This is a genomic window from Allomuricauda sp. F6463D, from assembly GCF_023015965.1.
Classification (GTDB): Bacteria; Bacteroidota; Bacteroidia; order Flavobacteriales; family Flavobacteriaceae; genus Flagellimonas.
This window is the reverse complement of record NZ_JALKAN010000001.1, coordinates 1,001,173-1,058,843: the sequence shown is the minus strand read 5'-3', so window position 1 is coordinate 1,058,843 and position 57,671 is coordinate 1,001,173. Positions and strand designations below refer to the sequence as shown.

At 40.1% G+C, this 57,671-nt stretch carries 49 protein-coding genes (1 of these 49 running past the window's edge); 14 read left to right on the top strand and 35 right to left on the bottom strand.

Annotated elements, in window-relative coordinates:
• The 3 genes in view from MWU56_RS04615 to MWU56_RS04605 are tightly spaced (at most 40 nt apart) and all read right to left on the bottom strand, a layout consistent with a single transcriptional unit that may run on beyond the window.
• Positions 1 to 25, bottom strand: partial view of a M28 family metallopeptidase gene (locus MWU56_RS04615; RefSeq protein ID WP_247042663.1) — the start only. The gene continues 1,307 nt to the left of window position 1, outside the view; 25 of the gene's 1,332 nt are visible here — the first part of the coding sequence; it begins with the start codon at positions 23 to 25; its stop codon lies off the left edge, out of view.
• A 40-nt stretch (positions 26 to 65) separates the two neighbouring features.
• Positions 66 to 1,589, bottom strand: coding sequence for a nuclear transport factor 2 family protein (locus MWU56_RS04610; RefSeq protein ID WP_247042662.1), 1,524 nt, complete (start codon positions 1,587 to 1,589; stop codon positions 66 to 68).
• Positions 1,586 to 3,796: a bifunctional alpha,alpha-trehalose-phosphate synthase (UDP-forming)/trehalose-phosphatase gene (locus tag MWU56_RS04605; protein ID WP_247042661.1), complete on the bottom strand. Its 2,211-nt coding sequence runs from the start codon at positions 3,794 to 3,796 to the stop codon at positions 1,586 to 1,588. The genes MWU56_RS04610 and MWU56_RS04605 overlap by 4 nt, the downstream gene beginning before the upstream one ends.
• Positions 3,797 to 3,899: 103 nt before the next feature.
• Between MWU56_RS04605 and MWU56_RS04600 the strand changes: the two genes are divergently transcribed.
• Entirely contained in the window at positions 3,900 to 5,699 is a 1,800-nt protein-coding gene (locus MWU56_RS04600) for a glycoside hydrolase family 15 protein (protein WP_247042660.1), read from the top strand.
• Positions 5,700 to 5,769: 70 nt separating this feature from the next.
• On the opposite strand, the gene MWU56_RS04595 is transcribed toward MWU56_RS04600, so the two are convergent.
• The 8 genes from MWU56_RS04595 to purL all read right to left on the bottom strand — a co-directional run bounded on the left by MWU56_RS04595 (position 5,770) and on the right by purL (position 18,506).
• Positions 5,770 to 7,575 (bottom strand): acyl-CoA dehydrogenase family protein, encoded by a 1,806-nt coding sequence (locus MWU56_RS04595; RefSeq protein ID WP_247042659.1) that lies wholly within the window; start codon positions 7,573 to 7,575, stop codon positions 5,770 to 5,772.
• Positions 7,576 to 7,694: 119 nt separating this feature from the next.
• Positions 7,695 to 8,885 (bottom strand): acetyl-CoA C-acyltransferase, encoded by a 1,191-nt coding sequence (locus MWU56_RS04590; RefSeq protein WP_247042658.1) that lies wholly within the window; start codon positions 8,883 to 8,885, stop codon positions 7,695 to 7,697.
• Between the two features lie 38 nt (positions 8,886 to 8,923).
• Complete coding sequence (locus tag MWU56_RS04585) at positions 8,924 to 9,271, bottom strand: four helix bundle protein (protein WP_247042656.1); 348 nt, start codon at positions 9,269 to 9,271, stop codon at positions 8,924 to 8,926.
• A 39-nt stretch (positions 9,272 to 9,310) separates the two neighbouring features.
• Entirely contained in the window at positions 9,311 to 11,716 is a 2,406-nt protein-coding gene (locus MWU56_RS04580) for a 3-hydroxyacyl-CoA dehydrogenase/enoyl-CoA hydratase family protein (protein ID WP_247042654.1), read from the bottom strand.
• Positions 11,717 to 11,738: 22 nt separating this feature from the next.
• Positions 11,739 to 12,182 carry a MarR family winged helix-turn-helix transcriptional regulator gene (locus MWU56_RS04575; RefSeq protein WP_247042652.1) on the bottom strand — a complete coding sequence of 148 codons (444 nt, stop codon included), beginning with the start codon at positions 12,180 to 12,182 and terminating at the stop codon, positions 11,739 to 11,741.
• Between the two features lie 346 nt (positions 12,183 to 12,528).
• On the bottom strand, positions 12,529 to 14,298 hold the full coding sequence (locus MWU56_RS04570; RefSeq protein ID WP_247042651.1) for an AMP-dependent synthetase/ligase: 1,770 nt from the start codon (positions 14,296 to 14,298) through the stop codon (positions 12,529 to 12,531).
• Positions 14,299 to 14,390: 92 nt separating this feature from the next.
• Positions 14,391 to 14,846: a GNAT family N-acetyltransferase gene (locus tag MWU56_RS04565; protein ID WP_247042650.1), complete on the bottom strand. Its 456-nt coding sequence runs from the start codon at positions 14,844 to 14,846 to the stop codon at positions 14,391 to 14,393.
• 3 nt (positions 14,847 to 14,849) lie between these two features.
• Positions 14,850 to 18,506 (bottom strand): phosphoribosylformylglycinamidine synthase, encoded by a 3,657-nt coding sequence (gene purL, locus MWU56_RS04560; RefSeq protein ID WP_247042649.1) that lies wholly within the window; start codon positions 18,504 to 18,506, stop codon positions 14,850 to 14,852.
• Between the two features lie 236 nt (positions 18,507 to 18,742).
• On the opposite strand from purL, the gene MWU56_RS04555 reads away from it, so the two are divergent.
• Entirely contained in the window at positions 18,743 to 20,335 is a 1,593-nt protein-coding gene (locus MWU56_RS04555; RefSeq protein WP_247042648.1) for an amidohydrolase, read from the top strand.
• A 46-nt stretch (positions 20,336 to 20,381) separates the two neighbouring features.
• Here MWU56_RS04555 and MWU56_RS04550 read toward each other — a convergent pair whose 3' ends face one another.
• Entirely contained in the window at positions 20,382 to 21,596 is a 1,215-nt protein-coding gene (locus tag MWU56_RS04550; RefSeq protein ID WP_247042647.1) for an RsmB/NOP family class I SAM-dependent RNA methyltransferase, read from the bottom strand.
• A gap of 60 nt (positions 21,597 to 21,656) precedes the next feature.
• On the opposite strand from MWU56_RS04550, the gene MWU56_RS04545 reads away from it, so the two are divergent.
• Complete coding sequence (locus MWU56_RS04545; protein WP_247042646.1) at positions 21,657 to 22,688, top strand: WD40/YVTN/BNR-like repeat-containing protein; 1,032 nt, start codon at positions 21,657 to 21,659, stop codon at positions 22,686 to 22,688.
• Between the two features lie 59 nt (positions 22,689 to 22,747).
• Here the strand turns inward: MWU56_RS04545 and MWU56_RS04540 are convergent, their stop codons facing one another.
• From MWU56_RS04540 to MWU56_RS04505, 8 genes are all read right to left on the bottom strand, one after another.
• The gene (locus MWU56_RS04540) at positions 22,748 to 23,101 is read right to left on the bottom strand and encodes a DUF6515 family protein (protein ID WP_247042645.1); all 354 of its coding nucleotides are present in this window, start codon (positions 23,099 to 23,101) and stop codon (positions 22,748 to 22,750) included.
• A 110-nt stretch (positions 23,102 to 23,211) separates the two neighbouring features.
• Positions 23,212 to 23,652, bottom strand: a complete 441-nt coding sequence (locus tag MWU56_RS04535; protein ID WP_247042644.1) for a hypothetical protein — start codon at positions 23,650 to 23,652, stop codon at positions 23,212 to 23,214.
• Positions 23,645 to 24,178 carry a hypothetical protein gene (locus MWU56_RS04530; protein WP_247042643.1) on the bottom strand — a complete coding sequence of 178 codons (534 nt, stop codon included), beginning with the start codon at positions 24,176 to 24,178 and terminating at the stop codon, positions 23,645 to 23,647. Before MWU56_RS04530 ends, MWU56_RS04535 begins: the two co-directional genes overlap by 8 nt.
• A gap of 33 nt (positions 24,179 to 24,211) precedes the next feature.
• Positions 24,212 to 24,754 (bottom strand): RNA polymerase sigma factor, encoded by a 543-nt coding sequence (locus MWU56_RS04525; RefSeq protein WP_247042641.1) that lies wholly within the window; start codon positions 24,752 to 24,754, stop codon positions 24,212 to 24,214.
• A 302-nt stretch (positions 24,755 to 25,056) separates the two neighbouring features.
• Positions 25,057 to 26,883 (bottom strand): ABC transporter ATP-binding protein, encoded by a 1,827-nt coding sequence (locus tag MWU56_RS04520; RefSeq protein WP_247042639.1) that lies wholly within the window; start codon positions 26,881 to 26,883, stop codon positions 25,057 to 25,059.
• A gap of 4 nt (positions 26,884 to 26,887) precedes the next feature.
• Positions 26,888 to 28,594, bottom strand: a complete 1,707-nt coding sequence (locus MWU56_RS04515) for a phospho-sugar mutase (RefSeq protein WP_247042637.1) — start codon at positions 28,592 to 28,594, stop codon at positions 26,888 to 26,890.
• Between the two features lie 58 nt (positions 28,595 to 28,652).
• Entirely contained in the window at positions 28,653 to 29,600 is a 948-nt protein-coding gene (locus tag MWU56_RS04510) for a glycosyltransferase family 2 protein (protein ID WP_247042636.1), read from the bottom strand.
• A 42-nt stretch (positions 29,601 to 29,642) separates the two neighbouring features.
• On the bottom strand, positions 29,643 to 30,164 hold the full coding sequence (locus MWU56_RS04505) for a DUF4199 domain-containing protein (RefSeq protein ID WP_247042635.1): 522 nt from the start codon (positions 30,162 to 30,164) through the stop codon (positions 29,643 to 29,645).
• A 159-nt stretch (positions 30,165 to 30,323) separates the two neighbouring features.
• On the opposite strand from MWU56_RS04505, the gene MWU56_RS04500 reads away from it, so the two are divergent.
• The gene (locus tag MWU56_RS04500) at positions 30,324 to 30,593 is read left to right on the top strand and encodes a type B 50S ribosomal protein L31 (protein ID WP_247042634.1); all 270 of its coding nucleotides are present in this window, start codon (positions 30,324 to 30,326) and stop codon (positions 30,591 to 30,593) included.
• 84 nt (positions 30,594 to 30,677) lie between these two features.
• A complete protein-coding gene (locus tag MWU56_RS04495) occupies positions 30,678 to 31,853 on the top strand; it encodes a GlmU family protein (RefSeq protein ID WP_247042633.1) in 1,176 nt (391 codons plus the stop codon).
• A gap of 272 nt (positions 31,854 to 32,125) precedes the next feature.
• Here the strand turns inward: MWU56_RS04495 and MWU56_RS04490 are convergent, their stop codons facing one another.
• From MWU56_RS04490 to MWU56_RS04470, 5 genes are all read right to left on the bottom strand, one after another.
• A complete protein-coding gene (locus MWU56_RS04490; protein WP_247042632.1) occupies positions 32,126 to 32,551 on the bottom strand; it encodes a sulfur reduction protein DsrE in 426 nt (141 codons plus the stop codon).
• A gap of 1 nt (position 32,552) precedes the next feature.
• Positions 32,553 to 32,951, bottom strand: coding sequence for a DoxX family protein (locus MWU56_RS04485; protein WP_247042630.1), 399 nt, complete (start codon positions 32,949 to 32,951; stop codon positions 32,553 to 32,555).
• Between the two features lie 10 nt (positions 32,952 to 32,961).
• Positions 32,962 to 34,590 (bottom strand): bifunctional metallophosphatase/5'-nucleotidase, encoded by a 1,629-nt coding sequence (locus tag MWU56_RS04480; RefSeq protein WP_247042629.1) that lies wholly within the window; start codon positions 34,588 to 34,590, stop codon positions 32,962 to 32,964.
• A 64-nt stretch (positions 34,591 to 34,654) separates the two neighbouring features.
• On the bottom strand, positions 34,655 to 35,032 hold the full coding sequence (locus MWU56_RS04475; RefSeq protein WP_247042628.1) for a hypothetical protein: 378 nt from the start codon (positions 35,030 to 35,032) through the stop codon (positions 34,655 to 34,657).
• 207 nt (positions 35,033 to 35,239) lie between these two features.
• Complete coding sequence (locus MWU56_RS04470; RefSeq protein ID WP_247042627.1) at positions 35,240 to 36,106, bottom strand: LysR family transcriptional regulator; 867 nt, start codon at positions 36,104 to 36,106, stop codon at positions 35,240 to 35,242.
• A gap of 108 nt (positions 36,107 to 36,214) precedes the next feature.
• On the opposite strand from MWU56_RS04470, the gene MWU56_RS04465 reads away from it, so the two are divergent.
• A complete protein-coding gene (locus MWU56_RS04465; RefSeq protein WP_247042626.1) occupies positions 36,215 to 36,841 on the top strand; it encodes a LysE family translocator in 627 nt (208 codons plus the stop codon).
• A gap of 291 nt (positions 36,842 to 37,132) precedes the next feature.
• Here the strand turns inward: MWU56_RS04465 and MWU56_RS04460 are convergent, their stop codons facing one another.
• The 3 genes from MWU56_RS04460 to MWU56_RS04450 all read right to left on the bottom strand — a co-directional run bounded on the left by MWU56_RS04460 (position 37,133) and on the right by MWU56_RS04450 (position 42,853).
• Positions 37,133 to 38,734 carry a sulfatase gene (locus MWU56_RS04460; RefSeq protein WP_247042625.1) on the bottom strand — a complete coding sequence of 534 codons (1,602 nt, stop codon included), beginning with the start codon at positions 38,732 to 38,734 and terminating at the stop codon, positions 37,133 to 37,135.
• 59 nt (positions 38,735 to 38,793) lie between these two features.
• A complete protein-coding gene (locus MWU56_RS04455; RefSeq protein WP_247042624.1) occupies positions 38,794 to 40,680 on the bottom strand; it encodes a CocE/NonD family hydrolase in 1,887 nt (628 codons plus the stop codon).
• 127 nt (positions 40,681 to 40,807) lie between these two features.
• On the bottom strand, positions 40,808 to 42,853 hold the full coding sequence (locus MWU56_RS04450; protein ID WP_247042622.1) for an amidohydrolase family protein: 2,046 nt from the start codon (positions 42,851 to 42,853) through the stop codon (positions 40,808 to 40,810).
• 219 nt (positions 42,854 to 43,072) lie between these two features.
• Between MWU56_RS04450 and mtaB the strand changes: the two genes are divergently transcribed.
• The gene (gene mtaB / locus MWU56_RS04445) at positions 43,073 to 44,401 is read left to right on the top strand and encodes a tRNA (N(6)-L-threonylcarbamoyladenosine(37)-C(2))-methylthiotransferase MtaB (protein WP_247042619.1); all 1,329 of its coding nucleotides are present in this window, start codon (positions 43,073 to 43,075) and stop codon (positions 44,399 to 44,401) included.
• Positions 44,402 to 44,455: 54 nt separating this feature from the next.
• Here the strand turns inward: mtaB and MWU56_RS04440 are convergent, their stop codons facing one another.
• Positions 44,456 to 44,749: a GNAT family N-acetyltransferase gene (locus MWU56_RS04440; protein ID WP_127137803.1), complete on the bottom strand. Its 294-nt coding sequence runs from the start codon at positions 44,747 to 44,749 to the stop codon at positions 44,456 to 44,458.
• Positions 44,750 to 44,914: 165 nt separating this feature from the next.
• Between MWU56_RS04440 and MWU56_RS04435 the strand changes: the two genes are divergently transcribed.
• On the top strand, positions 44,915 to 45,577 hold the full coding sequence (locus MWU56_RS04435) for an alpha/beta hydrolase (protein ID WP_247042618.1): 663 nt from the start codon (positions 44,915 to 44,917) through the stop codon (positions 45,575 to 45,577).
• A 48-nt stretch (positions 45,578 to 45,625) separates the two neighbouring features.
• Positions 45,626 to 46,588, top strand: coding sequence for a lytic transglycosylase domain-containing protein (locus MWU56_RS04430; RefSeq protein ID WP_247042617.1), 963 nt, complete (start codon positions 45,626 to 45,628; stop codon positions 46,586 to 46,588).
• A gap of 29 nt (positions 46,589 to 46,617) precedes the next feature.
• Here the strand turns inward: MWU56_RS04430 and MWU56_RS04425 are convergent, their stop codons facing one another.
• From MWU56_RS04425 to MWU56_RS04415, 3 genes are all read right to left on the bottom strand, one after another.
• Positions 46,618 to 47,277 (bottom strand): peptidoglycan DD-metalloendopeptidase family protein, encoded by a 660-nt coding sequence (locus MWU56_RS04425; protein WP_247042616.1) that lies wholly within the window; start codon positions 47,275 to 47,277, stop codon positions 46,618 to 46,620.
• Positions 47,278 to 47,423: 146 nt separating this feature from the next.
• Entirely contained in the window at positions 47,424 to 47,957 is a 534-nt protein-coding gene (locus MWU56_RS04420; protein ID WP_247042615.1) for a hypothetical protein, read from the bottom strand.
• A 75-nt stretch (positions 47,958 to 48,032) separates the two neighbouring features.
• Positions 48,033 to 48,548, bottom strand: a complete 516-nt coding sequence (locus tag MWU56_RS04415) for a DUF2892 domain-containing protein (RefSeq protein ID WP_247042614.1) — start codon at positions 48,546 to 48,548, stop codon at positions 48,033 to 48,035.
• A 169-nt stretch (positions 48,549 to 48,717) separates the two neighbouring features.
• On the opposite strand from MWU56_RS04415, the gene rpmH reads away from it, so the two are divergent.
• Complete coding sequence (gene rpmH / locus MWU56_RS04410) at positions 48,718 to 48,876, top strand: 50S ribosomal protein L34 (protein ID WP_072882462.1); 159 nt, start codon at positions 48,718 to 48,720, stop codon at positions 48,874 to 48,876.
• Between the two features lie 93 nt (positions 48,877 to 48,969).
• Positions 48,970 to 51,822, top strand: a complete 2,853-nt coding sequence (gene carB, locus MWU56_RS04405) for a carbamoyl-phosphate synthase large subunit (protein ID WP_247042613.1) — start codon at positions 48,970 to 48,972, stop codon at positions 51,820 to 51,822.
• A gap of 21 nt (positions 51,823 to 51,843) precedes the next feature.
• Here carB and MWU56_RS04400 read toward each other — a convergent pair whose 3' ends face one another.
• Together MWU56_RS04400 and MWU56_RS04395 are read right to left on the bottom strand one after the other, a co-directional pair.
• Entirely contained in the window at positions 51,844 to 52,440 is a 597-nt protein-coding gene (locus tag MWU56_RS04400; RefSeq protein ID WP_247042612.1) for a hypothetical protein, read from the bottom strand.
• Positions 52,441 to 52,660: 220 nt separating this feature from the next.
• A complete protein-coding gene (locus MWU56_RS04395; protein WP_247042610.1) occupies positions 52,661 to 54,166 on the bottom strand; it encodes a S10 family peptidase in 1,506 nt (501 codons plus the stop codon).
• Positions 54,167 to 54,339: 173 nt separating this feature from the next.
• On the opposite strand from MWU56_RS04395, the gene MWU56_RS04390 reads away from it, so the two are divergent.
• The 3 genes from MWU56_RS04390 to MWU56_RS04380 are packed head-to-tail and all read left to right on the top strand — an operon-like array spanning position 54,340 to position 55,947.
• Positions 54,340 to 54,993, top strand: a complete 654-nt coding sequence (locus tag MWU56_RS04390) for a TrmH family RNA methyltransferase (protein WP_247042608.1) — start codon at positions 54,340 to 54,342, stop codon at positions 54,991 to 54,993.
• 42 nt (positions 54,994 to 55,035) lie between these two features.
• The gene (locus tag MWU56_RS04385; protein ID WP_247042606.1) at positions 55,036 to 55,563 is read left to right on the top strand and encodes an SRPBCC family protein; all 528 of its coding nucleotides are present in this window, start codon (positions 55,036 to 55,038) and stop codon (positions 55,561 to 55,563) included.
• 3 nt (positions 55,564 to 55,566) lie between these two features.
• Complete coding sequence (locus MWU56_RS04380) at positions 55,567 to 55,947, top strand: VOC family protein (protein ID WP_247042605.1); 381 nt, start codon at positions 55,567 to 55,569, stop codon at positions 55,945 to 55,947.
• 3 nt (positions 55,948 to 55,950) lie between these two features.
• Here the strand turns inward: MWU56_RS04380 and MWU56_RS04375 are convergent, their stop codons facing one another.
• Positions 55,951 to 57,633 carry an alpha-amylase family glycosyl hydrolase gene (locus tag MWU56_RS04375; protein WP_247042604.1) on the bottom strand — a complete coding sequence of 561 codons (1,683 nt, stop codon included), beginning with the start codon at positions 57,631 to 57,633 and terminating at the stop codon, positions 55,951 to 55,953.
• Positions 57,634 to 57,671 lie beyond the last annotated feature (38 nt).

Sequence of the window (57,671 nt, the reverse complement as noted above, 5' to 3'; positions counted from 1 at the left end):
GTAGTAAAACCAGTGTTTTTTTCATGAGTTAAGAGGCTGTTTTGGTTTGAATTAGTATATGTAACTTATTTAATGAATGTAACCTTTACAATTTTACCGTTTTCTACTTCATAAATGGCAACTGTTCTAAAAACTTCCCCATTCATGGTCGCAGATTCTTCGTTGATAATTTTGTTTCCTAGAACAATGCTACTATTAATGTCGACATGTAAGTCCGAAGTATTTTTAAAAAGCGATCCATATTTATACTCTAGGTTCGGTTTGCCTTGTAAGGTAAGTATTTTTGGAAAGTTATACAGCTCCACATACCTTGAATACGTTTCTGTAAAAGCTTCAATATCCCTGTCGTTATATGCTTCCATTTGTTCTTTCACAATGCTTTCAGCATCGGTCAATGGGCCATCCGGGAAAATAAACGTCATGGTTGTTATGAGGCCGTTCTCAACTTTATAAATAGCGACTTGGTGGCCATCCCTACCATCGACTTTGGTGATTTCCTCATCTATAATGGTATTTCCAAGAATTATTCGGTTAACAACTTCCACACTAGAGGTTTTTACATTTTCGAAGAAACGTTCATAATTCTCAACCATTTTTTTGTTACCCTTATACATGATTTCATTTGGAAATCGTTGTACCCTAACATTTTCTGAAAAACAGGATGTAAAAGCCTCTAGGTCTCTATTGTTAAATGCATTAACCTGTGTTTGAATGATTTTGGCTGGTGATTCCTCGGCCACAAAAGCCAATCTTTTTCTGTTTGGACTAATGGCTATTCGACTGATGTTATTGATTTCTTCTTGGGGAAATTCAATTATGGTTTCCCAGACAGCTTCAGAACCAATATCCAAACTCAACAACTTTTTTCCTGCTCCCGTGATTATGATGTTTTCATCCAACCAGCAAATATCCTCTTCTTGGTCAAATACATTCGTTATTTTTTTTGTCAAACCAGTTAATGGGTCCAATGATAAAATTTCCCAGGTATTACTTTTTTTGCCAATAAAACTGACCAATTCGGTGCCGGGTATCGAGTGCAATGATCGTCCTACATTTTTATAAATAGTTTTTTGTGTGTTTTTTTCCAAGTCTATAATCACTAGATCCATTCGGTTATCCACCAAAATTGTGGCAACTAGAATATAATCGCTGAACCAAATATGGTAACCAATCTTTAAATCGGTAATTGGAGAGGATTCCCTTGTTTTTAAATCGTACTCGTACAAACGTTGTAAGCCATCAACATCGAGCCGAATGGCAGAAAAAGCATTTTTATTGGGAATACGCAAAGGTGAATATTCACTGCCTGCTGTTGTATAGGTTAACCATGATGAAGTGCTTCCTTCTTTCACATTGAATTTGAGGACATCTGTTTGCCCTTTTCTTGTAGAAGCAAACAAAATACTATCATCGTCCCAGAAAGAAGGTTGGTTGTCGTAACCATGATTGTTTGATATGTTTTTAGGATTGGTTAAAATTGGTTTTCCATTGTTTAGTTCTAGATCAAAGAGGTAAACCTCTGTTTGGGTCTGTGACCAACCATGGACACTTACCAACAAAAAACTTATAATGAAAAAACCTCGTATCATGGTTGTATAAAACGTTTTAGAAGTTGTCTTACTCTCGCTGTATTTTCCACATGGTATTTGGCCTGGGTTTTTTTAAGGCCAACTTTAACGGTGACAGCAGAATCCGGGAGTTCTTGGAACATAAATTCGTCTGTCCAATCATCGCCAATGGCAAATACAAAGTCATAATTGTCCTCACTTAACATACGCGTAGCCGCCCTACCTTTGTTCACGTTACTATTTTTGATTTCCATAACCTTATTGCCATTAAGCACGCTTATATCGTCATTGCCAATCAAACTCCGAAGTACCGTATTGAGTTCCGTTGCTCTTTTGTTTCCAAAATCTGGGTCGGTATTCCTATAGTGCCAAGCTAAGGAATAATTCTTTTCCTCAATAAAAGATCCTGGGGTTCTGTCCACAAAAGATTCCAAAACAGGTTTAATTTTGCCCATCCATTCACCCTTTACTTGTTCCAGCATTTTAAAATCTTCCCCATGTTTGGAAATCCATACACCATGCTCCACGATCATGTTATATTTTTTTGGCAAAAACCATCGTCCAAAGGTTTGTTTGTCTCTTCCACTTATCAAGAACAGCGTTGTGTTTTCTTGTGTGTGCAATGCATCCAAAAGCTCATAAAGTTCTTCATCTGGAGAGGCTTTTTGCGGATCTTTATGGAAACCGGCCAACGTTCCATCATAATCAAGGAACAATAAACGTTTTTTTGATTTTGTATATTCTTTTTCAATGGACAACAATATCTCTGAGGACATTTTTTCAGAAATAAAGGCTTTGCCCAAATCTCTTTTTTCTTTCAAGGCATTCATAAACTCGTTCGCCCACACCTCTACATTGTACCGTTCCAATCTTTTTTGCAAAAAGGTGTTTCGGGAAACTTGTTCTTCCATTGGCATATTGAGCGCTTGTTTTAAAGTATCTGCTTGTTGTTCAAAATTGTTCGGGTTAATCAATAGGGCTTCGTTCATTTCATAGGCAGAACCCGCCATTTCACTTAAAATAAGCACTCCTGATTTATCTGTACGGGTAGCGATGTATTCTTTGGCCACCAAATTCATCCCGTCCCGTAAAGGTGTAAGCCACGCTATGTCACTTGAGGTGTATAGGTCTATAAGGCTTTCAAAGGGCAAGGAGCGATAGAAATACCAAATGGGGGTCCAGTTGACGGTAGACAACTCCCCGTTAATTCTGCCTACCAATTCATCAACTTCCCTTTTAAGTAATTGATACTGGGGTACATTGGAGCGGGAGGGTACGGCCAGTATGATTAAACGCACTTTTTCTTTATACTCTGGATATTTTTGAAGAAAATATTCAAATGCGTTTATACGTTTGGCAATTCCCTTACTGTAATCCAATCTGTCTATGGAAAGAATAAGTTTGGTATCTGGTGCAGATGCAATGTGACTGTCTAAACGGACCTGTAGATCACTACGCTCTTCCGGGCTTTTAGAGTTGTGTAATATTGCCGCTTCCCTAAACTTTTTATAATCGATTCCCATGGGAAAGGAATCTACTTTTATGACCCTATTGTCCAGATAAATTTCATTGAAGCTTACATCCAGCCCCATAAGTCTTCTTACAGAACTTAAAAAATGTCTTTCATAATCGTAGGTGTGGAAACCAATAAGGTCCGACCCCAACAATCCATCCAAGATTTCCTCACGCCAAGGTAACGTCCGAAAAATTTCGTAGGAGGGAAAAGGAATGTGCAAAAAGAACCCGATTGTTGTGTCTGGGCGTTTTTCACGAACCATCTGTGGTACCAACATCAATTGGTAATCATGTACCCAAATCGTATCATCGTCATCAGCATGTTCAATAATGGTGTCGGCAAATTTTTGATTTACAGATTTATACGTTTCCCAAAATGTTAGTTCAAATTCGGAGTATTTTAAAAAATAGTGGAACAGTGGCCATATGGTCCTATTGCTAAAACCATAATAAAAACCATCAATTTCGTCTGCATTTAATTTTACTTTGGCGCAGCCATGTTCTTGTAGGGCACCGTCGATATCGTCTTCAAGTTCATGGGGAATATCTTCATCCGTTAGGCCCGACCAACCGATCCATAAACTTTCACCGCCGCTATGTACCGATTTCATCCCTGTAGCCAACCCTCCAACACTTGGTATTGCATTGAGGCTTCCATTGCTAATTTGTAATTGAACGGGTAATCGATTTGAGATTATGATAGTTTTGCCCATAAAAGGATGATTTTTGAGGTATTTTAATTTTTTGTTTCTTTAAAAATCGGGAAATTCGATCGCAAAACCAATTCAATCTAACCCTTTTGAGAATTATTGACCTATGGACAACTTGAATTATGGAATTATAGGGAATTGTAGAAGTGCGGCATTGATATCCAAAGAAGGCTCCATAGACTGGTGCTGTTTGCCTCAGTTTGACTCAACTTCGGTATTTGCAAAACTACTGGATGAGCAAATAGGGGGGAGTTTTGAGATTATACCCAAGGGAAATTACGAAATACATCAAGAATATTATAACCGGACCGCTATTTTGGTAACCCGATATAGTGAAGGGGAAAATGTTTTCGAGGTGCATGATTTTATGCCTCGCCATCATAAAATGAACGGGAAATACATGGCTCCCCCAGAAATAATCCGATACATTAAATATGTGTCGGGGAGTCCAAAAGTGTGTTTTAAGTACGACCCTAAATTGGAATATGCGGTTGGTAAGACCAAACACTATATAAAAGAAGATTTTATAGCGAGCCTTACCCATGAGAATAAATACGACACCTTATTTCTTTATACTTCTTTTGAGAAGAATAGTATTTTGGAACAGAAAGATGTAACGCTAGAGGAAGATGGCTACTTCTTGATTTGTTATAACGAAAAAATATTTAAACCTACTACGCAAAAAATTGCTTTGGAGCTGGAACGAACCAAAGTGTACTGGTTGGATTGGGTAGATAAAACGCCTACCTATAAGAAATTCAATGAGCAGATAATTCGAAGTGCAATTACCTTAAAAATGTTGACTTATGATAAAACAGGTGCTGTATTGGCAGCGGCCACTACTTCTCTTCCCGAAACAATAGGAGAGGTGCGTAATTGGGATTATCGTTTCTGTTGGATTCGTGATGCATCCATGGTAATCAAAGTGGTTTCGGAACTGGGACATAAGAATTCCGCCAAAAGATTTCTTCAGTTTATAATTGACCTAATGCCTGACAAGGATGAAAAACTCCAGATCATGTATGGTATCAATAAGGAAAAAAAACTCACGGAAATATCTTTGGATCATTTAGATGGTTACAAGGGCTCCAAACCGGTAAGGGTGGGTAATGCAGCGTATATGCAGAAACAAAACGATATCTATGGTATTTTGATGGATGTGATCTATGAGCAATTGAACTCCTTTAGTAATGATATTGAAAATGTGGAAGAGTTGTGGAACATCACCAAAGGCATAGTTTGGATCGTTGGTAAACATTGGCAAGAACCGGACAAAGGTATTTGGGAATTTCGTGGAGAGGATAAGCACTTTACTTTTTCAAAGGTATTGTGTTGGGTAGCCATCGACAGGGCCATAAAAGTGGCAAAAATGTTTGGTAAAACCCGTAAACTAGAACGTTGGATAGCTCTTGAACAAGAAATAAAAGATGATATTCATAAAAATGCTTGGAACAGTGATATCAATGCATTTGTGCAATCGTACGGTTCACGGCACTTGGATGCTTCGATACTTTTAATGGAGCCTTACGGTTTTATCCATGCTAGGGACCCTAAATATGTCAGTACCGTACAAGCTATTGATGAAGGGTTGAGTAATGACGGTCTTTTGTATCGTTATAAGAATGAAGATGATTTTGGATTGCCTTCATCATCTTTTACCATTTGTACATTTTGGTTCATCAATGCGCTGTTTAAAATAGGAGAGGAAGAAAAAGCTCTTGAACATTTTGAGCGTTTATTGAGCTACAGTAACCACCTTGGATTATTTAGTGAAGATATCGACTTTAAAACCAAAAGATTGTTGGGTAATTTTCCGCAAGCATATTCCCACTTGGCACTTATTGAATGTGCCATCAATTTTTCCAACAAACAAAAAGACGATGAAATTTTGGAATCGATAGGATAACAAATAAAAAAACGCCCCAATAGGGGCGTTTTCAAATCCATGCGGGTTTTCATCCCAACAAATATTTGAATTAGTCAAAGGTATACCCATTATCAGCGGCAACTTTCTCGGCTATCTGCGTTCTAAGTTTCACTACATTGGGTTGGTTCATATACTTGGTAAAGCGCTTAAGCCCCATTAACATCATGCGTTGCTCATCGCCTTCCGCAAAAGAAACTATGGCTTCCTTTCCTTTTTGTTGGATGATATCGACTGCCCTGTACAAATATAATTTGGACATGGCTATTTGTGTTGCCTGTGCTTCTTCGCCAAAGCGTTTAGCATTTTTTTCCGTTCTTAAAATAGCCGATTCTGCCATATAGACTTGAATCAGGATATCCGAGGCGGCCATCAGCAACATTTGCTGTTCTTCTAAATCTGGACCAAATTTTTGAACGGCACTTCCTGCAATCATTAGGAATACTTTTTTCAATCGGGCAACCAAGTCTTTTTCTTCTGAAAGTAACTCGGAGAAATCGGGTGCATCAAAAGATGGTATGCCCATTAATTCCTCGCCAACTGCCGTAGCTGGCCCTAAAAGGTCTACATGGCCTTTCATAGCTTTTTTTACCAACATTCCCACGGAGAGCATTCTATTAATTTCGTTGGTGCCCTCATATATTCTGGCAATACGGGCATCTCGCCATGCGGACTCCATAGGCGTATCTGCACTAAAGCCCATTCCTCCAAATACTTGGATACCTTCATCTGTGGTGTGCTGTACGTGTTCCGATACGGCAACCTTCAAAATAGAACATTCTATCGCATATTCCTCAACACCTTTGAGCTCCGCTTCTTGATGTGAATTACCATCTGCTTCCCTAATGGCTATTCTATCTTCTATATTTTTAGCGGCACGGTAAGAGGCGGCTTCATCCACATATACATTGGTAGCCATATCGGCAATCTTAGCTTTAATGGCACCAAAATTTATAATAGGAGTTTTAAACTGAATACGCTCATTTGCGTATTTAGTGGCCTCGCCAATTACACGTCGTTGTGCCTCCAAACACGCTGCGGCCAGTTTGATTCTTCCTATATTTAAGGCATTCATCGCAATTTTGAATCCATTGCCTCTTTCGGACAGCATGTTTTCAACTGGGACCTTGGTTTCATTGAAAAATACTTGACGGGTAGAGGAGGAGTGGATACCCAGTTTTTTCTCTTCTTCACCAAAGGAGATTCCATTTTCAGTGTCGTTTTCCACGATGAACCCAGTAATGTTTTTATCATCGCCAATTCTAGCAAAAACAATGAACATATTGCAAAATCCAGCGTTGGAAATCCACATTTTCTGTCCAGTAATACTATAATACTTGCCATCATCGGAAAGTACTGCTTTTGTTTTTCCCGAGTTAGCGTCGGACCCAGCTCCAGGTTCGGTTAGACAATAGGCGCCAAACCATTCACCAGTAGCTAATCTTGGGACGTATTTTTGTTTTTGCTCTTCGGTTCCGTATAATGTGATGGGCATGGTTCCGATTCCAGTATGCGCACCAAATGCTGTACTAAAGGACCCAGTTGCACCGGAAATGTAATCACAAACCAACATGGTAGAAACAAATCCCATACCCATGCCTCCGTAAGCTTCGGGAACTGCCACACTTAAAAGACCAAGTTCTCCTGCCTTTTTCATGCATTCTTCCGTATAGGCGTAATCTTTTTTCTCAAAGCGTTCCCAATGCGCCCATAGTTCTCTGTCTACAAACTCCTTGGTGCTTTCGCGCATCATTTTTTGTTCTTCGTTGAGGTCCTCAAGGGTGAACACGTCCTCACATTTGGTTTCCTTGACCAAAAATTGACCTCCTCTCAGTATGTCTTTTTCTTTTGTTTCCATAGTTGCTTAGATTAATAGAATCAAGAATCAAGAGCCAAGATTTACTTGTCTAAACTGGATTGAAAGCTTGAAATCATTTTTTGTTATTGTTTAGTGCTTTGTTTTATTTTTCAAATGCCTTATGATAAAAATTCAAATATACCAGCTGCACCTTGTCCAGTTCCCACGCACATGGTGACCATACCATACTTACCTTTCATGTCCCGTTTTCTCATTTCATCAAAAAGTTGAACTGATAGTTTGGCGCCTGTACATCCAAGTGGGTGACCGAGGGCAATGGCTCCTCCATTGACATTCACAATGTCTTGATTGAGCCCTAATTCTCGGATTACGGCTAAGGATTGTGATGCAAAGGCCTCGTTGAGTTCGATAAGGTCTATCTCGTCTTGTTTCATACCTGCCTGTTTTAATGCTTTTGGAATGGCTTTTACAGGGCCAATGCCCATAATTCTTGGCTCAACACCCGCTGCGGCATAGTTTACCAATCTTGCAATGGGTTCTAAGTTGAGTTCTTTTACCATTTCTTCACTCATCACCATTACAAAAGCGGCTCCATCACTCATTTGAGATGAGTTACCGGCGGTAACACTACCACCTGCTGCAAATACGGGCCTTAGTTTGTTCAAAGTCGGGATGTTGGTTCCTTTTCGTGGCCCTTCATCCTTGTTTACCGTGTATGATTTGGTTTCTTTTTTTCCTGCTTCGTTCACAAATGTATGCTCTACATCAATGGGCACAATTTGATCTTGAAAACGATCTTCTTCTTGGGCCTTCAACGCTTTCATATGGGAATTGAATGCAAATTCATCTTGGTCCTCACGTGAAACCTTGAATTGCTGTGCAACTGCTTCAGCAGTAAGTCCCATTCCCCAGTAATAGTCTTCGTTGCCTTCTTTGGCTGTGGCATAATCAGGCGTAGGCTTGTAACCTCCCATGGGAATGTAACTCATACTCTCCGCTCCTCCGGCAATGATACAATCTGCCATTCCCGATTGGATTTTGGCTGTTGCAATACCGATGGTTTCTAGTCCTGAAGCGCAATAACGGTTCACGGTCACGCCAGGGACGTCTTCAATATTGAGACCCATTAATGAGATAAGTCTTCCCATGTTCAAACCTTGTTCAGCTTCGGGCATGGCATTCCCCACAATAACGTCGTCAATACGTTTTTTGTCCAATTGGGGAAGCTCCTTCATTATATGTTCTATGGTTTCTGCGGCCAATTCATCCGGACGCTTAAACCTGAATACTCCTTTTGGCGCTTTGCCAATGGCTGTTCTATATCCTTTTACTATATATGCTGTTTTCATTTTAAAAAGTATTGAGAATTGAGATGTTAGTATTGAGATTACAGCTTTTGCCTTAATGAATAAATCATTTTTTGTATTTCAATACATTCATCTATCAGTATTTGTGCTTTCTGGTTTTTTGTTAAGTTTAATTCAATAATTAAAATCAATTGCGTCTGTAGTTCGTATAGAGAACCGTTCGCAATACTTAAAAAGTGCTTAAACTCTTTGTTTAAATTTCTTCCAGCTCCCTCGGCAATATTAGAAGGGACTGAAACGGCACTTCTTTTAATTTGATTTATCAAACCAAATTTTTCATCTTTTGGTAACTCAGGCATAAGTAGATAGATAGCTTTGGAAAGCTGAATCGATTTTCTCCAAATTTTTAAATCTTTTACTTTGTGCATTTCTGATTACTCAATTCTAGCATCTCATTACTATCGCAACTAGTTGCGAAGTGGTTTTCCTGTTTTCAACATGTGTTGGATACGTTCCAAAGTCTTTTTTTCAGTGCAAAGGGACAAGAATGCTTCTCGTTCCAAATCCAAAAGATATTGTTCCGTTACCATTGTTGCTTCTGAAAGGTCGCCCCCAGCCATTACGTAGGCCAATTTGTTGGCAATCTTTTTGTCGTGCTCCGAAATATAATGCCCAGCTTCCATGGAGTCTGTTCCTACCAAGAACATGCCCAAGGCTTGCTTTCCAAGAACTTTTACATCTTTTCGTTTTACAGGTTTAGTGTAGCCTGCATCTGCCATAATTTTAGCATGAGCTTTGGCCGTTGCAATTTGACGGTCTTTGTTGACCACTACAACGTCTTTTCCTTTTTGCAAGATGCCCAAATCAAAGGCTTCATATGCCGATGTTGATACCTTGGCCATTCCAATGGTCAGGAAATACTCTTGAAGCACATTTAACTCCACGTCATTTTTTTTGAAGGTATCCGAAGCTCGAAGCGCCATTTCTTTGGAACCACCTCCGCCAGGGATTACCCCTACACCAAATTCTACCAAACCAATGTAGGTTTCTGCAGCAGCTACTACCTTATCTGCGTGGAGTGAAAGTTCACAACCTCCGCCCAAGGCCATACCGTGCGGCGCGGCTACGGTTGGAATGGATGAGTATCGCATGCGCATCATGGTGTCCTGGAACATTTTGATAGCCATATTCAACTCATCATATTCTTGCTCCACCGCCATCATAAAAATCATTCCGATATTGGCTCCAACAGAGAAATTAGCTGCTTGGTTACCTACTACCAATCCTGCAAAATCTTTTTCAGCAAGGTCAACAGCTTTGTTCAAACCAGCAAGCACATCGCCCCCAATGGTATTCATTTTGGATTGGAATTCACAGTTGAGGATTCCATCGCCCAAATCTTCGATTACAACACCGCTGTTTTTGAAGACTTCTTTGGTTTTTCGAATGTTGTCCAAAATGATGAACGCATCCTGACCAGGAATTTTTTCCATGGTCTTTTTTGGAATATCGTAGAAATAGGTGTTGCCTTCTTTTACGGTGTAGAAGGAATCAATTCCTGCCTTTTTCATCTCGGTAACCCATGAAGCGGCCTCCAAACCTTCAGCCTTAATAAGTTCGAGACCTTTGTCCAAACCTACGGCATCCCAAATTTGGAATGGTCCATGTTCCCAGCCGAAACCAGCTTTCATGGCATCATCTATTTTATAGAGTTCATTCGTGATTTCAGGGATTCGATGGGTAACATAGGCGAACAAAGCACCAAAGCTTTTTCTGTAAAATTCCCCGGCTTTATCTTTTCCGCCTACCAATACAGGAAAACGGTCAATTACCTTGTCAATGGTTTTGGTGAGCTCCAAAGTGGCAAATTTTGCACTTTTTTTGGCACGGTAATCCATCGTATCCAAATCCAAGGTCAAGATTTCGCTCTTACCATTATCACCTTTCACTTTTTTATAGAAACCTTGTCCGGATTTGCTTCCTAACCATTTATTGTCCATCATAGTTTTGATGAAACCGGGTAATTGGAACAGTTCGAGACGCTCATCGTCCTTGCAATTGTCACTGATTCCGTTAGCCACGTGCACCAAAGTGTCCAAACCAACTACATCTACGGTACGGAAAGTTGCAGATTTTGGCCTTCCAATTACGGGTCCGGTCAATTTATCCACTTCTTCAACCGTCATTCCCAAATCTTTTACGGCGTGGAAAAGACTTTGGATACTGAAAATCCCTATCCTGTTTCCGATAAAGGCAGGTGTGTCTTTGGCAACCACTGAAGTTTTGCCCAAGAACTGTTCACCATAACCATTAAGGAATTCTAAAACTTCTTGTGAGGTTTTTGGACCTGGAATGATTTCAAAGAGTTTAAGGTATCGCGCGGGGTTGAAAAAGTGGGTTCCGCAGAAATGTTTTTGGAAATCATCACTTCTTCCCTCACTCATAAACTTAATGGGGATACCTGATGTGTTCGAAGTGATCAAGGTGCCTGGTGTTCTGTGCTTGTCCAGATTCTCGAACACTTGTTTTTTGATGTCCAATCGTTCCACTACCACTTCAATGATCCAATCTACATCGGCCACCTTGGAAATATCATCTTCCATGTTTCCTGTAGAAATGCGATCTGCAAATTTTTGATGATAAATAGGGGAGGGTTTGGATTTAAGGGCGGCGGTCAAAGAATCGTTTACTAAACGATTTCGAACTGCTTTGTCTTCCAAGGTAAGTCCTTTGGCCTTTTCTTTGTCGGTGAGCTCTCTAGGAACAATATCCAACAATAACACCTCGACCCCAATGTTCGCAAAGTGGCATGCAATACCACTTCCCATAATTCCGGAACCAATTACGGCAACTTTGTTTATATGCCTTTTCATGTGCGATTTTATAAATTAATTATTAGTTTGTTTTTATATAGATTTTCTTATCGACAATTAGCTTATTGATTATATCCAAAGTATTGAAAAAACCATTGAGGTTTTGTTCTGATATATGTTCTTTTGCTACATTATTAAACCGCAATACAACTTCTTTGGATTCTTCTCTTTTTTCCAAGCCTAATGGCGTAAGGAATATAAGCACACCGCGCCCATCTTTTGGATTTCGTTTTCGCAGTATATATTCTTTTTGTTCAAGCGCTTTTAATATTCTGGACAAACTTGTTGCTTCCATCCCCATTTTAGGACCCAATGTGGTACTCGGTGTACCTCCTTTTGGATCAATACTTAGTAAAGTAAATCCAATGGCCATTGTAAGCCCATAGTTTTTTGCCTCTTCATTGTACATTTTGCTAACTGCTTGCCAGGTAGCCCTAAGGGCATGATCAATGGTCAAATCTTTCATAGAACTGGTTTGGTGTTCTCAAATATAAGAAAATTTATTATGCATGCATAATAAATTTAGGTTAAGTATTTAAGAATTTACACCTTAGATAGCATTGATTGTATAAAGATATAGGTGAATTGAGAATGTTACATTACCCTAAAACATGTTCGAACTAAAAACATGGCATTAATATTCTGACATAATTAAAGATGTTTTCACTATGGTCAGTGCAGCCATAGTACTTTTCTCTTCAATTCATCATTCTACCATGATGTAAAGCGTTTTATCGATAGGTTCTTGATTCTCTCTCAGTATGAGAACCGAAATGATATATGATTATTACTACTTGAAAATAGAATGCTTTTTAGTGCTCATAAATATCATTGTACAAACGCAAGTACTTTTCTTTGATAACCTTTCTTTTCAGTTTAAGCGTAGGGGTGAGTAGGCCTTCTTCCACAGACCAAGCATCGGGGGTAAGTCTAAATTGCTTTACTTTCTCCCATTTGGCAAATTCTTGGTTGGCCCAATCCACTTCTTCTTGCATTCGTTCTATTACTTTCTCGTTTTTGGCGATCTCGGTATTGGAATCCAGTTGTAGGTCATGACGTTTGCCCCATTCTTTTACAAATTCAAAATTGGGCTGAATTATGGCTGCTGGCATTTTTTCACCTTCACCCACTACCATGATCTGTTCTATAAACCTGGATTGTTTAAAGCGGTTTTCCAACAGCTGCGGAGCTACATATTTTCCTCCAGAGGTTTTGAACATTTCCTTTTTTCGGTCGGTAATACGCAAAAAACCTTCGGCGTCTATTTCACCGATGTCCCCAGTATGGAAATAATCCCCTGTCATTACTTTTGCAGTTCTCTCAAGATCTTTATAATATCCCATCATAACATTGGGACCTTTGCAAAGAATTTCCCCGTCTTCTGCTATTTTGACTTCGACTCTATCTATAATTTTTCCGACCGTACCAATTTTCCAGCCTCTGTTGCGTTGATCATTAACGGCTATTACTGGAGAGGTCTCAGTGAGTCCGTAACCTTCCATTACAGGCATATTGGCTGCACCAAAAATTCGCGCAAGCCTTGGTTGCAAAGCAGCACTTCCAGAGACCATAACGGACAAATTTCCGCCAAGACCTTCTTTCCATTTGCTAAAGATCAATTTGCGGGCAAGACCTAATTTTTTTTCGTACCACCAGCCGTTGGCTCCGTAAGGCTCAAATTTCAGCCCAACTTCCACGGCCCAGAAGAACAATTTCTTTTTGATTCCCGTTAGTGCCGTTCCTTTGGCAATTATGGAATCATATACTTTTTCCAATAAGCGTGGCACCACGGTCATTACGTTGGGTTTGACCTCTTTTATATTATCACTGATTTTATCCAATCCTTCCGCGAAATGAATTTCTATCCCACAATATTGATATAAATAGAGAATCATTCTTTCAAAAATGTGGCAAATCGGCAAAAAGCTAAGCGCAACACCGCCAGCCTCAAAGGGTACCCTAACCTCGCTCGAAACCACATTAGAGACAATATTATCGTGAGAAAGCATTACTCCTTTGGGTTTTCCAGTGGTTCCAGAAGTATAAATAAGGGTTGCCAAATCTTCTGGTTTAACAGCGTTTTTTAAATTATCAACTTCATCTTGGTTGGTAGCGGACAAACCAACTTCCAAAACTTCTTTCCAGTTTTTACAATTATCGAGCTGGTCAAATGAATAAACCTCCTCCAGTTTTTTGATTTTTGAACTTATTGCAAGTACTTTTTCCAATACCTCCTCACAGGAAACAAAGCAGTATTTGGCTTCAGAATGGTTTAGGATGTACTCGTAATCATCTTCAGAGATGGTGGGGTATATAGGAACCGTTTGCGCGCCAATTTGTAAGACTCCAATATCCATTATGTTCCATTCTGTACGATTGGTCATGGAAATAATGGCAATCTTATCATTTGGTTTTACACCCATTTCCAACAAAGCTCGGCTTATCGCATTGGCCTTGTTTATGTATTCTTGGGTGGACGTGGAAATCCATTTACCGTCACTTTTAGTGACCAATGATTTTTCTAAGGGGTGTTTTTCAAGTTGATAGTATGGGAAATCAAATAATCGGGTAACAGTCTGCATAGTAAGTTTTGTGTAAAGCGATTGCAAAATAAGGAAAGGAAACCGTATTTTAAAACGAGTTATTTAAAAATGAACATAATTATTTGATAATATTATGGAAAATGCAATTTCATACCATCATGAGAGTCCTTAAATCCTAGTGCCTTGTAAAACTTCAAAGCATCTGGCCTTTTTTTATCGGTGGTAAGTTGTAAGAGATGTGCGCCCTTCACTTTTGAGTGCGAGATAGCCCACTGGAACAATTGTTTGCCAATCCCCTGGCCACGATAATCCTGATGAACCCTTACCGCTTCAATCTGTGCACGGATTCCGCCTTGATAAGTAAGAAATTGAATAAAGCTTAACTGGAGTGTTCCAATAACTTGTCCATTGTCGGTTTCCATCACCATCAACTCTTGATTGTGGTCAATGGCAATATTTTCAAAAGCAGAAAAGTATTTGTCTGGAAGAGGGTTTTGATAATCTTCCCGCAACATTCCTAGTTTATCATTTGCAAGCATTTCAACTATAAAGGGGACATCCTTTTTAGCTGCTTTTCGTATTGTCATTTTTTACTGTTTTTCCAACCAAACCCGCGCATTTACAAATGCATGTAACCAAGGTGATACTTCGTCGATTCTATCCTTTGGATAATGTGCCCAGTTCCAAGGGAATGTAGAGCGCTCAATATGGGGCATAGTCACTAAATGTCTTCCCGTTGCGTCGCAAAGCATGGCAGTATTAAAATCGCTCCCATTTGGATTGGCAGGATACCCTTCGTAACCATATTTGGCTACAATGTTATATTGGCCTTCACTATGTGGAAGACTAAATTTACCTTCTCCGTGACTTATCCACACGCCAAGTGTGGTGCCTGCCAAGTTGGATAGCATCACCGAGTTGTTCTCTTGTATTTTTACTGAAGTGAAATTACTTTCGTGTTTATGGGAATCATTATAGGTCATTCTACCATGTGTTTCATGTTCTGGGTTGATTAAATCCAGTTCCATGAACAATTGGCAACCATTGCAAATCCCTACAGAAAGTGTATCTGGTCTGGCAAAGAAATCTTTTAATGCTTTGTTGGCTTTTTCGTTGTATTTAAATGCTCCGGCCCATCCTTTTGCACTGCCCAGTACATCTGAGTTGGAAAAACCGCCCACTGCGCCAATAAATTGAATATCCTCTAAGGTTTCCCTACCCGTGATGAGGTCCGTCATGTGGACATCTTTAACATCAAATCCGGCCAAATACATGGCATTTGCCATTTCTCGTTCAGAGTTGCTCCCTTTTTCACGAAGAATAGCGGCTTTGGGTCTTGATTGTGGACGAGGAGTCAATGTTCCATCAAATTTTTCCGGAAAATTATAATTTAAGGGTTGGTTTTTATAATTTTCATAGCGGTCTTTGGCCAAGCCATTCGAAGTCTGTTTGTTGTCCAATAGATACGAAGTTTTAAACCAAGTATCACGTAAAGAAGCAATATTAAGACCGATTTCTATGCCATTATTTTTGATTTCTAAGGTGCTTTCTGAAGTTGGAACACCAATTTTTACAAAGTTGACACCGGAATCCGACAAAACGTTCTCAACCGAATCGTCTTTGGACTGAAATACAATACCAATGTTTTCAGAGAACAATAGTTTGATGATATCCTGCTCGCCAATAGCGGACAAATCCAATTTTGCACCCAAATCATTATCGGCGAAACATAGTTCCAACAATGTTGTGATCAAACCACCGGAGGCCACATCGTGCCCTGCCAAAATCTGGTTGTTCTTGATTAGTGTCTGCAAGGTGTTAAAAACAGTTTTTACATATGCTGCATCTAAAACAGAAGGGGCTTCGTCACCAATTCCATTCAAAACCTGAGCAAAAGACGAACCACCAAGCTTATGACTTTCTTTTGATATATTGATATAGTAGATGCTTCCGCCATTCTTTTGAAGGACAGGCTCCACTACTTGGGTAATGTTGTTGCAGCTAGCCCCTGCGGAAACAATTACGGTTCCAGGAGATAATACTTCCCCATCCTTATATTTTTGTTTCATGGAAAGCGAATCCTTTCCAGTGGGAACATTTATGCCAAGATCTATGGCAAATTCAGACAACGATTTAACAGCTTCATATAGGCGAGCATCTTCACCTTCATTTCTACAGGGCCACATCCAGTTTGCGGATAATGAAACTGATTTTAAACCATCTTTTAAAGGTGCCCAAACAATATTGGTCAACGATTCTGCCACGCTGTTTCTGCTTCCTGCCACGGGATTTATCAAACCTGAGATAGGGGAGTGTCCAATGCTGGTGGCTATTCCTTGTTTCCCTTTAAAATCCAAGGCCATTACACCGCAGTTGTTCAAAGGTAATTGTAGAGGTCCCGCACATTGTTGCTTTGCAACACGTCCGCCCACACAACGGTCCACTTTGTTCGTTAGCCAATCTTTACAGGCCACCGCTTCCAATTGGAGTACTTGTTCTAAATAATCGTGGAAGTGTTCCACGGAATAAGAAAGTGCAGGATATTTCTGTTGTGTGGATTTATCCTCCATTATAGTTTTTGGAGAGCTTCCGAACATATCGGAAAGTTCCAAGTCCATCGGGGTCTCGCCAGTTTTTTTAGAGGTAAATTTAAAGGTGTTATTATCGGTAACGGTACCTACATTGTACATAGGAGAGCGTTCTCGTTCAGAAACACGGTCCAATAGACCCAAATCTTTTTCACCGATTACCAATCCCATACGTTCTTGGGATTCGTTGCCTATCAGTTCTTTTTTAGAGAGGGTTGGGTCGCCTACGGGAAGTTTGTCCGTATCAATGGTTCCGCCCGTTTCTTCCACTAATTCAGAAAGACAGTTTAAGTGCCCACCGGCCCCATGGTCGTGAATGGAAACTATGGGGTTGTCATGACTTTCAAACAACCCACGAATTGCGTTTGAAGCTCTTTTTTGCATTTCTGGATTGGAACGTTGTACAGCATTCAACTCAATCGAAGAGCTAAACTCACCTGTATCCGCACTGGATACGGCTGCTCCGCCCATCCCAATTCGGTAATTGTCGCCACCTAGAATAACTATTCTGTCTCCTTTGCTCGGCGTATCCTTTAAAGCTTGGTCTGTTTTTCCATAACCAATGCCTCCCGCCATCATAATTACTTTGTCAAAACCTAATTTTCTGACTTCTTCCTTATGCTCAAAAGTAAGTACTGAACCTGCAATCAAGGGTTGTCCAAATTTATTTCCGAAGTCGGAAGCTCCGTTGGATGCTTTTATCAAAATATCCATAGGCGTTTGGTACAACCAATCTCTTTCTTTCATTCCATTTTCCCAAGGACGGTTTTCTTCCAAACGGGAATAAGAAGTCATATAAACGGCGGTACCTGCCAAGGGTAACGATCCTTTTCCACCTGCCAAACGGTCTCTTATCTCACCCCCAGAACCTGTGGCAGCACCATTGAAAGGCTCCACCGTAGTAGGGAAGTTGTGCGTTTCTGCTTTTAACGATATAACGGAATCAAACTCTTTTTCTTCGTAAAAGTCGGGTTTATCTGCACTTTTTGGTGCAAATTGGACCGCCTTTGGACCTTTTATGAACGCCACATTGTCCTTGTATGCAGAGACAATATCGTTGGGGTTGGCTTCAGATGTTTTTTTAATCCATTTGAATAGGGAAGCGGGCATTTCTTCACCATCGATCACAAAAGTACCATTGAAAATTTTGTGTCTGCAGTGCTCAGAATTTACTTGACTGAAACCAAACACCTCGGAATCCGTTAGTTTACGGTTTAATTTTTTTGAGAGACCTTCCAAATAAGCAACTTCTTCATCGCTAAGGGCGAGCCCTTCTTTCTCGTTGTAAAATGCAATATCATCAATCTCCTGAATGGGCTCTGGAACAATATCAATAGTAAAAATATCTTGTCCCAATCCGTTGTATTTTTGGGAAAGCATGGGGTCAAAATCAATAAAATCTTCTTTGACGGCATGGAATTCCTCAATACGAACAATACCTGTGATGCCCATATTTTGGGTAATTTCGGTGGCATTGGTACTCCAAGGGGTAACCATAGCTGCCCGCGGGCCAACAAAAAAGGCGTCGAGTGACGCCGCTTCAATCTTAGGCTGGTTGCCAAACAACCAAGTCAGTTTGTCAATGTCTTCCTTAACGATTTCCTGAGTGGTTTGGACGGCAAAAACCTTGGTAGCCTTGTCCCCAAAAAAATGGATCATACAATCTATGCGTTGAACGGTTTGAGAAAATGCAAATTTACGATTTTGGAACGTATTTTGTCCAACAGTATATGTGTTTTGTTAACTAAGTATTGTTGATAGTATTAATATTTAAAAAATAAGAACCGCAATTTTTATCTATTCACTAAAAGTAATATTGTGCAAAGTATTAATCTTATCTAATTAAAGTTGTTTTCCTATCTTAGAAGAAATATAGCTAACTCAAAATCAATCTTATGAAAACTATCAAAATCCTGTTTTGCGGGATGTTGCTTTTTGGTGGTGCTACCACTACAACCGCACAAAAAAAATATTCCAAGAGTCAAGTCAATAAACTAAAAGCAGAAGTACAAGCCATTGTGGAGGCCAATAAAAAGCAGACACAAGTTATGGTGGACAAAATCTTCAGTTTTGCCGAACTTGGGTTCCAAGAAGTGGAGAGTACCAACTATCTTACTGGAATATTGGAAGAAAATGGTTTTACCATTGAAAACTCAGTTTCTAATATTCCAACATCATGGTTTGCAACTTGGAGCAATGGTGAAGGTCCTGTAATTGCACTGGGGAGTGATGTGGATTGTATACCTAAAGCATCTCAATACCCCGGAGTGGCCTATCACAAACCTATGGTAGAAGGAGCGCCGGGCCATGGCGAGGGGCATAACTCTGGGATTCCGTTGAACATTACATCTGCATTGGCCGTTAAGGAGGTGATGGAAAAAGAAGGAATTGGTGGGACATTGATTCTTTGGCCAGGCATTGCCGAAGAATTAGTTGCGGCCAAAGCTTGGTATGTAAGAGATGGCCTTTTTGATGATATTGATATGTGCATTTTTACACATGTTAGTAGTAATTTGAGTGTTTCGTGGGGGCCAACTCGAGGTACTGGTTTAATTTCAGTTGAATATATGTTTGAAGGTGAAGCGGCACATTCCGCAGGAGCACCTTGGAGAGGGCGAAGCGCTCTGGATGCAGCTGAATTAATGAATGTTGGATGGAATTATAAAAGAGAGCACTTGCACCCACTAAAACGTTCACACTCTATTTTTACCGATTCTGGTGACCAACCTAATGTGGTGCCTTCAAAATCAGCTATTTGGTATTATTTTAGAGATGTTACTTACGAAGGTATCATGGAAATGTATGCCGAGGCCAACGATATTGCCAAAGGTGCTGCTTTAATGACCGGAACCAAAATGACATCTCGTGTGTTAGGGACTGCATGGCCAAGACATTTTAACAAGGTGATTGCCGAAACCATGTATGAGAATATTCAAGAGGTAGGACTTCCCACATGGTCAGAAGCTGATCAAGAATTGGCAAAAGCAGTGCAAACAGAAATGAATTCCCAGAAAATTGAAGGTCTTCCGACCGAACTTTCAGAAATTGGACTGCCTGTATTAGAACCTGTTAGTGGAGGTTCTGACGATATTGGTGATGTTTCTTGGAAAGTACCTACGGTTACCATGCGTTTTCCATCCAATATTCCAGGATTGCCGGGCCACCATTGGGCCAATGCCATAGCCATGGCAACTCCAATCGCACACAAGGGAGCGACTGCGGGAGCCAAAGCAGAAGCTATGACCATCATGGATTTTTTATTAAAACCAGAATTGTTGGAACAAGCTTGGGACTATTTCAATAATGAGCAGACCAAAGAAACAAAATATGAGCCTATGATCTCTGCCGATGATATGCCACCAACGTTTTTAAATAAGGACAAGCAGGATATGTTCAGACCTGCCTTGGAGAAATTCTATTATGACGAAACCAAGTATGACACCTATTTGGAGCAATTGGGTGTTGAATATCCCACGGTTAAGCAATAGGTTGTTGTTTAAAAACAAATTGGAATCCTGAAGATCAGCTAGATTTTCAGGATTTCTTTTTTAACAAGGCCATGTAAAACCCATCAAAGCCAGTTTCGGAGGCATACACATTCCTTTCCCTTACAAACTCAAAGTTTTCTCCGTTCTCGGATGCTAAAAACCTCTTCACTTGTTCCGAATTTTCCTGGGGAAGAATAGAGCAAGTGGCGTAAACCATTTGTCCTCCTTTTTTTACCATTTTACTATAATTCTGAAGAATGTCTTGCTGCACTCCCATAATTCGTTCCACAAACTCGGGCTCTAATTTCCATTTGGAATCGGGATTTCGTTTAATTACCCCTAATCCCGAACATGGGGCATCTAGTAATAATCGGTCGGCACTATTATGAAGTTTTTTGATGACCTTGGTAGAATCGATTACTCTGGTTTCCACGTTGTGCACACCATTGCGTCGGGTTCTTTTCTTTAGTTTTTTTAATTTACTTTCATAAATATCCAAAGCTATCAATTGTCCTTTGTTCTGCATTTGTGAGGCTAAGTGAAGCGTTTTACCACCAGCTCCTGCACAGGCATCAACCACTCTTTGTCCGGGTTCAACTTCTAAGAATGGGGCGACCAATTGTGAAGAAGCATCTTGTACCTCAAACAATCCATCTTTAAAAGCTTGGGTTACAAAGACATTTTTACGCTCCACTAGTTTTAATGCATCGGGATATCCTTCAATAAATTCCGCAGCAATATCTTCTTTGGCCAAAAAAGCCTTTAACTGTGTTTTTGCAATTTTTAGCGTATTGGTCCGCAAAATAACATCTGCTTGCTGGTTTTGGGCGGCAATTTCCTTGGTCCAAAGTTCGTTTCCAAGTGATTTTTCACCAAGTTCGTCCATCCAATCTGGAATGGACTCCCTAAATTTTCGAATCTTGGAAAGTTCATCAAACCTGCCTTTGATTCTTCTTTCTGGGGTTCCTTCCAATTGTTTCCAATCAGGAAGTCGTATTCCTCGAAGTACGCACCAAACACCAAACAATCGGAACAAATGTGGTTTGGTGTAGGGATCATGAACTTCAGCTATTTCCGAGTAAAGACGTTTCCATCTAACAATATCATAAGTAGTCTCAGCAATAAAACCGCGGTCCCGAGCACCCCAGCGTTTATCGTACCGCAATACTTTTTCAATCACCTTGTCGGCATATTCCCCTTCATTAAAAATCATATGAAGGGCATCAATTACGGCAAATACTAGGTTTCTGTGTAAACGCATCAATATAAAATAAGGTTGCAAAGGTATGATTTCTCCTTACTTTTGAGGAAAATAAATACGATGAGGTCGATTCTTTCCATTTTAGCCGTGCTACTTTTGTTTTCTTGTGCCGAAGAACCAAAAAAGCAACCGTTCCAATCCGTTGATATCACTCCAGTTTATGAAGATTCCGTGAGCATAAGGGCCATTATTTTTTTGGATAACAGAACATTGGCTTTTGCGGGCAGCAGTGGAATTTATGGGACAGTGGATGTAAACTCACTTCAAGTAAGGACCAATGTTCAAACATATGACTCCATAACACCAAATTTTAGGGCCGTTGGAGGAACAACCCAAGATTTTTTCATGCTTTCTGTGGAAAGTCCTGCCTTATTGTACAAAACAGGAGACCAAGGGCAAATGGAATTGGTCTACACCGAAGAGGGAGAAGATGTTTTTTATGACAGCCTTGCTTTTTGGAACGATTCTGATGGGATTGCTGTTGGAGATACGGTTGATGGATGCCTTTCTATTATAATAACACGGGATGGTGGTAATTCTTGGATAAAGGTATCTTGTTCTGACTTGCCTCAGGGAATTGATGGCGAGGGCGCTTTTGCGGCCAGTAACAGTAATATTGCTGTGCAAGGGGATAAGGTTTGGATTGGAACCACAGAAGGTAGAATTTATTTTTCTGATGATAAAGGTATCACTTGGCAAATACAGCATACTCCGATGATATCTGAAACACTTACCCAAGGCATTTATTCTATGGACTTTTTTGATGAAAACACAGGTTTTGCCATAGGAGGAGATTACACCCAACCGGAATATAACGAGGCGAACAAAATAAAAACGGTAGATGGTGGTAAAACGTGGCAATTGATTGCGGATGGTCAGGAACCTGGCTATAAAAGTTGCGTACAGTTTGTTCCAGATTCGAATGGTAAAGAACTGGTTGCTGTTGGGTTTACGGGGATTTCATATTCTAGTGATGGGGGTGAAAGTTGGCGACAATTGAGCAATGAGTCTTTTTACACAGTCCGTTTTTTAAATGATTCGATTGCCTTTGCGGCGGGCAAGCATAGGATTGCACGGTTGGTTTTTAAATAAAAAAAAGCGGCGATAACATCGCCGCTCATCAATCAAAAACTAACAAAAATCAATCATTGTTATACGTTCACTACAATATAGTTACGTCCTCTTTTTTTGTACCAAACACCTCGGTATTGGTAAAATCTTTTTCCATTTCTGTACACCACTTTGCTGCCGCGAGGTAAGGTTTTTATTTTGACTCCCCTTGGCACTGCCGTAACCACATATCTTTTTCCTTGTGTTTTGTACCAAACACCATCGGCATAATAGTAGTTCGTTTTTTTGTGCACTATTACGCTTGGATTTGCTATGGTTTTAACAACAGTTCCGTGTTTTGGATAAACCCGTACCACTGTGGTCGATTGTGCATTAGTGGCTAGCATTGTTCCCATTAGTGCCACGGTAACCAAAATTGTCTTCATACTTTTCATATTATGGATTTTTATGGTTTCTGTATGTATGACTTTGATTTTTAAAAAAGGTTTAATCATAAAAAAAAGGAGCCTTTTTGGGCTCCTTAAATTTTTGTCTACAATTGTTTTTAACCATTTCCGCGCCGTTTGCGATATTGCCGTAAGAGTTGTTTTTTAAAATCCTCTTCGGCCTTGATAAGTAACAGTACTTTTTTGGCAGGTATTACAGTTCGTAATTTTGATAGAAAATCTTGTTCTGCTTTTTGTTTATTAAACTGAAGCACAAGAATATTGTCCAATAACTTTTCAGATTCACTATTGGAAAGTTCTTGCGCCCTTGAAATATTGGTCTGCAGTTCGGCCCATTCTTTTTTGCGCATGTTATCTTTTGTTTCTTCATGCTCGTTGTATATGGGCCAAAACAGTTGTGCTTCTTCACTGGTCAAATTAATGCGTTCAGTGATGAAGGCCACTTTCAAAGTTTTGATACGGTCTCTTACAGGCCCTTGGGCATGCATCAAAAAAGTACCGAAGAATAGGGTACAAAGTATAAGTGCTCGCTTATTCATAATCACTGTAATCTAAATTTAAATCTTCAATATCGTCAACATTTTCATCTAAATATTCCAAGATGTTATTTTCCTCCAATGCATTTTCCAAAACATCCTCAAAGCTTAAATCATCAATGGGGATAATGGATGCAATTTCATAAGAAGACATTCCATACGTGTTGTTGTCCAAGTAAGCCTCGATTTCGGCATTGGCCAAATCATCAAAACCTATTGTTTCGGAAGTCGAATTCCAATTGAAACTGAATATTAGTATAAAGATAGCAGCTACGGCGGCGGCCCCATAATAAAAATTACTATTGGGCCTTAAAGGGACAACCTTGGTTTCCTTTTTAACAGTTTTGGAAAGAACAACTGGTTCAACGTTATCAAAATAGCTGTTTGGAACAGTAAAACCATCGCTTTTCGGAATCAAGGACTCTCCGTTTTCGGCTTCTTCTTTTTTGATTCTGTCCATAAGACGATCATTGAAGCTCTCGAAGTAACCTTCAGGAATATCGAAACTATTTTTTTTGTTCTTTTTCATCGTGTTGCTTTGACTTTCTAATATGCTAATGGTTTAATCCTCTCTAAGATATGCTTCTATTTTTTTTACCGCTAAATGGTATGAAGCTTTTAAAGCTCCTACAGAAGTGCCCAAGGCATCCGAAATGTCCTCATATTTCATTTCCTCGAAATACTTCATGGTGAACACCAATTTTTGCTTATCAGGTAGAGAGGCCAATGCTTTTTGTAATTTCATTTGAATCTCGTCTCCTTCAAAATAAACGTCGGCCTCAAGGTTCTCCACCAATCTTTCCTTGAGTTCTTGGTCGCTGACCCCCATTTTTTTTGATTTCTGTTTTAGAAACGTCAATGATTCGTTGGTGGCAATACGATACATCCAGGAATACAACTTGCTTTCACCTTTAAAGTTATCAATGTTTCTAAAGATTTTAATAAAGGTATTCTGTAGAACATCATCTGCATCATCATGATTGAGCACAATCCTACGTATGTGCCAATATAGACGCTCCTTGTAGGTATTCACCAACACTTCAAAGGCTTTTGCCCGAGTTTCCTCCTTCTTTAGCTCCTGTACTAAGGTTTCCTCAGCGATCAATTGTTCTTATTGTTTGGTACTTTGACTAAGGTATGGGGAAAAGGTTTAATTTCAATAATCAATAAACAATAAGTAATCTGTGAAAAGAGCCAAAGGAGGTAAACGGTAAATGGAGGTAATGACATTCTGAGCCGATTGAAGAATCTTTATGTTTAGGAGTTAGGAGTCGATATTTGAGATATGAAAATCTCAAAAAAAGTATGCGTCATACTGAACTAGTTTCAACATCCCTTTTTATCGGGATAGGATTTTACAACAAATCCTATAAATCACTTATACTAAATACACAACAACCAAACACCTTATGAAGTAAATGACTGCATTTCTACAAGTTTTTTATAGCTTTTAGCTGATTTCATCAGTTGTTCATGGGTACCTTCTTCCACAATTTTCCCTTTGCTCATGACCACAATGGTGTCTGCATTTTGTATGGTTGACAGTCGATGTGCGATTACGATAGAGGTGCGGTTTTGCATCATTTTCTCCAAGGCATCCTGCACCAATCGTTCACTTTCTGTGTCCAAAGCCGAAGTGGCTTCGTCCAAGATCATAATGGGGGGATTCTTGAGTACGGCCCTAGCAATGGACAATCGCTGTTTTTGGCCGCCACTTAGTTTATTGCCGCTATCTCCAATATTGGTATCGTATCCGTGGGGAAGTTCCATAATAAAATCGTGGGCGTTGGCCACTTTGGAGGCCTCTATAATTTCATCCATGGAGGCATTTTCCTTGCCCAATGCGATATTGTTCTTCACTGAGTCGTTAAATAGGATGGAATCTTGGGTTACCAACCCCATGAGTCCTCGAAGTGATTTTTTGGTGATTTCCTTAATGTTGGTGCCATCAATTAGTATTTCACCTTTGTTGACATCATAAAAACGGGTCACCAAATTGGCTACGGTACTTTTACCACTACCTGATTGACCGACCAATGCTATTGTTTTGCCCTTGTTGACCTCTAAGTTAAACTCTTTAAGGACGTAATCATCTTCATATTTAAATGAGATGTTTTCGAGAACAATACCATTATCAAAAGATAATTTATCAACGGCATTATCAATTTCAGAGATCGGGTTTTCCGTTTCGAGGATTTCAATTACTCTTTCGGCTGCAGCATTTCCTTTTTTAACTCCATAAGATGCTTTGCTTATTGCTTTAGCTGGAGTCAATATTTGATAGGCCAACCCCATGTAAGTTATAAAGAGTTCGGGTTGTAGGGTTTTATCGATCAACACCATTTTTCCTCCATACCATAAAATAACCCCGATGGCAGCGATCCCAAAAAATTCACTGGTAGGTGATGCTAAATTTTGACGGTTTAATAAACTATTGGAAAATTTGTAAAATCTAGATGTGGATTTTCTAAATGTCCTGGAAAATTTGGATTCTGCATTGAATGCCTTAATGACTCTCAAACCTCCCAATGTTTCTTCTAAAATTGATAAAAAGTATCCTTGTTCCTTTTGTACTTTATCTGATTTGCGTTTTAGGGATTTTCCAATCAATGAGATAAGATATCCTGAAACAGGAAGAAATATGAAAACGAAAATTGTAAGCTTCGAACTTATTGATAACATTGCCAATATGGTAAATAATAAGGTCAAGGGCTCTCTCACAATAAGTTCAAGAATGGACAAAAAAGAGTGTTGGATTTCTAACACATCAGAAGTTATGCGGGCAATAGTATCTCCTTTTCGTTTTTCAGAGTAATATGAGATGGGCAGATCTATGGTTTTATCATAAAGTTCATTTCGCAAATCCTTAAGAACTCCGTTTCTTAAAAAGGTGATAAAATACATTGCGAGATACCCGAATAAATTTTTAAGAAAGAACATGGTTATGACCAATATAACCATGAAAACCAATGCTTCGCCTTCGTTTTCACCAGCTTTTTGAGTGACAAAAAAGTTCAAATACTCTGAGACATAATCTTTAGCACCACCAATTCCATTAAATGTAGGAGCAGTTTCAACCCTCTCAGTTTGATTAAACAACACGGCAAGCATTGGAAAAAGCGAGACCATGGCCAATGTCGCAAAAAGAGCATAAAAAATATTGGCTACAATATTCAGGAATGCATAAATTTTGTACGGTTTGGCAAACCGGAGAATCTTTTTAAAGTAGTTCATTCACTTATAAATTCAGCTCAGAAAGGATACCTTCCAATTTGGTTTCCAGCTGCGAATTTACGGATTTATAATCTGCTGCCTTCTCCAATTTTGCATTTGTACTGATATAAAACTTTACTTTAGGTTCCGTTCCACTGGGTCGCGCGGCAATTCGGGTACCATCCTCGGTTTCGTAAATCAGTACATTTGATTTAGGTAGATTGAGTGTAAACTCTTCACCGGTTTGTACATTTTTAACAGTTGAGGTGTTGTAATCCTCAATGTACAGTAATTTTGAGCCTTGAACAGCATCCACAGGATTTTCTTTAAAATCCTTGAGCATCTGTTGGATTTCCTCGGCACCGCTTATTCCTTTTTTAGTAATAGAGATCAACTTTTCTCTGTAGAAACCAAATTGTACATAAGCATCAATCAATTCTTCGTAGAACGAACTACCATTAGCTTTCGAATTTGCTGCAATTTCACAAGCCAATAGGGTAGAGGTAACCGCATCTTTATCTCTAACAAAATCCCCGACCATATATCCAAAGCTTTCCTCACCACCTCCTATAAAGGTGGAGCTTGGGAAGTCTTTAATCATTTTACCAATCCATTTAAAGCCAGTCAACGCTGTTTTGAACTCCACCCCGTAGGACTTCGCCATTTCCTGCATCATTGGAGTTGAAACAATGGTGGTCGCAACAAATTCGTTGCCCTTAAACCCTTTTTCCTGGTATTGGTCCAAAAGAAATTTGGTCATTAAGACCATGGTTTGGTTTCCATTCAGTAATTCTATTTTACCTTCAAGATTACGTACCGCGATTCCCAAACGGTCACTATCAGGATCGGTACCAACTACCATATCTGCACCGATTTGCTCAGCTTTGGCTATAGCCATGGACAAGGCTTCAGGCTCTTCTGGATTTGGAGATTTTACGGTAGGGAAATCACCATCCGGTTTTGCTTGCTCTTCGATGATGGTAACATTGTTGTAGCCAGCACGCTTCAAAACTTCCGGAATAGCGGTAATGGAGGTCCCGTGCAACGAAGTGAAAACAATTTTAAAATCGTCTTTTCCTTTGGCATCAAAGCTTCCATTTTTTACCGAAGCATCAAAAAAGGCTTCATCCACTTCTTCATCAATGTGGTGTATCAAACTTTCATTTTTATCAAATTTGATGTCCTCAAAAGAAAGCGCATTGATTTCTGCGATAATTTCACCGTCTTGGGGAGGTACAATCTGTCCGCCATCGGCCCAATATACTTTGTATCCGTTGTATTCTGGTGGGTTGTGGGATGCTGTTAGCACTATTCCCGCATGGCATCCAATATGTCTTACCGCAAAAGAAAGCTCTGGTGTTGTTCTTAAATCCGAAAACAAATGAACTCGAATTCCGTTGGCAGAGAAAACGTCGGCTACAGTTTTCGCCAATGATTTGGAATTATGTCTGCAATCGTAAGCGATTACAACCTTAAGGTCGTCATCAGTATAGGATTTTTTAAGATAGTTGCTTAGTCCTTGGGTATTCTTCCCCAATGTATATTTGTTTATCCTATTGGTACCCACTCCCATAACACCACGCATTCCTCCGGTACCAAACTCTAAATCTTTATAAAAACGTTCCTTTAGCTCTTCAGGGTCGTTTTCTAAGAGATGTTTGATTTCTTTTTTTGTGGCTTCGTCAAAAGAATCGGTTAACCACGTTTTTGCCGTATCAGTAATGGAATTCATAGTGTTACTAGTTGTTTAGAGGTTTAAAATTACAAAGTTTAACGAGTTTGGGAATAGTCTAAAGGTTTATTTTCTCGGAGATATTGTATCGAGTATCATTTTTCCGTGATCTCACCATTATTTCCCCTATAAAACCAGCTAAAAACAATTGTGTACCTATGATCATTGCCGTTAATGCGATAAAAAACTGCGGTTTTTCAGTGATAAGTCGACCTGTGGGATTTAAAAAGAGCTTGTCAATACCCAAATAGAGGGAAAAACCAAATCCAACAATAAACATGAGCACGCCCCAAGCTCCAAAAAGATGCATGGGTCTTCGGCCAAATTTAGAAACGAACCATATCGTGATCAAATCCAAAAAACCATTGATAAATCGCTCTGCCCCAAATTTTGTGGAACCATATTTTCTGGCTTGATGCTGCACTATTTTTTCCGAAATATCCGAAAACCCGGCGTTCTTGGCCAAAACCGGAATGTATCTGTGCATTTCTCCCGACACCTCAATGGTCTTTATCACTTGATGATTAAAAGCCTTAAGGCCGCAATTGAAATCGTGGAGTTTTACGCCCGAGGTTTTCCTTGCTGCCCAATTGAACAATTTGGACGGAATGTTTTTGCTGATAACGGAATCGTAGCGTTTCTTTTTCCAGCCCGATACCACATGATGGCCACCTTGTTTAACCATTTGGTACATTTCCGGAATTTCTTCGGGATTGTCCTGTAGGTCGGCATCCATGGTGACTACAACCTCTCCTTCTGCCGCTTTGAATCCCGCATGTAGGGCCTGCGATTTTCCAAAGTTTTTAAGAAATCGGATTGCTTTTATATTTTCGTTGACATCGGAAAGCTTGGATATAGTTTCCCAAGAACCGTCGGTACTGCCATCATCTATAAAGATAATTTCATAAGTAAAATGATTGGATTGCATTACCTGAACAATCCAATCATGTAGTTCTTTTAAAGATTCTTGCTCGTTAAGCAAAGGAATTACAATGGAAATCTGCATTGCTTGTTTCTGGAATTCCCTTCAAAAGTAGTATTTTTTGTTTTAGTAATCCGCTTTGGACTTTTTCAATATCAATCCGGTAATCAGACCTAAGACCAAACCGAGCACACAGTTCATGATCAAAAGAATGGGGTACTGGATCCAAGCAAAGCTTTTCTGCATTTCTACACCTTGTTCCCATTGCTCCTCGGTCATATTCGGGTTATTGGCCATTGCTTTTGGTTTGGCAAGTTCCATGGCCTTGTCCATAAAATCGGGTTCAATAAAGGTGGTAAGTACGAATTGGTAAATCAAGGAAACTATGGCGCCTACCAAGGCAATGCCCACTGCAACTTTAAGTGCTTCTGTAATGGTTAAATAGCCACCATTTGCCTTTTTAAATGCGTTAATTGCAAAAAATATAATGGCCGCTAAAATCACTATAGAGATTACAATAACAGCGGTACTTGTTTCGTAGTGCATGTTTTGTGTGTAGAGCATAACGCCGAACACCATGGATATCAAACCGGATAAAAGTCCGTAGTTAAGTGCAAATTTTCCAGTTTTTGGTTGTTGTTCTTCCATTTTTTTAAAGTTTGTGTTGATTATAATTGGTTAGTGCAATATTGCTTACATTTGTTACATATAAAATTACTTTTTATTTTTTAGTGAATTTAAGTTGGAGGTGTAAAAGAAATTATTAAATTTGCACCCTGAAAATTCTGAGATTAAGCATTTAAGACGATGAGAAAAGATATACACCCGGAAAACTATAGATTGGTTGCTTTTAAAGACATGTCCAACGACGATGTGTTCCTTACAAAGTCCACTGCTGAAGCGAAAGAGACCATTACTGTTGATGGTACTGAATATCCTTTGGTAAAATTGGAAATTTCAAGAACTTCTCACCCTTACTATACCGGTAAGACTAAATTGGTCGATACTGCTGGTAGAATTGACAAGTTCAAGAACAAGTACAAAAAATTCAAGAAAGAAGAGAAGGAGACCGAGTAGGTTGCACTTTTCAACGAATTATATAGACGCTCTCGATTGGTATTCGGGAGCGTTTTTTATTTTTACGGTATTCAAAGCTGAGGTATGAACTATATTCTTTCTGACGGTAACCACCGCGAAGACCTTTTTCCGTTTACACTCACACGTCCTGTACCTGGTATTCGGGTGGGGATTCTAACCATTGATGAAAAATGGGGAAAATGGCTCAAAGCACCCGTCAGTTTTCAAACCGAAACATACCTTTTAGAGAAATTCCCTTTAACGGTCGCCACTAATAATACGGTAATAAATGGGAGTTACTTGCCCAACAAAACCTTGGTCGATGCAATTCAAAAATTGAAGGTTGGTGAGGCTTTGATGGATGACGAAGAATATATTGCTTATGTGACGGACAAGCCAGAAACTGGGTTTGAAGTATCAACATATAAAACCATTGCTTTTGAAGGGGATGTATTCACCATCAAGAATACTTGGGACATTTTCTCCAAAAATTCGGAAGCACTGCGAGCTGATTTTGAATTGTTGACCAATGGAAGAACGAGTCAATCCATATCCGAGACCAATCAAGTAAAGAGCCCAGAGAATATTTTTATCGAGAAAGGTGCCACGGTGGAGTTCTGTATTTTGAACGCTTCCACCGGACCCATATACATTGGTAAGAACGCCTTAATGATGGAAGGCTGTATGGTTCGTGGCGGGTTGGCCCTTTGCGAAAATGCCATTGTAAAAATGGGAGCAAAAATTTATGGGGCAGTTACCGCGGGACCTGGCTGTAAAATCGGTGGAGAGGTTAATAATGCCGTACTGTTTGCCAATTCCAACAAAGGTCATGATGGTTTTCTCGGAAACTCGGTGTTGGGGGAGTGGTGTAATATCGGTGCCGATACGAACACTTCCAATCTAAAGAATGACTATGCACCCGTTCGCATATGGAACTACAAAACCGAAGGTTTTGTCAAAACAGGGCTTCAATTTTGCGGGTTGATGATGGGCGACCATAGTAAATGCGGGATTAATGTGATGTTCAATACAGGCACTGTTATCGGTGTGAGCGCCAATATTTTCGGTAGCGGTTTTCCTAGAAACTTTATTCCCAGTTTTAGTTGGGGTGGAGCTGCTGGTTATACCACTTTCAGGACCAATAAGGCTTTTGAGGTAGCTGAAGCCATGATGAAACGTCGTAATATGGAATTCAATGCTACCGAGACCAGGGTTTTGGAACATGTTTTTGAGTTGACCCAAAAATGGCGTAATTACTAGTCTCATTCTACCTTACCAATTGTCCTTTTGCTGATTTTTAGTAATGGAACGTTTTTAAAAAACACCAACTTTAGATGATTTTATTGTTTGGAGTTCCCAGTAATGGATAATAATCACACATCGCCATCAAAAAAGTATTGAAATACGTCATTCTGAACTTGTTTCAGAATCTCATCGTTTTGATAAACAGTATATTATGAGAAGCTGAAACAAGTTCAGGTTGACGAAAACCGACATTTTAGACACCCTCTATCAACATAAAGCATTCACTTTTACAAAGTAAGACTCAAAAACCCATCTTTTTGCAGGTTGAAACCATACAAAATGCCGTTGTCCACTACACCCATTTCCTTGGGTAGTTTTGTGGCATCCACTCCGAATTTTTTAAGCGAAAAACCACAGGCCAATAGTTGTATCTTTTCACTTGCTGCCAAATCAAGAAAGGGCTGCATGGTTTCTAAATGGGTCAGTTCTTTCACGGTTTCCCCACAGATCACCACATGGAACTCCCCAAATTTATCCCCATCATCGGCAGCTAGTTCATCAGCGGCCAACAATATGGCCTTTAATTGGGGAATTTTTCGTGTAAGCACAAAATAGTTGTTCTGTTCTTTGTTGTATGTGGTTTGGGCACCAACTTCGGTCAGTCCACCAAACAGGGTGATGGCCAATACGGCCAGGGTCAATACATGTTTCATATTATTGATTTTTAAGTTTTGGATTCAATACAAAAAATAGGAGTCCGCCCAAAATGGCAATGTTCTTGAACAACGGCCCCATGGACGTCATTTGCCCCACCTGAATGGTCAAAGTGATGGGGATTAGCATGGCAATCAGTACAATGGCAGCCCATTGGGTCCTAAAACCTACGACCAAGGCTATACCACCAAGCAACATCACCACTCCGGAGATGATCACTGCGATTTCTGGAGGGCCCAATAGATGGCCCAAAGCCCCAAACTTGGCATTTTCGATGCGTGCAACGGCTTTATCGGTATTGATCAAGTGGTTTAAACTGGCCACAATGAATATCAAACTTACCAATACCCGTAGCACTATCACGGAACTACGGCTGACTTCAATGTTTTTGCTTTGCATGGCTCTGAGTTTAATGGAATTGATAATCGGTTCCCGGTAATTGCGACAATACATTGGGTCCCAAATCTAAAGCCTTTGCCCGTCCGTCCAAAGTTGGGGCTATGGTGCCCTTTTCTTTCAAGTATTCCTCGACCACATCGTGGATGGTATAGTCCATCACCTCGGTTTCCACGGTGTTGGGCATTCGGCATAGGGTAGGTAAGGGCTCGCCCTCCCTACGGCAGGCCGACATGGTGTACAATTTGTCATCTTGAATGGGCTTTCCTCCAATTTCTATGGACGCTACACGCTCACCTTTGGGCTTGTTGGCGTAAAAGGTCAGTTCCATGCCCGAAAAGCGCACCAACCAACCGCCAAAACGCTCCATGGGGTTTTGGGCAAACACATTGTGCAGTTCTTGTTCCAGCCAATCTTTGATTTGTTTTCCGCTGGCCTTTCCGATTTTCACTTTTTCGTTTACGGGCAGCATGCTCCATAAGTCGGCTTTGGTAATGGGTGCTTTGCCACTTTCCCCGACCGATATGGGCGGACTGAACCTAAACCCGTTGGAAATGGAAATATCCACGCCTGTTTTCCATCGGGCGGCATCGGTAATAAAATTGTCCATGGGGTTTTCCACTACAAAATACCGGTAGAGCGGAACACTGGTGTACCCAAAAACCTCACTGGTCTCCTCTTGGTACGGAGCGGTGGCGTTATCAATGATCGAAGTGACCTTTTGGTCGGCTGGATATGTAGACGGGTCCACTTCCAAAAGTTCATAGGTATCGTTTACAATTTTGCCGTTTTTTACGGTTATGTTGAGCTTGCCCACAAAGGAGGCAAAGGCCCCTGGCTCGGTCACTTTGGTGTACTTGGCCTGCAAGGGTTTGCGGATGCGTTCGTGGGTATCGTTCCCGAGCAGGTAGTCCACGCGCTCCAAGGCCGGATTATTGGCCAAATCGTATTGTTTGCTGATACCGATATGGGTGACCAAAAACAGCACATCTACTCCTTGGTTGTCCTTGAGTTCGGTGATCAGGGCTTTCAAGTTGGCATCGATGGGGTCAAAGCGGATGCCCTTGCTGAAGGACGGATTCTGGCGCACCGGAATTTCGGGGTCGTTGTAGGAGATGAACCCGAGTTTCACGCCTTTCAGTTCTTTGATGAAATATTGGGGAAACAGGGATTCTCCCGTGGCTTCGTGATACATATTGGCGGAAATCACCGGGGTGTTGTACTGGGTAAGCACATCCATCATGGTTTGTTTGCCGTACACGACCTCCCAGTTGCCGGGAATTAGGAAATCGTAGCCCATTTCTTGGATGATGGGGGCGAAGGCCTTCCCTTCCGACAGTGCAGCAACTGCACTTCCTTGGATGAGGTCACCGCCATCCAAAATCAGGGTGCCTTCGGGGTTTTTGCTGCGTTCGTCCTCAAAAAGGGTTTTTACGTGGGCCAATCCACCCAGTTTTCTAAAGGTGATTTGTTCGTTTTCCCAAAACAGTTCGTCGTGAGGAAACAGTTGCCCGTGAATGTCAGCGGTCTGTAATATGGTGATGGTCTGTTCGGTGTCTTGCGCAGGGGTTTTGGCGTCCTTGCAAGCGGATAGGGTTCCGAGGAGCAGGGCGATGAGCCCCCAATGTTTTATGGTTTGCATATTGTTGTTTTATGATTCGACTGTAGATGATACGTAGGCTATGCCTGATGGCGAAAGGGACGAATCACGAATACACTTGGAACTGTCGATATAAAATATAGAGGGGAACTTCCGCGGCAAAGGGTTGCTTTTTGACGGCGGAAAACTTCTTATGGTTGTTGGAAGCTGTAAAAACGATAGTTGACGCCATGGCAGGCAGCTGTAAAGTGCCTATGTCCACTACCTTAGTTGTATGGTCCTGGGAGATTTGCACCGCCTCATAGGAAGCACATGACTTAATAGAAATGGTAGTTTTTAACTTATTGGAAACCTCGGATTTTTCCAGGCCCAGGGAATGTTCCAAGGAATTACGGACTTTGCAGGGCGCCACCAAAAGCAGACCTGCCAACAAAGTGGTAAACAGGATGCGCATATCAAATGTGGATTTGTGGATTCCCTGCATATTCCAAAGAACGTATTAATTGGGCAAAAAAGATGTAACTAAAGTTACATAGGTGTTTGAGTGGGTTTCGTTAACGGTCTTGTATAAGATTAGTTGCGTGTTTTAAGCACTAAAATAAGTAAATAAATCACAGATAGAAAGTCCACGAGGACTTTCGTAAGTAGGCTAAAACCAGCAATTAATTTTATACGGTGTTAGCACCAGTTTTTATTTTTCCGCAACATTTTCCGCAAGTTCAATCACTTTTTTAATTGTGTTGTTCAGTTCCTTTTTTCGCCAGCTTATGTACAAATCTATTTTTTCTTCTAATTCTATAAACTCAACATTTTCTGCTTGAGCCGATTTAAACGATAATGGCAAAATAGAGATTCCAAGTCCTTTGGAAACAAGATTCATTATCATTCCTCCAAAATCCGATTCAATTATGGTTTTGGGTTCAATTCCATTTTTTGAAAACCACGACCTTAATAACGAAGCAAAAAAAGTGGTTTGGTGTAAACCCGAAATAATGAACTTTTCGTTCTCTAATCCAGTCAAATTCTTTTTGTTTAACCTATGGTTTTTAGGAACAACCAAACAAATTGGTTCAGAATAAAGTTTATGAGAGTCGATATTTGCATTTTTAATTTTATCTCTACTAAATGCTATGTCGGTTTGAAAGTTTAATAAAAGCTTTTCGTGATTATCGTCTGTCGGTTCAGTTAATTCTATTTTTAAATCAGGTAGATTATTGCTTAAAACCTCCAAGAATTTTGGTAAAAATTCATAAGCGATAGAACCCGGATACGTTATAGAAATAGTTCCGGCTTTTCCTTCATCAATTTTTTTTGCCTGTCTTATTATTTGGTCAAACTCGTTAATTTTCTCTGTCCAATGTTCTTGAAGAAATTTACCCGCATTTGTAAGCTTGACATTTCTTTTGTCCCGTTCAAAAAGTTGTATTTGTAGTTCATCTTCCAAAGCTTGGATTTGTCTGCTCAATGAAGACTGTGATATAAAAACTTTCTCTGCCGTATTCCAGAAATGAAGTTCTTTGGCAAGAACTAAAAAATATTTTATTTGTTGAATTGTCATAAATAATGCTGTTTTCGCATTAGTAGGTCAAAAATATGTATTTTTTGAAGTATATCAAAACCGTTTCTTTGTTGAAAATATTTTTTTAATACTAAAAGTTAGAACACAATGGGAATTGAAAATTTAATGACATTTATAGTGACGGCTTTGTTTTTTATTATCACGCCAGGAATTGATACGGTTTTTGTTTTAAATAAGTCAATAGGTCAAGGAAGAAAGTCAGGTATTTATGCCACATTCGGCATAAATACTGGTGTTTTGGCGCATACATTTTTTGCTGCATTAGGTTTGTCTGTTCTTATTGCAAAATCTACTTTCGTAGTTGCTTTAATCAAATTTCTTGGTGCAGGATATCTGATTTATTTGGGTTTTTTAAAGTTGAAAAACAAAGAGGAATTTTTTCCAGCTGATATCAAAAAGTTAAACAAAAATTCAAAAAATGATTTTTGGACTGGATTTTTTACAAACGCTTTAAATCCGAAAGTTGCATTATTCTTTCTGGCTTTTTTCCCTCAATTTATTAATGTAAATCAAATGGATAATCCTATTCCGTTTCTATTATTGGGTATAACTTATGCCTTAATTGGGATTGTATGGTTTTTAATTTTGACATTATTCGCTAGTGTTTTCAGTCAAAAGTTAAAAAGTAATTCTAAATCAGGACGTTGGTTAAGTAAATTGAGTGGTTTGGTTTTTATAGTTATGGGAATAAAAATAGCATTAACTAAAATTTAAGTTTTCGCCCGATTTCGTTATTCATAGAGCGTTTTTTTTCAAATTGGTGCTAACTATTAAGCTAATTATCGTTTTAATGATTTTTAGCGACAGTTAACGAAGGTAACAGAAAAAAACCTACAGTTCATTACGCTTTTCCGTAAGTACTTAACACTCTTATCAACATAACTTGCTGTTTTTTAGAGGGTAAACAAAAAAAGCCAGGCAATACGCCTGGCCATATGCTATTTCTGAAACTCTACGGATTCATATAGATAAGAGGTTCGCTATGGTCTCAAACCAAGTTCTTTATCACTTTTGGTCCATGGGCAGGGCATTTTTCCACCCTTTGGCCAGTTGTTCGGATAGCTCCTCCATCACTTGGCCCACATCCTCATTTTTAGCAAGATTTATTGTTTCATGTGGATCCTTTGCTCTGTCGTACAGTTCAATATCCTTTAGTTCTCCCTTTTCACCTGTTTCGGGGTCCCAGCTATACCATTCAATGTAATGGTATTTTTGGGTGTTCAAAGAATAACCCATGTATCTTTTGCCATCGGCAGAAACCTTTGGTCTGCGATGAAATTGACTGAACGCGGCATTTTTCCAAGGTAACTCAGGGTTTTTGGTAAGTGGAGCAAAACTTGTACCCTGCATATACTCAGGAACTTCTATTCCGGCCAGTTCGCAGAGGGATGGAAACAAGTCCACAAGTTCAATCATTGCATTAGAGGTAACACCTCTGGATTCCTGGTCGGGATAGCGAACGATTACAGGTACTTTTAAATCAATGTTGAAATTGGTCATTTTCCCCCAGCTGTTATGGTCGCCCAATTTCCAACCGTGGTCGCCCCAAACTACGATGATGGTATTGTCGTAGATATCGAGCTTTTTTAAATGGGCAACCAAATCACCTAAAAGTGCATCCACATAACTCACACTTGCGTAATACCCTTGCCTTAAAATACGCGTGGTATCCTCACCAATGTTGTTGGGTTCGGTGGGATGCGCAATATGTCCAAAACCATCATAATGCCTTAGTTCGTACATGGAGTTCATGCTGTGCAAAGGAGCGCCTTCGGGCATGTCCGGATTGGTGGGGAGCGGTATTTCATTGGGGTCGTACAGGTCCCAATACTTTTTTGGGACGGCAAAAGGCAGGTGTGGTCTAAAATACCCAAGTCCCATATAAAAGGGTTTGTCCATTTTGGACAATCTGTCCAGCGTTCTCTTGGCCAATTCGTTCTGTGCACCATCGTAGTACAACGTATCGTGCACATCTGCCGCTTCCCATGCGGGACCGGTGTTCCAGCCATCGGCATATCTAACGGGTTTTAATTGTAAGAGCGAGTCCCTTTTTATGGCCTGTGATTTGTTTACCTCCTCACTGATATAAAACGTTTCCCCATCCCTGTTTATCCAATCTTTCTTTAAGTATTGCGACGGCCTAAGGTCCGGCTCGTCCCAAGAAATGGAATCGGGCATATAATTGTGGAAGATTTTTCCAATATTCACCGTATGATAGCCAAATTTTGAAAAGTACTGGGGCATGGTGACAACATCGGGATTAATGTCCCTGAATTTGTCTCCGAGGTGCCACACCCGTGTGGAATCGGGTCGAGTACCTGTCATTACACTAGCTCGTGATGGCGCACACACAGCTGCTTGGCTAAATGCTTCCATAAAAGTGATTCCTTCGGAAGCTAAACGATCTATGTTGGGTGTAACGGCTATAGTATCACCATATACACCCAAGGTTGGCCGTAAATCATCAATGGATACAAACAAAACATTGGCAGGTTTCTTGATTTCTTCTTCCTGTTTTTTGCAACTTACTACTAATAAGGAAGTTGCAACAAATACATATAGTATAGTTTTAAGTCTGGATAGGCTTGTTTTTCTATCTAAAACCATATCAAATCCCGTGATTTTTTGAGGTTGTAATTAGTCTCTTTTATATGGTTTTGCCAATGCTATTTAACAACGATGGGCAGCGTAATCTGTGATGGATATTCCTTGGAATGGTGCACTTTATTGTGCGCGACCACACCAACTTTTTCATCATAGTTATTGCCACCTGTGTTCAGGTTTCTTCCAAAACGCGGAAAGTTGCTACTGGAAACCTCAATGCGTATGCGATGTCCCTTTTTAAAATAATTACTGGTGGACATGGGGGTTAAATCTACTTTGTAGACATTACCCTTTTCCATAAAAACTTCTTTGTCATAACCTTCGCGGTACCTTACGCGCTGTATGGTTTCATCCAAGTTATAGGCCCTTCCATCAGGATAAACATCAATAAGTTTAATGGTGAAATCGGTATCCTTGGCGTCCGATGATACGTATAAGGTGGATTCAATAAATCCAGAAATCTCTACACCTTCGTCCAATACATCGGAAGTGTAGACCAAAATATCATTCCTGGTTTCCATTTGCTGTTGGTCATAAGCACCACCTTTAACGGCATTCCCGGTACAACACACATTGCCACCATAAGAAGGCACGGGTACCATTGGGTCATAGGTAAAACCATCAGGGTTGTCGGAACCGGCTTTTCTGGTTGATAAAACTCCGTCTCCATAGGAGCTGTTGGCATTACCATCACTATTTAGATAATACGTTGTTGGTTTTGCATCTTCTGGGGGCCAGGTTTCCGAGGCCTGCCACTCATTGCTCCCCATGGTGTAGTACTGTACCCGTGGTGTTTTTTCTTTGAAGCCATTCTCTTCTCCTTTCAGCCACATATCAAACCAGCCATAAATCTGTTCATCGTAGTTAAGCCTCGCATCGCCCACGCTACGTTCCCCAACTATGGTATTTTCTGTAGCTCGGGTATAAGCGCAGTGTAGCGTAGGAGCAATCACCAAGTACTGATTGTCTCTAATCTCTTTGTCCTTTGCGTTGTTTCTGACGTGATTAAAAAGTGAGATATTGGGTGTAATGGACACATCGTACCAAGAGGCAAACCAAAAACTGGGAACACCTATTTCCATATTGTCATGGTAAAGCCCTCCTTTGAACCAATCTTCGTCGTTAGGTTTGCGACGGACCATTTTGTCAAAAATTTCATGCTTTCCATTGATATTTTTCAGAATATCTTGGATGGGTAAGTGATTTAATGCCTCGGCCATATCCACAGGTGGGTTTTCCGGTGCTAAATCGTAGAATCTGGAAATCCGTATAAGATCTTCTTGTGTGGCTCCCTCGGGAATACGCGGTTTGAATTTATCGTGCTCTACACCATACAACCAGGAAATAAACAGCATCTGTTCCGCTCCGCCACGGTACCAGTTTCCTTGTTCGTTAATGTCGCCGACCCTTCCAACACCGGCCCCGAAACCTTGTGGCACCATTGCAGCATGTGATGGGTGATCCAATGCGGCAACGGCCATTTGCCATTCTGCCGTGGAAGAACATCCTAAAGTGCCTATTTTTCCATTGGACCAAGCTTGGTCCTTCATCCATGTAAAGGCATCGTAACCATCGGTTAGCGGAACGCCCAAAATGTCCCACTCTCCTTCGGAGAAATACCTTCCACGTTCATTTTGAACCACATAGGCATACCCTCTTTTAACGGCTGCCAATGCTCTACTGGCTGTTCGTGTTCTTTGCTCTCCATCTCCCCAAGAATTGAAATTATAGGGTGTTCTGGAAAATATAATGGGTACTTTCTTATCCGTTTTGGGGCGGTAAATATCCGTAGCCAATCGGATGCCATCTCGCATGGGCATCATGATTTTTTGGTCTATGATTGCAATTTCCTCAAGCTCTTCAAGTACATTGTCTTGAGCGATAAGACTAAAATGAGCTACAAGAAAACAGCTTACCGCAAGTAAAATTCGAAAGGAATATTTTTTCATTTTTATATAGTTGGTTTGAGGTTGTTTTCGGGAACTTAATCGAGTTTTGCCAATATAATACATCATGTGAATGTTGCCACAGGTTGAAAAAAAAACCAGCAACTAATGTCACTGGTTATATCTAAATCTATTCCTTAACCTCTGGTTTTTCAGTAAAAGGGGTTATCCCAAAGGCCGGGTATACTTCCGAAGGATAGTAAAAAGTTCCACCACGAGATACAGCGGCAATGGTTTTAATGGCTTTGATATCCTCCACCGGATTGCCGGGCACCAAGAAGAAATCGGCCAATTTACCGGGTTCAATGCTTCCCAGACTTTCATGTCCCAAGTATTGCGCCATATCGTAGCTGGCCAATTTTAATACTTCGGCAGGAGTATAGCCCAATTGCTCGGTATAGAGTTCCAATTCACGGTGCAGGTTGAAGGCACCGCCCAAATCGGTTCCGGCCACAATTAAAATACCTCTGTCCTTCATCATTGTAAGGGTTTCCACAATTTTATCGTAGGCTTCGCGGTAGGCCTTATCTTCTTCAGCATCCGCAATCTGTGCCATGGCAACTTTAAGGCTACGTTGTTCGTTGGGAGGCATGTGGTCTACATAATCCATGGCACCCGGTGTTACCTCTCCGTTTCGGGAGAGCATCAAACGCTCATGGATGGCCAAAGTGGGATCCATTGCGGTTTTGTTGGCGACAAATAAATCCAAAGTCTCTTGTACTTTATCGCTGTTCAAGTCCATTCCCGGAAAACGTTTCATGGCTGTCAAGCGCAATAGGGTACGGGTATCTTCTTCAGGTTCCAAAACCCAGCCCAACATGGTTTGGTTGATATGGGTCATTTCATCATAACCAGCGCGTAGCATAGCATTGGCGTTGGAGAATGCGGGTACGTGTCCGGTTACTACCAGGCCTTGGTCGTGGGCTTTCTTCACAATGTCCGGAGCCCAATCGCCGTTCATGCTGTTATATAGTTTTACCCCATAAAAACCGAGACTGTCATAGGTATCTACGGCTGCCAAAGCTTCTTCTTTGCTTTCCACCAAAATACCATTGTTACTGTTGTATGGGCTTTTCCCTTCAATAAAACCAAGTCGGGTAACACGAGGTCCCGCCAATACACCGGAATTAATTTTTTCAATCAGGTTGCTCAGTACTTCGGTGTTGTTTCCCATATCTCGGAAAGAGGTAACACCGGCCAAAACATTCAACAAGGCGCCATTGTCTCCAGTGTGAGCGTGCATTTCGTACAAGCCGGGAACTAAAGTTCCGCCATTACCTTCGATGACCACTTCATCTTCACTAGTGGCATCAGCAGCTTCGATAGCAGTTATTTTCTCACCTTCCACTACCACGGAAACTGGTTCGGTCAGGGATTGTGTTTTCGGGTCGAACACCTTTACGTTGGCTATTCGAACTTTTTTATCGTAGTTGTGGGCATATTCTTTTTGGAGGGTTTCATAGCGCTCTGCGGAGTAGTTTTCGGCCAATTCGCGTAAGCCTTTTTCCTCTGCTTCATAACCATCCCGAATTACAATATATCTTGGGGAGATTGCCGCAAAGAATTTTTCGTTTTCATCCATAATAAAATAGGAAGGATTCATTTCGGCACCTGAAAGGGCGTAGGTGGTCAAAGCGAGTTCGCCCTCACCGGAAGCGTTTGATACGGTCAAATCTTCCATTTTTGTCAGGGTCAGGTTACCTGCGGGAAGTACGGGCAAAGTGTTGTCGGGAGCATCCAAAAGTAAGCGTGCCGCCAGAACAGCGGAGTAGGGGCTTCCAAATTGGTTAACGTAAATCTGTGGAGCATCTACAGTGGCACTTCCAGAGCCAGTGGCATCGGTCCAAGAGGCTTCTCCGTTTTCTAAAGAGAATTGCTCGTTCACGGCGTTGCCAAAAGTGGTATTCCCGGTTATTTCCCAGCTTACGGGGTAGCCTTCGGCATTTAGCGCAATGGTTTCTTTCATGGTCGGACCACGACCGTTGTTTTTGTAATCGTAATCAATGCTGATGGTGTCACCAGAAGTATTGGCTTTGAGATGGCCCACCTTGGTCTCACTGATGATTACGGAATAACTTTCTTCACCTTGGTGATTTACCAAAGAAGAAGTTGTTTCTGTTTTGCAAGAATAGCCGGCCAGTAAAACAAGGCCGACAACAAATAATCGAAGTTTCATTGGGTTTATTTAAGTTAGATGTTAAAGTTAACGAATTTTATACTCTTCTTCCTTTTTATGAACGGGTGGAAGCAAAAGTGTCACTTTGATTTTCAAGATGTTTATTGTGAAATGGTTTTGGACTGGATTACCCATAGCGCGCAACCTTCATCCTTTTGCCCATTTGCGATAACTTCCAACAAATCACTATCTTTGCGCCCCTAAAAGCACAGCGGGCATATGAGCAAGAGAGTCGCATTTTACACACTGGGTTGTAAGCTCAATTTTTCCGAAACCTCTACGATTGCAAGAGGTTTTGAAAAGGAAGAATTTCAGCGTGTGGACTTTTCGGAAGAGGCAGATGTATATGTGATCAACACATGTTCTGTAACGGAGAATGCTGATAAACGATTTAAAACCATAGTAAAACAGGCCCAAAAGGCTAACCCCGAAGCCTTTGTTGCAGCCGTTGGGTGTTACGCTCAGCTTAAACCAGAAGAACTGGCAGCGGTAGATGGTGTGGACTTGGTTTTGGGTGCTACTGAAAAGTTTAAGATTACCGATTATCTGAACGACCTTACCAAAAACGATAGGGGAGAAGTACATTCTTGCGAAATTGAAGATGCCGATTTTTATGTAGGCAGTTATGCCATTGGCGACCGTACCCGTGCTTTTTTAAAAGTACAGGATGGTTGCGATTATAAATGTACCTATTGCACCATTCCCTTGGCACGTGGTATTTCACGAAGTGACACCTTGGGCAATGTACTGAACAACGCCAAGGAAATTGCTTCCAAAGACATTAAAGAGATTGTTTTGACCGGTGTAAACATCGGTGATTATGGTAAAGGGGAGTTTGGCAATAAAAAACACGAACATACATTTCTGGATTTAGTAAAGGCCTTGGATACCATTGACGGCATTCACCGTCTTCGGATTTCTTCCATTGAACCGAATCTGCTCAAGAACGAGACCATAGATTTTGTGGCGCAAAGCAACTCTTTTGTACCGCATTTCCATGTGCCGTTGCAGAGTGGGAGTGACGCTATTTTAAAAAAGATGCGTCGCAGGTACTTGTCCAACTTGTATGTGGATAGGGTAAAACGAATTAAAGCAGCAATGCCCCACGCCTGTATTGGAGTGGATGTGATTGTTGGCTTTCCAGGTGAAACAGAGGAACATTTCCTGGAGACCTATCATTTCTTGAACGAATTGGATATTTCTTATTTGCACGTGTTTACCTATTCTGAAAGAGATAACACTGTGGCGGCGGAAATGGACCAAGTGGTTCCCAAGGAAGTGCGAAGCAAACGTAGCAAGATGTTGAGAGGGCTTTCTGCCAAAAAACGCAGGGCTTTTTATGAGAGTCAGTTAGGGAATGTGCGTACCGTTTTGTTCGAAGGTGAGAACAAAAAAGGGTTCATTCATGGGTTTACCGAAAACTACGTAAAGGTAAAAACACCGTGGAACCCCATTTTGATAAATACCCTGCACCAAGTGGAACTTACCGATATTGATGAGGACGGCTTGGTACGATTTGAATTTGTGTCCAGTGAAGTAATGGCATAAAAAAAACCTCCTTTTTTGAAGGAGGCTTTTAAGCTTTTTCACTAATTGGTTGGATCAAATACGGATGCCAACCGGTAACATTTCCTTGTATTGCCTATTTTTTCTTAGAAAACCTGCAATTTGAGGACTAGTGGGTACCACTCTAAGGTTGTTTTCCTGAATTTCGTTCAATACTGCTTTGATGAAATCCTCTTTAAAACCTTCTTTTGTGATTTCTTCTGGAATTACCAGTTTGGTCAAAAATACTTTGCGCTCTTGTGAAGAGTACTCAATTTTGGCTAAATGCCCATTGACTGTAGTTTCAAATTGACGTAAGAAACTATTGTCAGTGATTTCCAATGTTGTCATATAGTACTTGTTTTTTTTAATGACTCGTAGAGATATCTAGAAAAAGATATTTCCGTCTCCCCTTATTAAAAACTTGTATTCGTTAGGCGGGGTTAGCTGCAAAAGGGACACAAAATTAGTCAAAATATTGCTAATTTCCTAGTCCTTGTCGATATTTGGTGCGATATGTCCGATAACAAAATCCATGTTTACCTAATGCCGGGAATGGCAGCGAACGCTACTATTTTTGAAAACATCAAACTTCCCGAAGATAAATTCAAAATCCATACTTTGGAATGGTTTGTACCCGAAAAGGGGATGAGCCTTGTGGATTATGCAGAAAAAATGTGCAAAAAGATACTTCAACCCAACCCTGTATTATTGGGTGTGTCCTTTGGGGGCATGTTGGTACAAGAAATGGCTAAGCTTATCCCTGTCCACAAAGTAATTGTGGTATCGTCGGTCAAAAATAAGCACGAGCTTCCAAAGCGCATGATTTTTGCAAAATATACCAAAGTGCACAAATTGTTACCTACGGGTTTGGTTAACAATGTGGAATTGTTGGCTAAATATGCTTTTGGTGAAACAGTGACCAAGCGTTTGCACTTGTACGAGAAGTACCTTTCTATCCGTGACAAATATTATATAGATTGGTCCATTGACCAGATCGTTAATTGGAATCAAGAGGTTCCACTCAAAAACACGGTTCATATCCAAGGAGATCGGGATGCTGTATTTCCCATTGCCAATATCAAGGACTGTATACCGGTGAAAAATGGCACGCACACCATGATTATTCATCGTGCCCGATGGTTTAATGAGCACCTCCCCACAATTATTTTGGAATAATTTCGTCTATATAATAGTATCTTTACATCACAATTTAATTGGGAAGACATGAAATACATCAAAAACATTTTGGCTTTTATTGGATTAATTGCCGTTGTGAGCACGCTTATTTTTGCCGTGCAGTCGAATGAAGTTGAAGAAAAACCTGTTGTAGAGGAAAAAGAAAGTACAGATAAAAATGTGGCGGATACTTACCAGATAAGTGCCATAGAAATTCCGGAAGACCTCAATTTTGCTGGAGAAACGGTTCCACAGGAGGATCCTGAAATTATGGAACGTGTGGATAGGGAGTTTTTGGTGAACACCTATTGGCAATCCAATGCTCTATTGTTGATGAAAAGGGCTAACAAATACTTTCCGATTATTGAGCCTATACTTAAAAAGAATGGCATTCCAGACGATTTTAAGTACTTGGCCGTGGCCGAAAGTGGTCTGCAAAATGTGGTTTCCCCCGCGGGTGCCACAGGTTTTTGGCAGATTATGAGAGCAACTGGAAAAGAGTATGGTCTTGAGGTAAACGGTAATGTGGATGAACGTTACCACGTGGAAAAAGCTACTCAAGTTGCTTGCGATTATTTAAATAAATGGAAGGACCGTTTTGGTAGCTGGACCTTAACGGCCGCAGCTTACAACGCTGGACCTGCCGGAGTGCAAAAGTATAGGGATATTCAGCAAGTGGATGGATATTACGATTTATTGCTAGGCCAAGAGACAGGGCGCTATGTGTTTCGAATTTTGGCCATAAAAGAAATTATTTCCAATCGCGATAAGTATGGTTTTCAGTTGGAAGAAGAAGACATGTATAAAAAAGTGCCCACCTTTACTGTTGAGGTAGATTCTGCGGTGACCAGTTGGGCTGAATTTGCGGAACTCTACGAAATCAATTATAAAATATTGAAAAGGCATAACCCTTGGTTGCGCGAACCACATTTGAACAACGCTTCGCGGAAAAAATACACCATCGAAATCCCCAACAAAGGGCACTATCGCGTGGGGAATGTTGGGAAGTAGCAGGCTTACGTTTTTCGGTACTATGCTTCTTAATATTTAAACAAGAAGTAAGGCGAAGGAAAATACTCTTCCACTTTAGGTAACAACGCTGGTGAAATGTACCCCCAATCGGTATAACCTTCATTAATGGCTTCTTGGGTAAGGATTTGTAGATGAACGTGACAAAACCAACCGCCACTATCACTTTCTTTTCCTATGTGAGCAAACTTTTGACCAGCTTTTGTTTTTTCTCCGACATGGACCATATGTGGCGTTTTCAAGTGGCCGTAAAAAGAATAAAAAACGACGCCATTGATATGATGTTTGAGGATAATATATCCCCCATAATTGCCAACGGTTGTTTCTTTTCCTGTTTTATAAACCTCCGCATCCAAAGGTGCGTACATTGGGGTGTCGTATGGGACGATAATATCCAAACCAAGATGATAATACCGTTGTTCTTCAATAATATTGGGATAAGCTCTTAAGAGACTTTTTCGTTCTTCCAGATATCTGCCAATGCCCCAGTGGTGGGAGGATGTTTTCAACGCATCAAAAACCATATCGTTGAACTCATTGAAATCAAACAGGTTGTATTCCAATGTTTTTGGGTTGTTGGATGAAAAATCAAAGATATAGGGCTCTCCATTTAGGAAATCACCGAATAAGGGGTGGATATTTGTACGATTTAAGTTGAGTGGATAGTACATTATTGTGTAAAAAATATGAAGCACAAATGTAGGAATACCAGATTGACATCAATCTTGATATAATGAATTTTAGATAACGATACTGAAAGAGAATATTATCGTGTCAGAAAAAAAAAGATGACGAATTAAAGGGTGTAATGATTGGATTAAGGGTTTTGAGATTCATTTAATCTAAATTTCAATTCCTTTAAATAATCCGTCCACCATTCGATTGCATTTTCTACCCAAAGATCAAGTCTTTCTTCTTCAACTATAGTAATTTGTTTTGTTTTTGAAGCAAAATGTATGGCTCTTTTTTTGTCCATGAATACCATCCTTTCTCCTGATTGGCTTAAAAAGCTATTTCCATTTTGAAATAGAAATTCATTGTCTGTCTCAACTTGAAAATTATCTTCTTTAAATGAAAATTTATACTCCTTGATTGCTTCGTTTCTTTCTTTCTCAATGAAGTTTAGAAATACATCATCAACTTTTTTTTCATTCCAAAGAGAAGAAAAAACTATCTGACTGGAAGGGTAGTTTTTTTTGTCAACCTTTTCAAGTACATGTCCAACCATTCTTAACAGTGTTAAGCATGTTATCCAGTTTACTCTAATTTTCTGCGAGTTGTTCGTTTCCAATGCATCTTTCAATTCATTTTTGCAGAAAATACAATCTCTAATTACTTGGTCGGCCTTCATACCATATAAAAATGGTAATAATTAGTTGCAAACCAAAATAATCAATATTAGGGGAAAGCAAAAGAAGATATTTATCTAAATCTTCTTCATCTGCTGCTGCATCATCTTGATCTGTTCGGTGAGCATGTTGTTTTTGTCCAATTTCTTGGCCTCTTTCAGCAGTTGGGTAGCTTCACGTTTTCTACGCTTTTGCATAGCAATGCCGGCTAAGCTCAATTTGGCCATGGCCACATCGTAATCCATGGTCAATCCAAATTTCAATGCCTTTTTAAAGTATTTTTCTGCTTGGGTAAGGTTTTTTTGGGAGTAAATAATTCCGTGCAGATAATTATAATAACCTTGCTGCTTTTTGATCAAAGCAGTTTCGGGGTTTTTAATTTTACCAAGCCAATTTTGTACCCCTTCCATATCCTGTTTTCTCATTTTAAGAAAAGCCAAAAGAATAAACTCATTCCGGAAGTAAAGAAAAATGAAAACAAGGGAGAGCAATATCAGTGCAATTCCATTGCCAATTTTACCTTCCACAAACTGGAAAACGGCATAAGCAATGATGAGAACGGCAATAACGAGCTTGATATTTTTGTTGAACATATTGTCTTGTAATTTTTAGCTGTTGTTAAGCGCTGGCAAAAGTACTAAAAACTTAATTAAATATTTTAAGTTTGCGCTTGTCTAAGTAAAAAGTCTTCGTATATTTGCGCCCAGAATTTTTTAGGGAAAACTAATTTCCCAACATCAAAATACTTAAAACAGTTCGGAAATGAAAAGAACGTATCAACCATCCAAAAGGAAGAGAAGAAACAAGCATGGTTTTAGGGAGCGCATGGCGACTGCCAATGGTAGAAAAGTTCTTGCGAGAAGAAGAGCCAAGGGAAGAAAGAGATTAACTGTTTCCTCTGAGCCAAGACATAAAAAATAATGATAGTATATATTATTTAAATTAAAGGTGTTACTTTTCTAGGTAACACCTTTTTTTTGACATATAAGCAGATAACGAGAAACCCCATTGAAAATGCCTAAAAGAAAAGATTTAAATTCCATTTTGATCATTGGTTCTGGCCCAATCATTATCGGTCAGGCATGCGAGTTCGATTATTCAGGTTCCCAAGCACTTCGTTCACTTAGGGAAGATGGTATTGAAACCGTTTTGATAAACAGTAACCCCGCCACCATAATGACGGACCCGACAATGGCGGACCATGTTTACCTAAAACCATTGACCACCAAGTCCATCATCGAAATACTTAAAAATCATCCAAACATTGATGCTGTATTGCCAACCATGGGTGGACAAACGGCGTTGAATCTTTGTATTGAAGCTGATGATAAAGGGATTTGGCAAGATTTTGGAGTAGAGATCATAGGAGTGGACATCGATGCTATCAATATTACCGAAGACCGTGAAAAGTTTAGGGAGCTGATGCTCAAAATTGGTGTGGGAATGCCACCCCAAGCTTCCGCCACGTCTTTTCTAAAAGGAAAGGAAATTGCCCAAGAATTTGGTTTTCCGTTGGTGATTAGGGCTTCTTTTACCTTAGGAGGAGCAGGTGCGGCCATTGTACACGATCCTGCGGAGTTCGACGATATGTTGAGCCATGGATTGGAAGTATCCCCAATTCACGAGGTTATGATCGATAAGGCATTGATGGGCTGGAAGGAATACGAATTGGAATTGCTTCGCGACAAAAACGACAACGTTGTGATTATCTGTACCATTGAGAATATGGACCCTATGGGTATTCACACAGGAGACTCCATCACAGTAGCTCCAGCGATGACCTTATCCGACAAAACGTTCCAACGCATGCGAGATATGGCCATACATATGATGCGCAGTATAGGAGATTTTGCCGGTGGTTGTAACGTACAGTTTGCAGTGAGCCCTGATGAGAAAGAAGATATTATCGCGATTGAAATTAACCCAAGGGTATCGAGATCATCCGCATTGGCCTCAAAAGCCACTGGGTACCCGATTGCCAAAATTGCCGCTAAATTGGCGATTGGTTATTCGTTGGATGAGTTGGACAATCAAATTACAAAATCCACATCGGCATTGTTTGAGCCAACTTTGGACTATGTTATCGTTAAAATACCACGTTGGAACTTCGATAAGTTCGAAGGTTCCGATAGGACACTCGGGCTACAGATGAAATCAGTAGGAGAAGTGATGGGGATTGGACGATCTTTCCAAGAAGCCCTTCACAAAGCCACACAATCCCTCGAAATCAAACGAAATGGGTTGGGTGCAGACGGCAAAGGGTACAAGGACTATGAAACCATCATTGAAAAATTAAGAGTGCCGAGTTGGGACAGGGTTTTTGTCATCTATGATGCCATTCAACTTGGAATACCATTAAAGCGTATCCATGAGATTACCAAGATAGATATGTGGTTCCTTAAACAATACGAGGAATTACACTACTTGGAGATGGAAATATCCAAATACACCATTGAAAGCTTGTCAAAAGCATTATTGTTGGAAGCAAAACAGAAAGGTTTTGCCGACAGACAAATTGCTCACATGTTGGATTGCTGGGAAAGTGAAGTACACAGTAAGCGTATGGATTTGAACATCAATCGCGTGTACAAATTGGTGGATACCTGTGCTGCTGAGTTTAAGGCGGTTACACCTTATTACTATTCTACTTTTGAAGAAGAGATTGAAACACCTGATGGAGAACGCTACGTTGCCAACGATAGTGTGGTCACTGATAAGAAAAAAGTAGTGGTACTTGGTTCAGGGCCAAACCGAATAGGGCAGGGAATCGAGTTTGATTATTGTTGTGTGCACGGTGTTCTGGCAGCGGCCGAATGTGGTTACGAGACTATTATGATCAACTGTAACCCCGAAACCGTGTCCACGGATTTTGATACGGCTGATAAACTATACTTTGAACCTGTATTTTGGGAGCACATTTACGACATTATTCTACATGAAAAACCTGAAGGCGTAATTGTTCAGCTGGGAGGGCAAACCGCACTGAAGCTTGCCGAAAAGTTGGATAAATATGGTATCAATATTATTGGAACCAGTTTCCAATCCTTGGATTTGGCAGAGGACAGGGGAAGTTTTTCCACATTATTAAAAGAAAACAATATTCCTTACCCCAGATTTGGTGTAGCTGAAACCGCGGATGAAGCGCTGGATTTGGCGGAGGAGCTTAATTTTCCACTACTGGTAAGACCATCCTATGTTTTGGGTGGACAGGGAATGAAAATAGTAATCAACAAAGAGGAACTTGAAGCCCATGTAGTTGATTTGTTGAGAAAAATACCCAACAATAAATTGTTGCTAGATCATTATTTGGATGGCGCCATTGAAGCTGAGGCAGATGCTATTTGCGATGGTGAAGATGTTTACATAATCGGGATTATGGAACATATTGAGCCCTGTGGAATACACTCCGGTGATTCTAACGCTACATTGCCTCCTTTTAACTTAGGTGAGTTCGTAATGCAACAAATTAAAGATCATACAAAAAACATTGCATTGGCACTCAATACAGTTGGCTTGATCAATATTCAGTTTGCGGTCAAGGATGATATCGTGTACATCATCGAGGCTAACCCAAGGGCATCACGTACAGTTCCATTTATTGCGAAAGCATATAAAGAACCGTATGTAAACTATGCCACCAAAGTAATGTTGGGCGATAAAAAGATCAAAGATTTTGATTTTAAACCACATTTGGACGGTTATGCCATTAAACAACCTGTGTTCTCTTTCAATAAGTTCCCTAATGTGAACAAAAACTTAGGTCCAGAAATGAAAAGTACTGGTGAAAGTATCTTGTTTATAGAGAGTTTGAAAGACGATGAATTCTACAACTTGTACTCGCGAAGAAAAATGTACTTGAGCAAGTAGATAAAACTGTCACATCTACCTTTAATAGGGTTCACTTATCATTTCAAAAGATTTGGCAATTCTATTAAAGGTGTTTTGATGTGCTAACTTTTTGCCCTTTAATGTCCAAGCCATGATCATATAGACGTTATGATCACCTTCGATAAAAGTAATGAAATAAGAAATTTCGTTGTCGATGCCTTTAATATTGGCATCGATTTGCAATGTTTCAGCATCCAAACCATTAATTCGGGTAGGAATTGGTGTAGATTTACGGTTCATCTGTGTGGTTCTGGAAAGTATCTGTAGTCTGGCATCCCTGTAATTTTGCAATACGGAAAGTTCGTCATCGTACTGTTCCAAACCTCTATAAACTTCCTCAAATTCTGATTTAGGTTCATCAATAATTAGAAGATATGCTTCTTGGAGCAAGCTTTGAAATTGTAGCGAAGCTTCTTCGTTCAACCCCGTGGTTCCGGTCATAAATTTTGGGATGTCTATTTGGTAATTCCCATCAATTGAAACATTATGGAAATCCTCTGTACCCATCGCGGAGTCATCTTTTTGCTTTTTAGAATCACCACACGATACCATAGGAAGAATAGTGAGCAAAAAAATGATGAAAAGACAATTTCTCATGGTTAAACTATTGTTTTTCAAGTACGACGAAGATAAAATATTTATGAATGATTTATTTATCCAAGATCATTTTTATACAATTTCATCCTTATTTGTGGGGAGTTCATATCTTTTTTACGAGCAACAGAAAACATTATTGTTCAGTAAAGTTATAGGAATGGCCAACTCAAATCAGTAGAAGGGCTTTAATAAAAATCAGGATAAAAGAAATGCTTTTTCGTTAGTCGTTGGTGATAAATGCCCGCACATCTTGGGCCAGTTTTATTAAATCAGGTTGGTGTGTGTACATCATGTGTCCGGCCTCATAATAGGTCATTTTAATTTTTTCCCTTTCAATACCGTTTCTGGAAAAAGTATACTCAGCATCAAAGAAGGGGCAGATTAAATCGTAATAACCACTGGCAACCATCACCTTCATTTCTGTATTTCTTCGCATGGTTTCGCTTAATTTTCGGGTAACGTTTACATATGAGGGTTCCCATCCTCTTCCTTTAGGAACAGGTTTCCAATTCCATTTACCATATATTTCGCCATTGGATGTTAGGTAGGGCCTGTCCATTTTTACACCTAATACGGATGCATAAAAATGGTTGATGGATGCCGTGTAAGCGGAACTTATCTGGTAGCTGGACGGATCGCCAAGATGTGGCCCATCGGTTAATTTATCAACTTCATCGCCCATATATCTACCATCCAATCTACCAACGGCAAGCCCTTCTTCGGCTAGGAGTTGTTTTTGAAAACGAGGCATCAATATCCGCAGGTTTGATTTTAAAATATAATCTTTGTCCAATCCAATAAAATAACTGAGTTTTTCCGCAACTTCATTTTTTTCAGCATCTGTCAAAAGTGAACCTTTGTATAGTGCTGGAGCATAGAAGTTGTAGGCGTATTCCCTGCTTTCTTCAATAAAGGATTCAAGTGACTTACCTTGCCCTGCTTTTTTATGGTACCAAGCCGTTGCGGCCATACTGGGCAAATAGGTCAAATATGAAGTTATGTTATCGTGAACAGATGTGGATCCTGCGTAATCCAGGGCTTGTGAAATTAGTATTAGCCCATTTAAGGCCATATTTTGCCCATTACTTTCCAATGCGTTGGCTACTCCAGCAGCCCTTGTGGTTCCAAAGCTCTCTCCAATAATGTATTTTTGGGAAAGCCAGCGATTATTATCGGTAATCCATTGGCGTATAAATTGTGCAACCGAGTTCGCATCTTCGGTAAGACCCCAAAAGTCCTCCACTTTTCCTTTTCCAACAACTTTACTATATCCAGTGCCTACGGGATCTATAAAAACCAAATCTGTAATGTCCAATATACCGTTGGTGTTTTCTACCAAGGTATACGGTGCTGCACCATCATCTTTGGATGCATTGGAGTCTACCTGCACCAGTTGAGGGCCGAACATGCCCATTTGCAGCCAAACCGATGCGGAACCAGGCCCACCGTTAAAAACAAAGGTAACAGGACGTTTGCTCGGTTCTTGTAACCCACTTTGCACATAGGCCACGGACCATATGGAAGCCACAGGTTCTCCAAGTTTGTTTTTTAAATAAGTCTCGGAAGCAATGGCTTTGTACTTCACCAATTTTCCACCATTGGTTATTTGATGGTTGCTAATAAATGATTGTGGTTCAGGAAACGAAAGGGAATCATTGTTTGTTTTTTGTGCTGATATCGTTGGAGAAAACAGGATGCATAAAAATAGTGTGTATAGCTTGCCCATGGTTTTTTTGGTTTTTGTAAATATAGTAAAACCAATGATTGGTTATAGGGGGTGTTTTGGCACCCTTAACCTAAGGTATTTGGCCACATTGAAATAAAATCGATATCGTGCTATGCAGCAAATACAATTGGTTTTGATAAAATATCATTTCTAATTTTTTCTATCTTGGTTTTATGTTTGATTCTGATTTGTTGACATACCTTGAGGGGTACTTAACCGAAGAACGAAAACAACGGTTTTTGGATGTGCTCCAAAATAGAACGAGACACATTACCGTTGCAGTGGAAGACGTTTACCAATTGCACAATACCAGCGCCATTATACGTAGTTGCGATGTTTTTGGTGTGCAGGACCTTCATGTGGTGGAGGATCGTTTTGGTAAGCGGCTGGATAAGAATATTGCCATGGGGGCAGAGCAATGGGTGGATGTGTATCGCCATCAAACCACCTCTGACTGTATCTCCAAGTTAAAAAATGATGGCTATAAAATTATTGCTACCACGCCACACAACGACTCAACGCTGTTGCCTGATTTTTTTCCCACTGAAAAAACCGCTGTTTTTTTCGGAACCGAAAAAGAGGGGTTGTCATCAGAAGTGTTACAACGGGCGGATGGATATTTAAAAATACCAATGTTAGGTTTTTCCGAGAGCCTAAATGTTTCTGTTTCTGCTGCAATAACTATTCATCAATTGGTGCAAAAACTAGGTGGTTCAAATGTAGATTGGCATTTAACTGAAATTGAGGTTCTTGAGAAACGATTGGACTGGACCAAAAAGTCCATAAAAGATGTTGAAGGTATCTTGAAAAGATATTTTTCTGAGTAACTATTTTTTGTACTTTTAATTGTTAATCAATCAATTACAGTTATGTTAGTACTATATATTGGGTTGGCCCTTGTGTTACTCTTGATCATTTTAGCCATTATAGCCCCTAAAAATTATGATGTTTCCCGATCCATTGAAATTGCCAAATCTAAAAATGTTGTATTTGATTATCTCAAATCTTTAAAAAATCAAGATGAATGGTCTCCTTGGGGGAAACGTGACCCAAATATGCAAAAAAAATTCACAGGTACAGATGGTGAGGTAGGTGCAATAAATTATTGGAAAGGTAATAAGGAAGTAGGGGAAGGGGAACAGGAAATCACCAAAATTATTGCAGACGAAAGAATTGAGAGCGAGCTACGATTTTTAAAGCCCTTTAAATCTACTTCCAATGCATATCTAAGCATCAAGGAAGTTGAAAACAACCGGACCAAAGTAGTATGGGGTTTTTCAGGAAAAAATAAATTTCCTATGAGTATTATGATGCTGTTTATGAACATGGATAAGGCGGTAGGAAAGGATTTTGAAGAAGGTTTGGCCAGTCTCAAGGAAATTTTAGAAAATCAATAGAGCATGGAGAGTAATATGGTAGGTTGGTTCGAGATTCCCGTGTTGAATTTGGACCGTGCGAAAAAATTTTATGATTCTGTATTTCAGATAGAAATTCGGTTACATGATTTAGGAGATACAAAAATGGGTTGGTTTCCTGCAAGTCATGGCAAACCGGGAGCTGCAGGTTCGCTGATTCAAAATAAAGACTGGTATAAGCCCAGTACTAGCGATGGTGTACTGATTTATTTTTCCAGTACCGATATTGATAATCAACTAGAAGGAATAGAAGCTGCCGGTGGAAAGATAATACAAGCTAAAACACTGATAAGTCCGGATATTGGTTTTATGGCGTTATTCCTAGATACCGAGGGCAATCGAATTGCTTTGCATTCTAGATTGTAAAATTTACTCAACAAGCTCCAAAAGGGCAATATCAAAACCATTGTCCAAGAGCACTTTTCCATTGGTAACGGTAACCTCAGTTTCTGAATAGGTGTCGTATAACCTAGTGCCATCACCAAAAAATCCTTTTACCCAAAGTGACTTTTTACCCTTGGGTAATTCCATCCCAACTACCACTTTGTCTCTATAGTCCCCATTTACATAAGTTCTTGAGAATACATAGGGTGATTTGGCCAAGCGTTTGTGTTTACCAGCTCCTATGGCAGGGTGATTTGCACGGAACTGCCCTAACTTTTGCCAATGCTTATGTATTTTTTGTGTTTCGGGTATGCTGTCCAAATCCTCCCAGTTCATAAATGAACGTAGCGTGGCGTCCCCTATTGCACCATCTATTGTGAGGCTCCTAGCGGTTTCGTCACCGTAATATACCTGAGATGCCCCGGGAGTCAATAACAGCACGTTAGCGGTGCGGTATGGATTTGTTCTTTCCTTGTCGTAGGGTTGTCCATCGTCATGAGAGGTTAGATAATTGAGTACACTTTTATCTTTTAACTTGGTATGGAGCAATCGGCTATACTTTTTAAAAATGGTTTCGTAACTTTTGTCGGCATCGGATTTTAATTCAAAATTGATAAGACTTTTGAAACCATAATTAAAAAAATCTACTTTTTTGTCGCCAAAATCAAATTCACGCCCTTCGGAAATATTATAATTGTACACTTCGCCTACCATATAGAAAGGGGTGTCGTCCAATATCTTGTTCCGATGTTTCTTTTTCCACACTTCAAAGGCATAATTGGCTTCTTTATTTAGTTCGGCCCAAGCGTCCTCGTTTATGTGTTTTACAGTATCCACACGGAAACCATCAACACCTAGATCGTTAATATAATCGGTAAGCCATTTAATGATATAATATCGTGGTGCCCTTGGATACCCGGTGCGTTCAAAAAAGAGTTGTAGTTCATCAAGTTCTTTGCTCAGTCTCCCTTCACTCTTCCATTTGGCCAAGAGGGCATCGGGCAATTCCACTGCCTCATCGGATTCGGTGAGTATATCAGGAAGATTTTCAACCAAAGTACATGCTGTGGTATTTTCATAAGTGCTGAACTCGCATTTTGGACCAGTCCTTACCCAATCATCTGGCCAAACAGGGTCCTGTTCGGTTACCGGTCCGGTATGGTTCAAAACTACATCCATTAGAATCCGAATTCCTTTGCTGTGAGCCGTTTTAACTAAATTTTCCAGGTCTTTACGTGTTCCAAAATTTGGATCTATGGAAGTCCAGTCTTTGGCCCAATAACCATGGTAACCGTATGTTTTTCCGGTGCCTTCGTCCGTTGCTCCATGAATTTGCTCTACCACAGGGGTGAGCCAAACGGCATTGATTCCTAAATTTGTAAAGTAACCTTCTTCAATTTTTTTGGTAATGCCAACAATATCACCTCCTTCAAAACCTCTTAATACTCCGGTTTCTTCAGTTCTTTCAAAATTCACATCGTTATTTGGATTGCCATTGTTGAAACGATCGGTGAGCAAAAAGTAGATGTTTGCAGCTTCCCAAATAAAGGGGACTTCTTTTTTTGGTGATTCATCTTGAACTACTTGCATTTCTTGCTGCTTCTTTTCAACTTTTTTACAGCCTATGGATAAGAGAAACAAAGATAGGACAAGAAGTAGTTTTTTCATGAATTGGGATTTTGTTTAAAGCTATAAAATGAATATGT

Coding starts and splice junctions, on each gene's coding strand:
- MWU56_RS04610 (WP_247042662.1), bottom strand. CDS start 1,589: ATGATACGAGGTTTTTTCATTATAAGTTTTTTGTTGGTAAGTGTCCAT.
- MWU56_RS04605 (WP_247042661.1), bottom strand. CDS start 3,796: ATGGGCAAAACTATCATAATCTCAAATCGATTACCCGTTCAATTACAA.
- MWU56_RS04600 (WP_247042660.1), top strand. CDS start 3,900: ATGGACAACTTGAATTATGGAATTATAGGGAATTGTAGAAGTGCGGCA.
- MWU56_RS04595 (WP_247042659.1), bottom strand. CDS start 7,575: ATGGAAACAAAAGAAAAAGACATACTGAGAGGAGGTCAATTTTTGGTC.
- MWU56_RS04590 (WP_247042658.1), bottom strand. CDS start 8,885: ATGAAAACAGCATATATAGTAAAAGGATATAGAACAGCCATTGGCAAA.
- MWU56_RS04585 (WP_247042656.1), bottom strand. CDS start 9,271: ATGCACAAAGTAAAAGATTTAAAAATTTGGAGAAAATCGATTCAGCTT.
- MWU56_RS04580 (WP_247042654.1), bottom strand. CDS start 11,716: ATGAAAAGGCATATAAACAAAGTTGCCGTAATTGGTTCCGGAATTATG.
- MWU56_RS04575 (WP_247042652.1), bottom strand. CDS start 12,182: ATGAAAGATTTGACCATTGATCATGCCCTTAGGGCTACCTGGCAAGCA.
- MWU56_RS04570 (WP_247042651.1), bottom strand. CDS start 14,298: ATGCAGACTGTTACCCGATTATTTGATTTCCCATACTATCAACTTGAA.
- MWU56_RS04565 (WP_247042650.1), bottom strand. CDS start 14,846: ATGACAATACGAAAAGCAGCTAAAAAGGATGTCCCCTTTATAGTTGAA.
- purL (WP_247042649.1), bottom strand. CDS start 18,506: ATGATCCATTTTTTTGGGGACAAGGCTACCAAGGTTTTTGCCGTCCAA.
- MWU56_RS04555 (WP_247042648.1), top strand. CDS start 18,743: ATGAAAACTATCAAAATCCTGTTTTGCGGGATGTTGCTTTTTGGTGGT.
- MWU56_RS04550 (WP_247042647.1), bottom strand. CDS start 21,596: ATGCGTTTACACAGAAACCTAGTATTTGCCGTAATTGATGCCCTTCAT.
- MWU56_RS04545 (WP_247042646.1), top strand. CDS start 21,657: ATGAGGTCGATTCTTTCCATTTTAGCCGTGCTACTTTTGTTTTCTTGT.
- MWU56_RS04540 (WP_247042645.1), bottom strand. CDS start 23,101: ATGAAAAGTATGAAGACAATTTTGGTTACCGTGGCACTAATGGGAACA.
- MWU56_RS04535 (WP_247042644.1), bottom strand. CDS start 23,652: ATGAATAAGCGAGCACTTATACTTTGTACCCTATTCTTCGGTACTTTT.
- MWU56_RS04530 (WP_247042643.1), bottom strand. CDS start 24,178: ATGAAAAAGAACAAAAAAAATAGTTTCGATATTCCTGAAGGTTACTTC.
- MWU56_RS04520 (WP_247042639.1), bottom strand. CDS start 26,883: ATGAACTACTTTAAAAAGATTCTCCGGTTTGCCAAACCGTACAAAATT.
- MWU56_RS04515 (WP_247042637.1), bottom strand. CDS start 28,594: ATGAATTCCATTACTGATACGGCAAAAACGTGGTTAACCGATTCTTTT.
- MWU56_RS04510 (WP_247042636.1), bottom strand. CDS start 29,600: ATGCAGATTTCCATTGTAATTCCTTTGCTTAACGAGCAAGAATCTTTA.
- MWU56_RS04505 (WP_247042635.1), bottom strand. CDS start 30,164: ATGGAAGAACAACAACCAAAAACTGGAAAATTTGCACTTAACTACGGA.
- MWU56_RS04500 (WP_247042634.1), top strand. CDS start 30,324: ATGAGAAAAGATATACACCCGGAAAACTATAGATTGGTTGCTTTTAAA.
- MWU56_RS04495 (WP_247042633.1), top strand. CDS start 30,678: ATGAACTATATTCTTTCTGACGGTAACCACCGCGAAGACCTTTTTCCG.
- MWU56_RS04490 (WP_247042632.1), bottom strand. CDS start 32,551: ATGAAACATGTATTGACCCTGGCCGTATTGGCCATCACCCTGTTTGGT.
- MWU56_RS04485 (WP_247042630.1), bottom strand. CDS start 32,951: ATGCAAAGCAAAAACATTGAAGTCAGCCGTAGTTCCGTGATAGTGCTA.
- MWU56_RS04480 (WP_247042629.1), bottom strand. CDS start 34,590: ATGCAAACCATAAAACATTGGGGGCTCATCGCCCTGCTCCTCGGAACC.
- MWU56_RS04475 (WP_247042628.1), bottom strand. CDS start 35,032: ATGCAGGGAATCCACAAATCCACATTTGATATGCGCATCCTGTTTACC.
- MWU56_RS04470 (WP_247042627.1), bottom strand. CDS start 36,106: ATGACAATTCAACAAATAAAATATTTTTTAGTTCTTGCCAAAGAACTT.
- MWU56_RS04465 (WP_247042626.1), top strand. CDS start 36,215: ATGGGAATTGAAAATTTAATGACATTTATAGTGACGGCTTTGTTTTTT.
- MWU56_RS04460 (WP_247042625.1), bottom strand. CDS start 38,734: ATGGTTTTAGATAGAAAAACAAGCCTATCCAGACTTAAAACTATACTA.
- MWU56_RS04455 (WP_247042624.1), bottom strand. CDS start 40,680: ATGAAAAAATATTCCTTTCGAATTTTACTTGCGGTAAGCTGTTTTCTT.
- MWU56_RS04450 (WP_247042622.1), bottom strand. CDS start 42,853: ATGAAACTTCGATTATTTGTTGTCGGCCTTGTTTTACTGGCCGGCTAT.
- mtaB (WP_247042619.1), top strand. CDS start 43,073: ATGAGCAAGAGAGTCGCATTTTACACACTGGGTTGTAAGCTCAATTTT.
- MWU56_RS04440 (WP_127137803.1), bottom strand. CDS start 44,749: ATGACAACATTGGAAATCACTGACAATAGTTTCTTACGTCAATTTGAA.
- MWU56_RS04435 (WP_247042618.1), top strand. CDS start 44,915: ATGTCCGATAACAAAATCCATGTTTACCTAATGCCGGGAATGGCAGCG.
- MWU56_RS04430 (WP_247042617.1), top strand. CDS start 45,626: ATGAAATACATCAAAAACATTTTGGCTTTTATTGGATTAATTGCCGTT.
- MWU56_RS04425 (WP_247042616.1), bottom strand. CDS start 47,277: ATGTACTATCCACTCAACTTAAATCGTACAAATATCCACCCCTTATTC.
- MWU56_RS04420 (WP_247042615.1), bottom strand. CDS start 47,957: ATGAAGGCCGACCAAGTAATTAGAGATTGTATTTTCTGCAAAAATGAA.
- MWU56_RS04415 (WP_247042614.1), bottom strand. CDS start 48,548: ATGTTCAACAAAAATATCAAGCTCGTTATTGCCGTTCTCATCATTGCT.
- rpmH (WP_072882462.1), top strand. CDS start 48,718: ATGAAAAGAACGTATCAACCATCCAAAAGGAAGAGAAGAAACAAGCAT.
- carB (WP_247042613.1), top strand. CDS start 48,970: ATGCCTAAAAGAAAAGATTTAAATTCCATTTTGATCATTGGTTCTGGC.
- MWU56_RS04400 (WP_247042612.1), bottom strand. CDS start 52,440: ATGAGAAATTGTCTTTTCATCATTTTTTTGCTCACTATTCTTCCTATG.
- MWU56_RS04395 (WP_247042610.1), bottom strand. CDS start 54,166: ATGGGCAAGCTATACACACTATTTTTATGCATCCTGTTTTCTCCAACG.
- MWU56_RS04390 (WP_247042608.1), top strand. CDS start 54,340: ATGTTTGATTCTGATTTGTTGACATACCTTGAGGGGTACTTAACCGAA.
- MWU56_RS04385 (WP_247042606.1), top strand. CDS start 55,036: ATGTTAGTACTATATATTGGGTTGGCCCTTGTGTTACTCTTGATCATT.
- MWU56_RS04380 (WP_247042605.1), top strand. CDS start 55,567: ATGGAGAGTAATATGGTAGGTTGGTTCGAGATTCCCGTGTTGAATTTG.
- MWU56_RS04375 (WP_247042604.1), bottom strand. CDS start 57,633: ATGAAAAAACTACTTCTTGTCCTATCTTTGTTTCTCTTATCCATAGGC.